Raw genomic sequence first — 50,290 nt, 5'->3', positions numbered from 1 at the left:
ACCCCCACCCGCACCGCAGGTCCACTCCCACTTCCACTCCGCAACCGGCTAAAACTAACCAAGGCCCCCACAACAGCCACCCCCGCGGCAACAAAAAGCGCCACCCGAGCCGCTCCGCTGGCATCAACACTAAACAACAACGCCACAACAGCCGTCCCGGTAGTCTGCCCCAGCAGCCGCGTTGTCGCTTGTGCCCCGCTAGCGCCGCCACTGCGCGCCGGCGGCGTAGCGCCAATCATCGCGCGGTTGTTCGGCGACTGGAATAAGCCGAATCCCAATCCGCACATGGCCATGCGCCAGCACACGGCAAAGCTGGAGGCTTCCGGCCCGAGCGTCGCCAGGCCGATCAGCCCGGTCCCGAGCAAGGCCAGCCCGATGCCGGCCAGGATGCTGGCGGGATAGCGATCGGACAGGCGTCCCGAGATTGGCGCCATGATGGCCACCATCAGCGGCCACGGCGTGATCAGCAGCCCGGTCTCGTGCAGCGTGCGGCCAAGCTGGTATTCGAGGTAGAAGGGCAGCGCCACGAAGGCCAGCATCTGGGCCATGAAGGAGCAGAAGGACGTGCCCACCGCCAGCGTGAAGGCGCGGCTGGCGAACAGGTCCACCGGCACCAGCGGCGCATGCTTGCCGCGCTGCATGCGTACCAGCCACCATCCCAGCAACGCTGCCACCACCAGGCCCGCGGCGGCGGCGGGGCGCCATTGCGCGTGGCCTGCGCCGTCCACGCCGAGGATGAACAAGGCAAAGACCACGGCCGAGAGCAGCGCGCTGCGATAGTCGAAGCTGCGCGGCTGGGGCGGCGTCGCCGGCAGTGCGGTGCGGGCCAGCGCCAGCGCGAAAATAGCCACCGGCACGTTGATGGCGAACAGCCACGGCCAGCTCGCTACCGACAGGATCAGCGCGCCCACCGAGGGGCCCACGGCAATGGTGATGCCCACCACCAGCGCGTTCAGCCCGATGCCCCGGCCCAGCTTGGTGGGCGGATAGATAAAGCGCACCAGCGCCGTGTTCACGCTCATGATGCCGGCGCCGCCGATGCCCTGCAGCACCCGCGCGGCCACCAGCACCGGGAGGTTGGGCGACAGCGCGCACAACAGCGAGCCCGCCAGGAAAATCGCCAGGCCGCCGCGGTACACGCGCTTGTAGCCAAGGATGTCGCCCAGCGAAGACAGTGGCAGCAGGCACACCGTGACGGTGAGCTGGTAGGCGTTGACCACCCAGATGGTGCTGGATGGGTCGGCCGCCAGCTCGCGCGAGATCGAGGGCAGTGCGATGTTGGCGATCGAGCCATCGAGCACAGCCATGATCAGGCCGCAAAACACGGTGAGGATGGCCCAGGAGCGTTGGGGATAGGGTAGGCCTTGGTGTGGCTGCATGAGGGAGGGCGGCGGCTGAAGAAGTGGCGCGAGCGATGCTTGAGATGCTTGACGACACAATTATCGTCTCGCGGAGCGGCGCTTGCAAATGATCGGAATGTGGTAAGGCAGCGCCGGCAGTGTTGTTTTTCGGTCGCAGAGAAATAGGGCGGAAAACCCGCCGTACTCCACCAAATGCCCGGCTGGCCCAGCGCTATGATCCCCGGCACGATGTCCCGGAAACCAGGTCGCGAACAGCACCTCCCATGGGGACGCAGCGTTTTCCGGACCGCCATTAGCCATGTCAACACCAACCACCCAGGGCAGCTGGCAGCCAGTCCCCACCAGTCTCGATCCCGTCGACTGGAGCGCGCTGAGGGCGCAGGGGCACAGCATGCTCGACGATATGCTGGACCACCTCCAGGGCATCCGCGCCCGCCCGGTCTGGCAGCCGATTCCCGACGCGGTGCGCGCAAGCTTCCGCGAGCCGCTGCCCCGCGAGGGCAGCGGGCTGGACCAGGTGCATGAGACCTTCATGGACAGCATCCTGCCGTTTGCCGTGGGCAATGCGCATCCCGGCTTCATGGGCTGGGTGCACGGCGGCGGCACGCCGGTCGGGATGCTGGCGGAAATGCTGGCGGCCGGGCTCAATGCCAACCTGGGTGGGCGCGACCATATCCCGGTGGAGGTGGAGTGGCAGGTGCTGCGCTGGGTGATCGAGCTGTTCGGCTTTCCCGAGGATGCCAGCGGCCTGTTCCTGACCGGCTCCTCCATGGCCAACCTGTCCGGCGTGCTGGTCGCCCGGACGCGGGCGCTCGGGTCGGGGGTGCGGTCAACCGGCATGGCGCAGGCTTCGCGGCGCCTGACGGCCTACACCTCCACCCGGGCGCATGGCTGCATCGCCCAAGGCATGGACCTGGCCGGCCTCGGCAAAGACAATCTGCGCTCGATTCCCGTTGACGAGATGGGGCGCATGGATATGGCGTGCCTTGCCGCCGCCATCGCTGTCGACCGCGCTGCCGGCTTCCAGCCGTTTCTCGTGGTGGGTACCGCCGGCACCGTGGATACGGGCGCCATCGACGACCTTGCCGAGATCGCGCGCATTGCCCGCCGGGAGCAACTGCATTTTCACGTCGACGGTGCCTTTGGCGCCCTGGCCATGCTGTGCCCCCAACTGGCGCCGCGCCTGCGCGGCATCGAGCAAGCGGATTCGATCGCCTTCGATTTTCACAAATGGCTGCAGGTCCCCTATGACGCCGGCTTCTTTGTGGTCCGCGACCGGCAATTGCACTTGCGCACCTTTGCCACGCACGAGGGCACGTACCTGAGCCGCGGCGAGCGCGGCATGGCGGCCGGCTCCCCCTGGCCCTGCGATTTCGGGCCGGACCTGTCGCGCGGCTTTCGCGCGCTGAAGACCTGGTTCACGATCAAGGTGTACGGCACCGAGCGGCTGGGCGGCATGATCGCCCACACCTGCACCCTGGCGCAGGAACTCGCGCGGCGCATCGAGTCCGAGCCGGAGCTTGAGCTGCTGGCGCCGGTATCGCTCAACATCGTTTGCTTCCGCTTTATCGGCGCCAATGCCAATGCCCAAGTTGATGCCGATGCGAACGGCGCCATCGAACAGGTCAACCGCGATCTTGTTGTCGCCCTGCAGGAATCCGGCCTCGCCGCGCCTTCGTCGACCGTGCTCGACGCTCGCTTCGCGATCCGGGTTGCGCTCTTCAATCATCGCAGCGCGCCGCAGGATATCGATGTCCTGCTGAACGCCACTCTGGCGCTTGGCCGGTCGCTGAGCGCCATATCACCCGTACCCGAACCCGTACCCGTTCCCGAAGCCAGCGGCCTATCACAATGAACGCAATCCTTGATCCCGCCAACATGAAGCCGGCCCCTGACACCCTGATCGGCCTGCGCCACCTGCTGCGGGCGGCCCATCAGAACGAGGACCTGCGCCCGCTCGGCGCCGAGCTGATCAACCACCTGCAGTCGCGGCCGGACGATGCCAATGCGTTGATGGATCTCTCGCTGGTCCTGCAGCTCATCGGCGATCACGCGCTGGCCATGACCATGCAGGCCGAGGCGCTGCAGGCGCGCCAGCTCTATCACTTGCCGACCTTGCGCGATGGCGAAGCCCGCCTGCGCGTGCTGGCCATCATGGTGTCGGGCGACCTGATGGCCAACACGCCGCTGGAGTGCTTGCTGGGCAACTCCGACGTGGCGCTCGATGCGCTCTACGTCACGCCGGAAAACCCGCTGCCGCAGGCCGTGCCGGAGCACGACGTGCTGTTCATCGCGGTGGGCGAATCCGACCGTACCCAGCCCGTGCTGGAGCACTTGCGCGCGCTCGCGGCAATCTGGCCGCGCCCGGTGCTGAACCAGCCGGATCGCGTGCAACAGCTCTCGCGGGACCGGGCGGCATCCTTGCTGGCCTGCGCGCCGGGCGTGTGCATGCCGCCGACGCTGCGGGTGGATCGCCAGGTACTGGCCGGCGTCGCCGGCGGGCAGGCGGCGATCTCGTCGGTGCTGGGCGAGGGCGCTTTCCCGATCATCGTCAGGCCGCTTGGCTCGCATGCCGGCAAGGGCCTGGAGAAGATCGGCGACGCGGCCGAACTCGCCGGCTACCTGGCGCAGACGGACGAGCCGGCTTTCTATGTCTCTTACTTCATTGATTACCGGAACGATGATGGCCAGTTCCGCAAGTACCGGCTGGTGCTGATCGAAGGGCACGCATACGTGTGCCACGTCGGTATCTCCGAGCACTGGATGATCCACTATCTCAATGCCGGCATGGCGCAGAGCGCGGCCAAGCGGGATGAAGAAGCGGCCATCATGCGCGATTTCGACGACACCTTCGCGCTGCGCCACAAGGATGCCCTCGCTCTGATCCAGGAGCGGCTGGGCCTGGACTACGTGGGCCTGGATTGCGCCGAGACGCCGCAGGGGGAGCTGCTGGTGTTCGAAGCCGATACGGCAATGGTGGTGCACGATATCGATCCGGTTGACCTCTTCCCGTACAAGCAGCCGCAGATGCACAAGATCTTCGCGGCGTTCCGGACCATGCTGATCAATGCCAGCCAGGCCCATGCCGACCGCTTGGACGCGCACGATGCCGCTGCCATCGACGGCTGACCTGCTGGTCAGCGGCGGGGACCACCGCATCGCGCTGGATCCGGCGACCGGCCGTAACAAGTACGGTTGCCAGCCGCTCGCCTCGACGGGGCTGGTTCCCTTTGGCTCCTCCACGTCGTCGGGGATTTCTCCTGCCGCGTTCGCCGAGGTGGACGCGCTGCGCAACCGGCTTGCCGCGGCGCTGCCGCACCAAAGCGCGGCCGAGCTGTATCGCCGCGAGCTGGACCGGCTGCGCGGCGAGTTGCTGGCGCTGTGCGGCATTGGCGATGCGCTTGGCACCGGGCTTGTCTTCTCGGCTTCGGGCACCGATGTGCACCTGCTCGCGGCGCGCGTTGCCGCGCGGGTGGCGGCCGATGGGGCCGGCAGCGATGCGGGCAACGCGGGCAATGCGAGCAATCCGAGCGTCCGGGGCCGGCCGCTGGTGATCATGGCCGGCGAGGCCGAGAGCGGCAGCGGCGTGGCCGCCGCGCTCACCGGGCGCCACTTCAGCACGTATAACGCACTGGGCCGTACCACCATTCCGGGCGAGTCCTTGAGCCAGGCCTGCGCCAGCGACATCCTCGACGTGCCGATCCGCAACGCGGACGGCAGCTTGCGGGATGCGAGCGTGGTCGACGCGCAAATCGATGCGCTCGTCAGCCAGGCTGTGCAAGACGGGCGCCAGGTGCTGCTGGTGCTGATCGACGTCTCCAAGACCGGATGCATTGCGCCGAGCATTGCGTGCGTGACGGCGCTGCATCGCCGCTGGCCCTCGGCGGTGCAGGTCCTGGTCGACGCCTGCCAGTTCCGCATTGAGCCGGGTACGCTCCAGGCCTACCTGCGCAACGGCTGCATGGTGGCGCTGACCGGCTCCAAGTTTGTGACCGGGCCTTCGTTTTCTGGCGCCCTGCTGCTGCCAGCGGCGATTGGCAAGATACTGCGCGAGCGCGGCGTTCCGGCGGAGCTGCGCCTGTATTCCGCGCGCGAGGAATGGCCGCAAGGCTGGGCAAGCGCGCAGGCGCTCGGCAGTTATGCGAACTTTGGCTTGCTGCTGCGCTGGCAGGCTGCGATTCGCGAGCTGCGCGAATTCCTCGCTGTGCCGGCCGGGCAAGCCGCTGGCATCCTGCGGCGCTTTGGCAGTGCCATCCAGCAAAGGCTGGGCAGCGATCCCGCCTTTGCCGCGCTGGCTGTGCCGGCGCTGAACCGCGCCGCGCTGAACACGCCATCCCACTGGGACGAGATCCAGACCATTCACCCCTTCCTGCTGTACCGTTGCCAGCCGGGGGGCGGCAGGACCGCGCTCAGCCGGGAGGAGACGGCCGCCATCTTTCGCCGGGTCCAGGCGCCGGGGAGCGCCGACGCCGGCGTGGCCTACCAGCTTGGCCAGCCTGTGGACAGCGGCCACAGGGCAGGTGTCCCGGTCAGCGCCTTGCGGCTGTGCATGAGCGCCAGGCTGGTAGTCCAGGCAGCGCGAGACCTGGATCAGGAGCGGCACCTCATCGGCCAGGCCCTGGCATGCCTGGATATGGTTTCCGCGCTGGTGCACACCCCCACGCGCGACGTTGGCGTTGCGCCGGTGCTGGATACCGCCTTTTCATAAATACACTTGCGTTTCCTCGCGGACTACGGCGTCACGATATTGAAGTCAGGCTTGAATGTGTCGAGCATGCCTGCGAGTTCGTCGAATTTCTCGCCAGCGCCTTCCACCTTCGCCCCTCCCGCCTGCGACAGTTTGCTCAGTGTGGTAGCCCCGCCCAGCACGCTGGCCAGGCCGAGCTTGTTGGTTGTGATCGTGACATCCGCCTTGGGGAGCTGTTTCCCGACGGTATAGATCAGGACCGAATTGCGCAGCTCGATCGCGTACTGCTCGTTGGTCTGCGGATTGATCCAGTTGACGTTGAGCGTCTTCCCGGCTGCCTTCTTCCCGTTCAGGCGGATGCCGGCGTAGTCCAGGATCATGTCGGCGGTCATCGCGTTCACCGTATCCGCCGAGACCACGCCGGCGCCCGGTAGCTTGACGGTGCCGTGCCGCAATTCCAGGGCGCCCATCAGGAATTCGTTACGCCATGTGGGACTCTCGCTCTGGTAGGCGAGTTGCTCCAGCGCATCGGCGCCCAGTTCGCGCGCCGCCTGGTTATCCGGATCGGCAAAGACAACGTGGTTCATCACTTCCGCCACCCAGCGGTAGTCGCCTTCCTTGAACGATTGCCGGGCCTTGTCGATGACGTTCTTCGCGCCGCCCATGAACGCCACGTAGCGCACGGCAGCCTCGGTGGGCGGCAGCTTGTACAGGTTTGCTGGGTTGGAGTCATACCAGCCGAGGTAACGCTGGTAGACCGCCTTGGCGTTGTGATTGACTGTGCCATAGTAGTCCCGGTTGTACCATTGCTTGCCAATGCTGTCGGGGAGTTTCAGCATCTCAGCGATCTCTACCGACGTGTAGCCCTGGTTGGCAAGATTCAGCGTCTGGTCGTGAAGGTACTTGAACATGTCTCGCTGGTTCTCCAGGAACGGCATGATGGCGTCGCCCCAGGTCGGCCAATGGTGTTGGGCGATCACGGCCTTGGCGCGCACGCCATAGCGATTGGCCGCTTCGTTGACGGTCTTCCACCATTCCCTGGCGTCGCGCACCTGGGCGCCGCGCAGCGTATAGAGGTTGTGGAGCGTGTGCGTGGCATCTTCGGCCATGTTGAGCACCTGGAACTGAGGCAGCCAGATCAGCATTTCCGCGGGCGCTTCGGTATTGGGCGCCATCAGGAACTCCATCTGCACGCCGTCAATCGTGCGGATCTCGCCAGTCTTTTTCACCGAATCGGTGGGGGCGATCAAGGTGACCTCGCCAAGCGAGGTACTCTTGCCGAGTCCACCATCGACCTGGCCTTGCGGCCCGCGCGGCAGTAGCGACCCATACATATACGTGGCCCTGCGGCTCATGGCGGTACCGGCGTAGATATTCTCGCTGACCGCTTCTTCCAGGAAGCCCTCGGGCGCCAGGATCTTTACCTTGCCAGCCTTGACATCCGCCTCGTTCACGACGCCTTTGACGCCGCCATAGTGATCCACGTGGCTGTGGGTGTAGAGCACTGCCACGACCGGCTTGTGCGGCCGGTGCTGGTAGTACAGGTCAAGCGCGGCTTTCGCGGTTTCCTTGCTGATTAACGGATCGATCAGGATCAGTCCGGTGTCGCCTTCGATAATCGTCATGTTTGACAGATCGAAGCCGCGTACCTGATAGACGCGGTCGACAACAGCGAACAGCCCGTTGAACATATTGAGCTGCGCCATACGGTACAGGCTGGGATTGATGGTGTCGGGCGCCGTCTCAGCCTTGAGGAAATCGTATGCCGGCAAGTTCCAGGCAGCGTGCTTGCCATTCCCCGCCCGAATGACAAGGTCTGGTGTGGTGCCAATAAACCCGCGTTGGGCCGATTCGAAGTCGGCCCGGTCGTTGAACGGAAGTTCCTTGAGCACCGCGGCGTTGGCTTGCCGGGTCCGGTCCGTGGCAGGTTTGCCAGGCGCCGGGGCGGATTGCGCGTAAAGGAGTGCCGGGGTGCTCGCCAGGGCGAATGCCATTGCTAGCAGGCGTCGCCGGGGACCAAGTCTGTTCTTCATGTTTATCGCTTCTTCTTGTTATGGGTATTCACAGCAAGGCTGTCGACGACTACCACGCGTGGTTGTAGTTGATGGAAAAGACCTTCACATTTGCGGCCCCTGCCGGCGTGCTGACGGTCTTGAGGAAGGACGCCGCCACGGCATCGGTGGGGGTGAAATTGAAACTCCCGCTGACGCCAAGCTTGAGCGTGTCCTGTGCATTGTCTTGCTTGACGCCGTTGATTCTGGTCTGTCCGCCGTTGCTATAGACCACGTCTACCGCTGCCCACAGCGCGCGGTTGAAGCTGTAGCTGTAGTGCGCTTCCAGCGTTCCCAGCGGTGCTTGCTGAAGCTTTCCGTGACCATCCGGTTGGTAGTAATCGCCGTTCTCGGTGTAGAACGAGACATTGCCATTGACGGACAGCATCGACTTGCCAAAAGGGTGGTTGAATGCAAGCTGTGGCTTGACCACCCAACGGTTTCCACCGAAGTTGACCGGCTTGTTCCGGTCATACTGCCCGATGGGAACGGTAAGGAAGACGGCTGAGGTAAGCAGCGTCTGCGGTGTGGCTTTTGCAAATGCCTCCCGAGTCAGTGCCGGCGCGCCAAACAGGTTGGCTGCGAGCACAACGGTCAGGTCACCCGCGCCGTTCTTGCTGAACTCCCGCGACGCCAGCGGGGCAATTGAACTATCGATATTGGCTGTCGCCCAGCTGTAGGGCAGCAGGAACTGGATGCCACCGGTCTTGCCTGCCACCGGAAAGGAATACGCATAACGGACCAACGCCATGTTCATGGTGGCGTTGACCCCCTGCACGGGAAGGGTCGTGTCCAGTTGCGTGTTGGACTGAACATGGTTGTAGTAGAGATAGACCAGATTCGTGTCGATGGGGAGATTCATCCAGTCCCGTGCACCATCGGCAGCGGCAATGCCAGGCAGCAGGCCAAACAACAACGCCGCGGCCGATGGGGCCAACCGTGCGGTGTCAAGATAGCCATGCCATGCAGGCCTGCGCGAAGTGCGTGCTCTCGTTACGTTCTTGTTGCGTGTCATTGCTCGTTTTGCCAGCACGCGGCGCACGGAACGGCCGGCCGGGGTAATGCTTTTTCGCATGAATGCTCCCAATCTGATGCGAAGTGAAACGCAATAAGTGATCATCGATGGATGACCGGCTGATTCAGGCGTGAGTGATGGGCACGAGTGATGGGCGGCCATTACACTTTTCGCTACGGGACACGTTCCCGCTGCAGTGTGTGACGGCGAGCTTGGATAAATGACTACGAGCTTGAAGCGCGGAAGAGCGGCATTAAAGCGATGCCCTACGGGCGTCGGCGCATGGCTAGTCGGCCATTCTCTTTTTGCCCGTGAGAAGATCCTCGTACCCAACGAAAGCGATGCTCGGCGCAAAGGCGATTGGGTAGGCGTCTCCCACAAATTGCGCGTAGGTGGCGAAATAGTAGTAGACGGTCTCGCATCTCCGTACGCGGATATCCTGCGTTAGCGAGTGGATTGGCGCACGCCAGGTCTTGGGGGACGCTTTGCAGTCACTCCTGTCTCCGGAGTCAGTGACTGCCATGCTCTCCGCTCTTGCCACCGCCTCGTCAAGCTGAGACCGGATCATGGATTCGGGCGTCAAAGCGCAGCCGGAACTGAGTGCAATCAGGGATAGCGATAGCGGAAGCAGGTACATTTTCGTGGGTAAGAGTTACAGGTGCCAAAAGCCGGTCGGCTATGGCCCAGGGCGGCCGTTCATCAACGCGATTGAACGGATATCAGCGGTGCGAGCGAGCCGGCGCCGCAGGCGGGCCTCGGGGGCGAACCCGTTGAACTTGCCAAGACGTTGATGCAGAAACCATTCGACGATGGTCGATGGTCTGCCACGGCTCATCCTCCGCTCATGGCATCGTCGTCGTGAGGTCTTGTCCCACCCTCCACTCGCGCGCCAGCCGCTCGGACGCGGCCCGCTGTTTGGCGGTCAATTCCGCGGCCATTGCGGTGCGCAGCTTCATGTCCTCCGAACCGGGCTCGGCCTCGCGGGTCGACAGCAGCACCCAGGCATAGGCCAGCACCATGTTGCGCGCCACGCCCAAGCCATTCTCGTAGGCCGCCGCCAGGTTATTCTGACCGGTGGGGTGGCCTTGCATGGCGGACTTGCGCAGCCAATGCACGCCTTCGCGCTTGTTGCTCAGGACCATGCCTTCGCCTTTGATCAACATGCCGCCCAGGTTCGCCTACGCGTCCGCAAGGCCCTGCACGGCCGCCTTGCGCAGCCAAATGACCGCCTCGCGGTCATCCACCGGCCCGCCTTCTCCGAAGTGGTACTGGAGCGCCAGGTTGTACTGGGCCGGCCCGTACCCTTGCTCGGCCGCCAGGCGGAACCAGCGCCTCGCCTGCGCGTAGTCCTTGGGCACGCCATTGCCCGTCGAGTAGAGACTACCAAGCTCATTACGCGAATCCGCGTCGCCCTGCTCGGCGGCCTTGCGCAGCCAAGCCGCGCCCGCCTGCATGTCCTCCTTGACGCAGGCGCCGCGGACATAGGCAATGCCCAGATGGCCCTGGGCCGCGGCCACGCCAGCTTTGGCGCGCGCTTGCAAGGTGGTGGCGGCGGGCTCGCACTTGCCACTGATCATCGCCGCGTACAGGTCCTGGGCCTCGCCAGCCCAGGCGCTGCCCGCGGCCATGGAAATCGCGGCGAGTCCGAGCGTCAAGGTACGGCGCGTTTCGTTGTGCTTCATTTCGCTTCTCGGTAGGACAGGGCGCCAGCTTACTGGTGGCGTGCCGTCAAGAGAATAGGACAAGTCCTAAAATGCAAGCGTCGGGCGCAACCGATCCCTTCGAGCGGAATCGCCAAATCCCGGATCATATGGCGCATATCGATGCCATCCTCGATGGATGTCGCGCCGGCTAATTGGATCAATGCGAGAGAGGTTACGGTGATGATGGAATTCGCCGCCTAAGCGATGCCTTATTGTAAGATCCATCTTCTGAATTTAGGGCTTGTACTAAAAGTGAGGGCCCCGCCAGGATGCAGCAAGGCGAAGGGAACACTCGCAAGACAAAGACAAGATCACCGGGAAGCTGACCTGGATTGCAGCGGTCGGCAGTGCTGAGGGTGGGGCCCGGACTCCTGGCGGGCCTGGACGAGTACACATCAATCACACCGTAGCGCGGGCACGTCACGCGCAGGAGCATCGAACGTGCAGATCATCAAGCCTCGGCGTGAGCAATACTGGCACCTGGCAATCGTGCTGGCAGCCATGCTGATCCCCGCACTCGTCATGGTGCCGCTGGTATTCCTGCAGGGAAGGCAACGCGCCGACGGCGAAGCGTTGGTCACGGCGGTGGCAATCCAGAAGCAGATGGACAACATCCTCGGCGTAGTCACCGCCAATGTCGACAAGTCCATGGCGCTGCTCGGCAAGCCATGCGAGGAGGTGATCGGCGAACTCACGCGGACCAGCACCCTGAGTCCGTATTTCCGCTCGCTCATCCTGGTCCATCAAGAGAAGCTCTACTGCTCACCGGTCCTGGGCAAGGTCAACGACATCCCGCTCACCCTGGCATTCGATGCGATGACCAGCTTGCCACCGGGGCTGCTGATCACCCCCAGCTCAGGTACCTCCCTGGTCCCGGACCGGCCCGCGGTCATCGTCTCGCGAGGCATCGGCAACGGCTCGGGCGTGCTGGCCGTGATCGACGGGCAGTACCTGCTGGACATTCAGGCGGCCGCCTCGTACAGCGGCCAGTTCCAGGTCCAGATCCTGCTCAGCGACTCGCTGCGCCAGCTGCCGACCGGTGCGCCGTTGGCGACGCCAACCGGCCCGCGCTACCGGAACAGCATGCAACTGGCCAAGTCCGCCGCCTTTCCCATCGAGGTGCGCGTCGCGGTCGCACCGGCGCTGATCACTGCTTACCGCCATGAACTGTGGCGTCACTACGCGCCGTTCCTGGTAATGGCGGCGCTGCTTTCGGGATACCTGGCACATCTGTTCTGCAGGCGGCGCTTGTCGCTGGTCAACGAGATCTACCGAGGCATGCGCCAGCGCGAGTTCCACATGGTCTACCAGCCGGTCATCCGGTTGGCCACGGGGGAGTGCAGCGGGCTCGAGGCCCTGGTCCGCTGGCACCGGCCCGGCCGGGGCCATATCCGGCCGGACATCTTCATCCCGCTGGCGGAAGACAATGGCGTCATCGGCGACCTGACTCGCCATATCTTTGATCTGGTGGCCGCCGACTTGCCACGCTTGGGGCTGGGGCCGCGTGACCATATCGGTGTCAATGTCAGCGCCTCCCACCTGGCAACGCCCGGATTCGTCGATGATGTGCAGCGGCTGCTGGGTAAGCTCGGCCCCGACGGGCCGCTGCTGGTCCTGGAGGTGACCGAGCGCGAAGCGCTGCCGAACGACGAGCAGGTGCAACGCAACATCGCGGACCTGCGCGCGCAGGGCGTGCTCTGGGCGCTCGACGACTTCGGCACGGGGCAGAGTTCGCTGTCCTACCTTGAACAGCTCCATGCCGATTTCCTCAAGATCGATCGCTCGTTCGTCATGGGTATCGGCACGGACTCCGTCAACGCCGTGGTGCTCGACACCATCATCAGCCTGGGCCAGCGGCTGCGTCTGGAGCTGACAGCCGAGGGGATCGAGAACGAGGTGCAGGCCGCCTACCTGCGCCAGCACGGCGTGCATTGGGCGCAAGGCTATCTGTTCGCTGCGCCGTTGGGGGTGGAGGAGTGGGCGGCGTGGCGCCACAACCGTCCCGGTGTCACCGAGGCCGCCCAGGAGACCATGCCGGACTCATTGCCGGCTTGAGCCCGCGGATTCGACCAGTGGGTGACACCACGCCGCCTGCCTGGCGGGAACGCAGTGCCCGCTTGTGCAACACAAAGCGGCCCCGGCGCTACTTGCGCCGAATTCCATAAAACCTGCCCCCTCTCCAGGAGGGGGGATATCTTCCGATTTTTTGCCGTTAGCCATGCTGCAGCGCGGTTCCATATGCATTTGGAATTGTGCTGTTTAGGCCATAACAAGACGGCGCGACGCGAAGACGATCGCCCAGAACATCACAAATAGAAAAAGCGGGAGCGGGATTGCAGCGTAACGGTTCGCATTGGCGATTCAAACCATGACTCATGGACCATTCCGCAGCGCTAACGTCCCAACGGGACAAGGGGATCAAATCGTGAATTTCAAACTCCCGACCATCAAGGGCAAGCTCGTGCTGAGCTTTAGCCTGCTAGCCCTCATCGCGCTATCCATTTCCGCTTTGTCGCTACGCGCGCTGAGCCAGACCACGGACGGTTTCTCCCGCTACCTGCGTGGCATCAACGCGCGCGCCGAAGTTGCCGCGCAGGTGAGGACCGCCGTCGACCGGCGCGCCATCGCGGCGCGCAACCTGGTTCTGGTCACCAGCCCCGAGGACCTGGCCCTGGAGAAGGCAGCCGCATTGCGCGCGCATGACGATGTGCAGGCGCAACTGGCAAAGCTCAAGGACATGGTGTCAGGCAACAGCGATGCCAGTGACACCGCGCGCAACCTGGTGCGCGAGATCGATCGCGTGGAATCGCGCTATGGTCCCGTGGCCACCGCCATCGTCGACCTCGCGCTCGCCGCCAAGCGCGATGAGGCCATTGTCAAGATGAACAACGAATGCCGCCCCTTGCTGGGGGCGCTGGTCAAGGCGACCGACGCCTATACCGAGTTCACCAAAGGCCGCCAGGTCGATACGGTGCGCATGCTGGAGGAAGAGTACGCCGCACAGCGCAACCTGCTGATCGTCATGTCCATTGCCGCCGTGGTGCTTGCCGCGGTGGGCGGCCTGCTGATCACGCGCTCCATCACCCGGCCCATGCAAACGGCCGTGGACGTGGCGCAAACCGTAGCGCGCGGCGATCTGGGCAGCCGGATTGCGGTGGTGGCGCGGGACGAGACCGGACGCCTGCTGGCGGCCCTGCGTGACATGAACGAGCGCCTGACGGAGATCGTTTCCCGCGTGCGCCAGAGCAGCGCGAGCATCGCCGGGGCGTCGACGGAGATCGCCGCGGGCAATGCGGACCTGAGCCAGCGCACCGAAGAGCAAGCGGCATCGCTCGAGGAAACCGCCGCTAGCATGGAAGAGCTGACCACCACGGTACGCCTGAGCAGCGAGAACGCCCGGCAAGCCAACGAACTGGCCCGGGAGGCTGCCGACATCGCGCAGAGCGGCAGCACGGCGGTTGGCCGCGTGGTCGATACGATGCAAGGCATCAGCGCCAGCTCCACCAAGATTGCCGACATCACCGGCATGATCGAAGGCATCGCCTTCCAGACCAATATCCTCGCGCTCAACGCCGCGGTGGAAGCTGCCCGCGCCGGTGAGCAAGGCCGCGGCTTCGCCGTGGTGGCCAGCGAGGTGCGCAGCCTCGCGCAGCGCTCGTCAAGCGCCGCCAAGGAGATCAAGGAACTGATCGCGGGCTCGCTCAAGCAGATCCAGGACGGTTCCACGCTGGCGGGCGAAGCCGGGCAGACCATGAGCTCGGTGACCAAGGCGGTCGCGCGCGTGAGCAGCATCGTGGAAGACATTGCCAGCGCGTCGATGGAACAAAGCCGCGGCATCGAGCAGGTGAACCAGGCGATCTCGCAGATGGACCAGGTGACCCAGCAGAACGCTGCCATGGTGGAGCAGGCCGCCAGCGCGTCGCGCGCGCTGCAGGAACAGGGCCAGGAACTCAATGAGGTGGTGGCGTTCTTCCGCCTGCCGGGCGCTGGCGGCGCTGGGCGGCCGCATGCACCGGCGAGTGACCGGGAAGCACGCCTCCGGCGCTCCGCCGCAGTGGCCTGATCGCGCGTTTGCGTTCCCGGTGAGGTTGGCGTGGGCCAGCGCCCCGGAGTCATCCCGGGTGTCGCTGGCACATTGAAGAACATGATTTTTATCCTGGCCCACCGTCATTGAATTTAATCGAAATTCCGGCTCCTCATAGGTCGGAGGCCAAAGCAGCACATTCCATTTCGCCGTACGCCGGGAGACATTGCGCTATTAAGTTTCTTCTTAATAAATAAAAGTGCCGCAATTGAGATATTTTCGGTTACTTCATTTTCCTGCTACTCCGGGGATTACCCAATTTCAACTTCGCCACTATGGTGGCTTACTGTGCCGGTGGATGCGGAGCTTCTCAGGTGCTCCATTGGCCAGATTGGCCGCATCGCACAGTATGTGAACGTGCCGGCAGGCCGACATCCGGTCGTAGGAAGCCAGGAATTGGAGATGTAGAGCTGTGGCAGTTGAACGACCCGTGATTTATCTAGTCGATGACGATGACATTGTGCTCTGGACACACCATGAGTTGCTTCGTGGCCTTGGCACGGATATCAGGACATTTGTTTCCGCTCGCGATTTTGTCGAATCGTACCGGCCGGCGCCGGTTGAATGCCTGGTCTGCGATCTGCGCATGCCGGGGATGTGCGGCCTGCAGGTGCAGAGCCAGTTGGCCGGCAAGGGCGTTCTTCCCCCTACCATCTTTGTTTCCGCATACTCCGAGGTCCCTTCGGTGGTCAAGGCGATCAAGGCGGGCGCGCTCGATTTTCTGGAGAAGCCCGTCGATGGCGCCATGCTGGTGCAGAAGGTGCGGGGCGCGCTGGAACGCAGCCGGCAGATGCTCGAGCAGAGGCGGGCCTCGGCCGACAAAAGCACGCGGCTTGCACTCCTGACCCCGAAGGAGCGGCTAGTCGCCTGGCATGTCACGACCGGCAAGACCAGCAAAGCGATTGCCACGGAACTGGGAATCAGCGTGCGCACCGTGGAAAATCACCGGGCGCACTTGATGGAGAAACTGCAGGTCAAGTCCGCGATTGAATTGACAACGCTGCTTCTCGACTGACCCATCCTGTCCGGCCGCCAATGAAATAGACGTCGCGAAAGCCAGGAATCAATGGCCCGTCGGCTGCCGGCACGGGGCAGGAACGCTGCCCCGGCTTTATGCTTCGCGACTCGTCGCAGGAAATCATGATCAAGCGTTACTTCAGGAGTCTGCGAGGGACAGGCGGGAGAGAGGTCCGCCAGAATCTCATCATGACGGCGGTCGCCGTGGTCTTGCTGCTGGTCTTGAGCCACGAGGTGCTCCGGGGCCTTGAAAGGCAATTTCATCGGAGTGCCGAAAGCCGCCTGAAAGCCGTGCTGGAGGCGATATCGGACCTGAACCGGACGATGGGCGAGGATTCGGCGGGGCGAGTCGGGAGCATTGCCGAGAACCCTGCCCTGATAAAGCTGGTGAAACGTATCCTGGCCGATCCCGGCCGGGCCGATTTGCTGACTGAATTCGATCAGTGGATCCTGCCGATCTACAGGAGCCGGGGCTTCGACGGCTATGCCCTGATCCGGCCGGACCATACCGTTCTTGCGGCGAGCAGCCCGCGCTATGTCAACTTTTCGGACCTGACCGAGCAGACCATACGCACCCTGCGGGGGGCGCAGGCGCTTGGATTTGCCATCTCGCGGCCTACTGTCTCGACGCTGCCGCTCATGGTACAGGGCGTCGAGCAGCCGGCCGGGATGTTCTATCAGCTTGCGTGCGCGCGCATCGATGCGGATGGACGGATCGCGGGCTTCCTGTGCCTGCGTGTCAATCCCTACGTGAGGTTGTTCAAGATTCTCAAGGCGGGCCGGATCGGCGAAACGGGCGAGGCTTACGTGATCGATTCCGCCGCGCGCATTATCTCCCCGACCCGCGCCTCGGAGCACGATCTTGCGCCCGGTCATACGCGCCAGGACGTCTCCGGGGCGGCGTGGGAAGGCGTGCCCGGCAATCGGCGTGCCGCCAATCCGCCGGAACGGGGCCGCACTGGCGATGCCCCGACGACACTTGCCCTGCAACTGCTGATGGATAAAGGCAAGGAGGCGGTGGACGCCGAAGGCTATGACGGTCATGACGGACACAAGGTCATTGGGGCCGCCCGATGGCTGGCTGACCAGGACATGGGGCTGGTCGTCGAGCTGCAGGTTGACGAAGCCTATCAGTCGTACTTCCTGGTCCGCACGGCGATCGCGAGCCTGGCCGCGATCGCGATCGGGCTGATCCTTGCGCTGGCGGCATTCCAGTGGCGCGTGCGCCGCGGCGTGCGCGAGAACGAGGCGCGCATGCGCGCATTCCGCGAGAACGCGCCGACCGGGCTGGCCTACATGAGCCCCGAGGGCGTGGGCATCATGGCCAATCGCGCTTATGAGGAAGGCCTCGGGGTGGCGCCAGGCGTTGCCGTGGGATGCCGCGTCTGGGACATCATCCCGAATCGGCGCATCGCACAGATCAGCCGCGCTATGCACGAGCTGGTACTGGCCAGCGGACTAACCCAAAACCAGGTGCATACGACCAGCCCGCGGGACGGCGAAGAGCGCATCTTCCGCGTGGTCAAGTTCCCGGTGCGGGGGCCGGACGATGCGGGCATCATCGGCGTCGGTACGGTGGTCGCAGATATCACCGAGCAGGAGCGCACCCGACAGGCCCTGGAGGTGCTGACCAACACGCTGGAAGCACGCGTCGAAGAGCGAACGCTGCAACTGACGGCGGCCCGCGAGGCGGCCGAATCGGCTGCACGCGTCAAGGCGAAGTTCCTGGCCAACATGAGCCACGAGATCAGGACGCCGCTGAATGCCATCATCGGCATGTCGCATCTGGCGCTGAACCGCGAGCGCGCGGACAAGCTGGATCGCTATCTGGTGCGCATCGGCGCGTCCGCCGGGCACTTGCTGGGAATCGTCAACGATATCCTGGATTTCTCCAAGATCGAGGCGGAAAAGCTGACCATCGACGCGCGCGAGTTCTACCTGTCGGAACTACTGGACCGCGTGACTGGCCTGTTCTGGGAAACGGCGGAAGCGAAAGGCATCACGATGTCCATCTTCACGTCCCCGGCGATTCCGCTTCGGCTGGTCGGCGATCCGCTGCGTGTCGGGCAGATCCTGATCAATTTCCTGAGCAATGCGCTGAAGTTCACGGATCGCGGCGAGGTCTGCCTGCGGGTCAGGGAGACGCTCGTGCGCGACAGCCATATCGGCTTGTGCTTCGAGGTCGAGGACACGGGCGTAGGCATTGCACCGGAAGCGTTGCCGGCGCTTTTCACGCCGTTCCAGCAATTGGACAGCGCGATGAACCGCCGCTTTGAAGGCACGGGGCTAGGGCTTGTGATCAGCAAGAAGCTGGCGGAACTCATGGGCGGGCGCGTCCTGGCGCGCAGCCAGGCTGGTGTCGGAAGCATCTTCTCGTTCGAGGTGTCGCTGGAGATTGCGGGCGCAGACCGGGCGGCCGCTCCGGGCTCCGGGCTTTCGCATTCGGCGATGGCGCCATCGGATTGCCGCTCGCTCGCCGGGCCGGCGTGGCAGGCACTGCACGGGCGCAAGGTCTTGCTGGTCGAGGACAATCCGATCAATCAGGAGGTCGCGCGCGATCTTCTCGAACTGGTGGGCATGGACGTGCACGTTGCCGGCGACGGCCAGCGGGCGCTGGTGGCGCTCAAGGAACAGGTATTCGATATTGTGCTGATGGACATCCATATGCCGGGCATGGACGGTATAGAAACCACCGGCGCGATTCGCCACGGCCTGGGTCTTCATGCCCTGCCGGTGCTGGCGCTGACGGCAGACGTGATGTCGGCGGACCGCGTCCGCTGCATCAAGGGCGGGATGAACGATCACATTTCAAAGCCAATTGACGCACAGGCGATGTTCCGCACCATTGCGGCATGGCTACCGCCCATCGCCGTGCCATCGGGCACGGCTCGCGGCCCGGCAGGTGCGGCAGGTGCGGCGATGGCGGTGTCGGCGCGGGCGCGGCCACAGGCGTCGGCGGTGACACAGGCCCTGAAGGGCGTACCGGGCCTGGATGCCGCTGCGGGGATCAAGCTCTTGTTCGGTCGCGAGGATCTTTACATCAATCTGGCCAGGCGCGTCTGCGCCGAACGCGCGGACGTGGTCACGCAGATCCATGAGGCCATCGGGGCCGGCGACTTTGGCCAGGCAAGCCTACATGTCCATGGCATGAAGGCCGTGCTCGGCATGCTTGGGGCGGCCGAGCTCGCGCAGGCATGTTCGGTGCTGGACCGTGGCTTGCAGGTTGACCGGGCGGATGCCGTGGCGCTCGCCACGCTGGCCCGGGACTTTCCGGCGCTGATCGCCAACCTGCGCTCGGCGTGCGCCGTGGGCGCGGTATAAAAAGAGTCCAGAGCCAGCCCGGCGCGTGAATCTGGCACTTCATCTGCAGGTGGGGACACGGGGAGTGCTGTTTCCCTGCAAAAATCGGCCATGCTGGTAAGCCTCACGCGCAAAGCACGCTCTGGACCGGAAAAAAGGGGGCCGGCCATGACATCGTTCCCCGGAACCGCCAACGTGTCAGCGGCTCTCCACACCGACCGGGGCAGCGCACAGGTCGAGTCCGGCGCACAGCAACCTGAGTGACCACAGTTCAGCCTGGGTGAATGCGCCGTCGATCGTCACCCATGGGTAGCGGACACCGGAGATCGTATTCTCGAAGGCGATCAACGTCGCATCGCTGTCGACGGCGCACACGAAGCGCCGGATGCCGATCCTCGGATGCCGTACCTCATAGCGCGCGCGATGCTGGAGCCGGAACTCGTTCTTGCCTTCCCGGGTCACGATCGTTATCGCGTGCTCCGGCAGTCCGGGCGCGAGCGCATTGAGCACGCAGCTTAGCCAGTCGTCATACGCCAGTGAGGTTTCGCCGTTGCCCACCGCCGTCATCCACTGGTCGATGCGCAAGGTGTGGCGAACAGTTAGCTGATGAGATTCCATGCCTCATGATGGCTTGGCGATGGCCGCCGCGAAAGAGTGGAATTACTCAGTCCGCACACCCCGTATCCGCATCCGTTACCAGGGGAAAAATGGGGGAGGGGGAGAGTATTTTTACTCTTTCGGATCCAGCGCGAACCAATGACAATGCGGCCGTTGCTTCGATTCAGCGAAAGACGGGCCTTGATGCCTGCATGGACTCGCTGTTGGTCGGGCAACATGCCGGTGTGGCGTGTGGCGGTGCCGGCAATGCGGACACGTCTTCTGACGTAGTCGGCGTGCATTGAATCGATTGCGGGGGTGTCAGTGTCAATGCCATGCGACCGATGTCCGTTTCTCTTGGGAAGGCCCACTTCGGTGGGCTTTTTTTTTGCCTGCGCCCGCCGGGAGCGTGGTTAACGGCAGCGGATGCCAATACTTGATCCCCTCCGCAAGGGGGGGCTGAATTGCTGCGCAAGATGGCCGTTATGGCAAGACAGGGGCCGGGACGCGCCTGGGGTTGTTGCGTCCCGTGCAATCTGTGGCCTGGCCCGGGCGATAAGCGAACCGGTGCGAGTAATCCGCTATGTCAACGCAATATGACGGTAAGTCTTTCGAAGCGCGCCGGAAACGCCGTCATCTTGCCTGCCCGGCAAGTATCCCGACCTGAATCTCCCCATGCGCTCTGATAATTCCGACGCCCAGCCCACGATTCTTGTGGTGGATGATCTTCCAGAAAACATCGCGATGATGGCCGCGTTGCTTCAGGATCGCTATCGGGTGAAGGTGGCGACCTCGGGCAGCGCGGCGGTGCGCATCGCCACGGCAGCGCCGCCAAGCCTGATCTTGCTTGACGTGATGATGCCGGACATGGACGGCTACGAAGCGTGCCGGCAGCTCAAGGCGAACCCGGCCACCATGGACGTGCCGGTGATCTTCCTGACGTCCCGTACCGGCGAGCACGACGAGACGCGCGGGTTCCAGGTGGGCGCGGTGGACTACATCATGAAGCCGCTCAGCCCGTTGGTGATGCACGCGCGCATCGCCACCCATCTCACCCTCAAGAACGCCAGGGATTTTCTCCGGGACAAGTCGGCCTACCTGGAGCAGGAGGTGCAGCGGCGGCTGCGGGAGATCTCCGTGATCCAGGACGTCACCATCATGGCCATGGCATCCCTGGCGGAGACACGCGACAACGAGACCGGCAACCACCTCAGGCGCACCCAGCACTACGTGCGCCGCCTGGCGCAGGCGCTGCGCCACCATCCTCGCTTTTGCGACGAGCTCAACGACGAGACCATCGAGTTGTTGTTCAAGTCGGCCCCGCTGCATGACATCGGCAAGGTCGGCATCCCCGATCGCATCCTGCTCAAGCCCGGCAAGCTGACCGCCGAAGAGTTCGAGGTCATGAAGACCCACACCACGCTGGGGCGTGATGCCATTGCGCATGCCGAGGCTCAGTGCGGCACCCCGAACTCCTTCCTGCGCTACGCCCGCGAGATTGCGCACTATCACCAGGAGAAATGGAACGGCAGCGGCTACCCCGACGGGTTGTCGGGCGATGCGATTCCTGTCTCCGCGCGCCTGATGGCGATCGCCGATGTCTACGATGCGCTTATCAGCCGGCGCGTCTACAAGCCCGCATTCCCGCACGAGCAGGCGGTAAGGATGATCGGTGAAGGGCGCGGCAGCCATTTCGATCCGGACATGGTGGACGCGTTCCTGGCCATCGCGCCTGAGTTCCTGGCCATTTCGCAGCGCTACGCGGACACCGACGCGGACCATGCGCGCGAGGCGGCATTGCTGGCCGCCAACGGCTATCCCGCCACCACGCCGCAAGCATGATGACCGCATCCGCCTCTGGATTGCTGGCCGCCTGGCGCGGGCGGGTGGCCACGCGCGCCGGTCTCCGGCGCTATGTCTATCCCGTGCTGCTGGTGGTGGGAGTCTGCCTGCTGGCCGGCGGCGCCGCCCAGCTGGTGTACGAGAACGACCGGGCCAACCTGGGCGCGCGGGTGGAGTCGATGCTGGCGACGTACGCGCGGCTGCTGGGGCTCTGGAGTGGCGAGCAACAGCGGCGGGTCGAGCGGATCGCGCGCCTGCCGGAAGCGCTCAGCCTCGCGCGCCCGCTGCTCTTGGCGCCAGGCCAGCCGTTGCCGGATGGCGAGGCGGTGGCCAGGTTCGAACGCTGGGTGACCCCGGTCTTCCAGAGCAGCGGCTACCTCGGTTATGTCCTGGCTACGCCGGACCTCAAGATCGTGGCGTCGGAGCTGCCAGGGCGCGCCGGCCGCCTGCTCTTGCCGGAACCTGCCCAGACGGCCCGGCGGGCGCTGCAAGAGGGCAGCGCGGCCTCGCCGCCTTATCCTGCCCCGGAGCGAACCCGGGACCCGTGGGGCACGCTGGTGGACCTGCCGTTCCAGGTGGTGTGCGCCCGGCTGCTGGACGCGGGACGCGCCATTGGCGTGCTATGCCTGCGGCTGGATCCCGGTGCCGTGATGCTGCCGATCATCGCGGCCGGCCAGTTCGGCCGCACCGGTGAGCTCTACGCCATCGACGCCCGGGGCCGGCTGGTGTCTCCCAGCCGCTTCGGCCCGGAGCTGGAGGCCAAGGGCCGGCTGGCGCCGGGCACCGCGTCCATGCTCAATGTATGGGCCCGGGTCCCTGGCCAAAGCGGCAAGGACGGGGGCAGCGCCCAGCCGGGCGGCCCGCTGACCCTGGTTGCCGAGCGCTTGCTGCGCGACCATGCCTCCGTGCTTGCCTACGACTATGCCGACTACCGTGGCCAGCGGGCCGCGGGCGCAGGCATCTGGGTCCCCGGCCTGGAGATGGGCTTGATCGTGGAGCAGGACATGGGCGAAGCGTTCGCCCCGTACCTGTTTACCCGTGACGTTCTGGCGGCGCTGACGGCCATCATCCTGCTGTTGATCGGCACCGCCACGTGGATCGCGCGGCGCGACGGCAGGCGCCTGGCGGAAAGCCAGGAAAGGATGCGCGCGATGCTCGAGCACTCGCCCGCCATCATGTCGCTCAAGGACCGCGATCACGCCATGCTGGCCCTCAACCCGGCCATGCTGGCGCTGCTCGGCGCGAGCGAGGGCGAAGTCCTGGGCAGGTCCGACTGGGATTTCGGCGCCAACCCGGATGTCGCGCGGGCACGCTGGGACATGGAGGCGCGCGTGATGTCCTCGGGCAAGGCCGAGGAGCACGTCTACGCGATGGAGACGCCCCATGGCGAGCGCCATCTCCAGGTGACGCGCTTCCCGGTGCGCAACCCGGCTACCCATGAGGTGGTGGGGGTCGGCGCGGTGGGCATCGATATCACGGAGCGGGTCGAGGCCAACCACCGCCTGACCGCGTTGTCCCAGACGCTGGAGCGCCGCGTCGAGGAACGTACGCGCGAGCTTGCCGAGACCAATGCCGAGCTGGTCGTGGCCAAGCAGGCCGCGGAGAGCGCCGCGCATGCCAAGGCCAGCTTCCTGGCCAATATGAGCCACGAGATCCGTACCCCGATGAATGCGGTGATCGGCATGGCGCATCTGGCGCTGCGCACGCGGCTCGACGACAAGCAGCGCGGCTACCTGGAAAAGATCCAGCATTCCGGCCAGCATCTGCTCGAGATCATCGATGACATCCTGGACCTGTCGAAGATCGAGGCCGGCAAGCTGGAGATCGAACGGATCGATTTTTCGCTGGAGCGGATGCTGCGCACGGTGAGCGACCTGGTGGCCGAGCGGGCCGTTGCCAAGCACCTCGAGCTGATCGTCGAAGTCGCCCCGGACGTGCCGGACTCGCTGCGCGGCGATCCGCTGCGCCTGCGCCAGATCCTGATCAACTTTGCCAACAACGCGGTGAAGTTCACGCACCAGGGTGAAATCGTCATACGCGTCGAGCGCCACGGCGACGGGCAATGCCAGCCCCGCATCCGCCTGCGCTTCGAGGTGCGCGACACCGGCATCGGCATCGACCCCGCGATCTGCGCGCGCCTGTTCCAGAGTTTCGAGCAGGCCGACGCCTCGACGACCCGGCGCTACGGCGGCAGCGGCCTGGGCCTGGCCATCTGCCGCCGTTTGGTGGAGTTGATGGGCGGCACCCTCGGGGTCGAAAGCACGCCGGGCAAGGGCAGCAACTTCTGGTTCGAGCTGGACCTGCTGGCGGGCAAGAAGCGGCCTGCCAGCGCCATGGTCGCGCCACAGCTGGCGGGCTGCCGCCTGCTGGTGGCGGACGATCACGACTACGCCCGCCAGGTCATCATTGCCATGCTGCGCAACTTTGGCTTCCGCGTGGACGAGGCGGGTTCCGGCCGGGCCGCGCTGGCAAGGATCGCCCAGGCCGACGAAGCCGCCGATCCCTACCAGGCCGTGTTCATCGACTGGAAGATGCCTGGCCTTGACGGCATCGATACCGCTCGCCATATCGACGCCATGCGCCTGCGCCACCCGCGCCCGCGCCGCGTCATGATTACCGCCCATGGCCGCGAGGAGGTGTTGCGCGAGGGCGAGCGATCGGGCTTTGACGCGACGTTGATCAAGCCGGTGAGCGCATCGCTGCTGCTGGAGGCGACGGTGCGCACGCTGTCCCCGGACAATGACGCGCCACCGGAGGCGGCAGAGCCGCATTCAGCGGCGCTCGACGCCATGCCGGAGTTGCCGAGCGCGCGCGTGCTGCTGGTAGAAGACAACGACATCAACCGCGAGGTCGCGGTCCACTTGCTGCAGGCCGCGGGCATCTACCCCGATACGGCCGAGAACGGTGCCGTGGCGTTGCACCTGCTCCAGGCCGGCGCTTACGACCTGGTCCTGATGGACGTGCAGATGCCCGTGATGGACGGGTTCGAAGCCACCCGGCACATCCGCGAGCAGGAGAAGTTCGCAAGCCTGCCGGTGGTGGCGATGACGGCTAACGCGTTGCCGGAAGACCGGGCGCGCTGCCTGGCGGCCGGCATGAACGACCATATTGCCAAGCCGATCAGTCCGCCGGCCTTCTATGCCATGCTGCGCCAGTGGCTGGCGGTGCCGGGCGGCGACGACGCGGCCCCGTCAGCCGGGTCCCGGCCGGCCTGGGTGGACGCGCTGGCAAGCTCTGCGCATCTTGACGTCGGCGGCGGCCTGGGCCGCGTCAGCGGCCGCGCGGAGGTCTACCGGCAGTTGCTGGAACGCTTTGCCAGCGGTTACGCCGACATGCCGGATCGGATCGGCGAGCGGCTGGCCCGCGGCGACCGCGACGGCGCGTTATCGCTCGCGCACTCGCTCAAGGGCCTGGCCGCCAATCTCGGTGCCATGTCGATCTCGAGCGCAGCGGCTACGCTGGAGGCGAGCCTGCAACTTCCACACGCGCCCGGGCGACCCGACCCCGTCACGCTGCTGGCAGCCTTGCGCACTACCTTCCTGCCATTGCTGGCGACCTTGCGCACGCACCTGCCAACCGGGCCCGCAGCGCAGGATGATGGCGCGCCGGATACGTCCGGCCCCCCGGCGGATCCCGATGCCACGCAGGAGGCCGTGCTCCAGCTCCTGCGCGAACAGCTGGAAGAGGGCGACAGCGCGGCCAACAACACCTTTGCCCGCTACCGCGACGTCTTTACCCGCCTGCTGTCCGCCGATGGCTGCCAGCGCCTGCAGGCACAGGTCGAGCGCTACGACTACGTGGCGGCGCTGGCCACGCTGGATAGCGGCGTCGCGCCCTAGGGACGGCCTCGGCATCCCCGGCTAGCGAGAATCGCTTCGGGTACCTGTGGCGGTGCACGCCGTGAGGCGTTTCGATCGCAAGAAACGGAGTTCTTGCGATCGAATTGAGGAATATAGTGTCCTCACACCAAGCAGTTCTTGAACGTGATCATGCATAGAGATGCCAATACGCCAGGGGCGCCTTCGCTGGATGACGAGCGATGGGAGGCCGTGCAAGCGCGAGATCCTTCGGCAGACGACAAGTTCGTCTACGGAGTCAGGACGACGGGGATTTATTGTCGTCCGAGTTCCTCGGCCCGTCTCCCGAAACGGGAGAACGTCGAGTTCTTCGATTCCGCCGAAGCCGCGGAAGCTGCCGGTTACCGATCCAGTCGACGTGTCTCTTCGGATCGAAGTGCCGCGGCTGCCCAGCGTGCCGCCCTGGTCGCCGAAGCTTGCCGACTGATTGACGTCGCGGAGGTCCAGCCCAATCTCGAAGCGCTGGCACTGCAAGCTGGCATGAGCATGTTTCACTTCCATCGGATATTCAAGGCCGAGACTGGCTTGACGCCGAAAGCGTACGCGAGCGCGTCGCGTGCTCGGCGGCTGCGCGAGGAACTCGCCGGCGCCCAGACCATTACGAATGCAATCTACGAGGCCGGGTTCAATTCGAACAGTCGCTTCTACGAGGCATCCGACGGCATGCTCGGAATGCGCGCACGGGACTATCGGGATGGCGGCCAAAACGCGGTAATCCGCTTCGCGGTCGGCCAGTGCTCACTGGGTGCCATCCTGGTCGCGCAAAGCCAGCGGGGCATCTGCGCGATCTTGTTGGGAGATGACCCCGACCTTCTTGTGCGTGATCTGCAGGATCTGTTCCGCAAAGCAAGTCTCGTCGGCGGGGACGCGGAATTCGAGAGACTGGTCGCGAACGTTGTCGGTTTCGTCGAGGCGCCGGCAATCGGGTTGAATCTTCCGCTCGACGTCCGGGGTACCGCGTTCCAGGAGAGAGTCTGGCAAGCGCTTCGCGAGATTCCGCCAGGTGCGACGGCCAGCTACGCCGAGATCGCAGCCCGTATAGGTTCACCGAATGCCGTGCGCGCAGTCGCCCAGGCTTGCGGCGCAAATCATATCGCGGTGGCCATTCCTTGCCATCGCGTTGTCCGGCGAGATGGCGACATCTCCGGATATCGATGGGGCGTTGAGCGCAAGCGGGAATTGCTCAAGCGCGAGGCATAGTCCCGCAATGCCAAAGCCGGACCATGAACGCGAAAGTGATGGCCGGCTGGGATTGGCCAGGTTCGAGCGCCGAACTCGATCAAGAGGGATAGTCTGTCCTGCGTTTTGCTGGCGTCAGCATCACGATGGACGGACCGCGAACAACGAGGCTCTGTGTCTGTCGACGGGCCAAGCCCCGGCAACATCAGGTGCGATTGATCGACACGCCTCCGTCAACCAGCAGCGCCGCGCCGGTCATGAATGACGAGGCGCCGGACGCCATGTAGAGGACCGACTGCGCAAGCTCCTCCGGTGTAGCGATGCGTTTGAGCGCGTGTAGTCCTGCCACATGCGCCATGGCTTCGGGCGACGCACTCATTGTGCGCCCCATGGGCGTGTTGACTCCACCAGGAAGGATCGCATTGACGCGAATGGCCTTCGGTCCAAACTCCGCGGCGAGCGATTGCGTCAACCCGATCAATCCCGCCTTGCTGGCGGCGTAGGCTGCGACGCCGGGGAAACCGACGGTGTACCCAACGAAAGTCGAAGTGAAAATGAGGCTTCCGGCGCCGCGAAGTGCCATCGCGGGGATCTGATACTTCGCGCCAAAGAACGCGCTGGTGAGGTTGGTGTCAATGGTCTCGCCCCAACCCGTCGCCGAGACGCCCGGCGTAGGCCCCATTTCGCCGAGAGTCCCCGCGTTGTTGAACGCAATGTCCAATCCTCCGAAACGGTCAACGGCCGTCTGAACGAGAGTCCGTGCATAGGCCTCCTCTCTGACGTCGCCTGCGACGTATGCAGCCGCTCCGCCATTTCCAGTGATTTCCCTCACAAGGTCTTCCAGCTCAGCCTTGCGACGAGCGCCAACGACCACCGCTGCGCCCTCACGGGCAAAAAGTAGCGCGGTCGCGCGTCCAATCCCGGAACTGGCGCCGGTGACGATGGCGACTTTGTTTGCAAGCGTATTCACTCTTCTTTCCGATGTTCAAATTGATCAGCCGTCAGTCTGCTCGCCTATCGAGGCGCAAGAACTCCGTTTCTTGGCATTGAATTGCGGCGAAATTGAAAGACACGACAGCCGCCGATCACCGATCTCAACAAGGGCAATCTCGCTCGGGGCAGTGTTGGAAAAAGCGCAACTACGCGTACGGCTTCAAGAAAACCGTGTGGATACCGAGCCCTTGCCTCAGTGCCTCGGTGCCTCAGTGCGCGTGCCGGTGATGCGTATCCGGATAGTGCGGGTGCTTGTGCACCAGCGGCTCGTGCCGGTGCAGGTGCCGGTGCGGCTCCTGCCCGTCCCAGTCGAAGGCATGCTCGTGCTGGTGGTGCGCATCGTGGCGATGCGCGTGGCTGTGCTCGGTCGCCTCGTGGCTGTGCTCGTGCTCATGATGCTCGCGCAGGTGCAGCCACACGCCCAGCGCCATCAGCAGTGCCGCCACGTAGAACACCGGCTGCGGAGCCTGCGGCCACATGGCGAACGCGATCACCACGCCGAACAGCGGCGCCACGGAGAAATACGCGCCGGTGCGTGCGGTCCCCAGCAGCCGCAGCGCGATGACGAACAGCGCCAGGCTCACGCCGTAGCCGAGGAACCCGATGATCATGGCCGCGCCCAGCGCGGGCAGCGCCGGCAGGTGGTCACCGCCGGCCAGTGCCAGCCCGGTGTTGCACACGCCGGCCACCAGCCCCTTGATGCAGGCGATCAGCATGGCGTCGTTGCTTGACACCTTGCGCGTCAGGTTGTTGTCGATGGCCCAGCACAGGCACGCGCCGACGACCAGCAAGGCGCCGGCGGACAGCCCCAGGCTGCCCGGCTGCCAGGACAACAGCAAGCCGCCCGCCACGATGGCAAGCATGCCAAGAACGATGTGGCGGCTGGCGTTTTCCTTGAAGACCACCCAGGCGATCAGCGCGGTGAATACCCCTTCCACGTTCAGCAGCAGGCAGGCCGATGCCGCGCTGGTGCTGGCCAGGCCGGTCATCAGCAGGGCCGGCCCGGCCACGCCGCCGGCCAGGATGGCACCCAGCAGCCATGGCGTCTCCTGGCGCGGCACGGTGAGCGGGCTTGCTGCGGCGCCGCTCCTGCTGAGCCGCAGCGCGAGCAGGATGCCAAGCCCCAGCCCGCTGCCCAGGTAAAGCAGGCCGGCCAGCAGCAACGGCGGGATCGACCCGGCCAGGGCCTTTGCAAGTGGCGTACTTGCCCCAAACAGCAGGGCGGCGGCCAGGGCGGGGGCGGCGGTTCGGATGGTCATGGGCAAGGCTGCAAGGCGTGGCAATGCCGTATTGTCGCGCCACGGCGTGGTGGCGGGGGATGCTATATATTTCAGCCTTGGACGCCATGCACGGCATGGCGGTTGCCCCTCTGGAATGCTATGAAAACCCCCTCGCAATACGTGGGCGGCTGGCTGATCTGCGCGGCTGCGCTGCTGATGCTGCCGGCCTGTGCCATTCTGCAGCCGGTGCAGGAAGGCCAGAAACTGATCGGCTCGCCGGAAAGCGCGGTGCGCGCGACCTTCGGTGAGCCCACCAATGTCTACCGGCTGGCCGACGGTTCCGTGCGCTGGATCTACTCCAAGCAACCGCTGGGCTATGAGGCCTACGCGGCCGATTTCGATGCCGGCGGAAAACTCACGAACTTCCGGCAGATGCTGGTCACTTCCGAGATCTACCAGGCCAAGGTCGATAGCTGGACCAAGCGCGACGTGGAAGAGCATTTCGGCAAGCCGCTCGAGCCGGTGCAGTACTACCCGCTGATGCAGCGCGACGTCTGGTCCTATCGCTTTCGCCAGGACGGCAACCTGTCCTCGCTGTTCAATTGCTACTTCGACAAGCAGGGCATCCTGCGGCAGGTGCAGATCACCCTGGATCCGCTGGGTGGGGATTCCAGCAGGGCGCCCTGATGCCCTGATGTGCGCCGGCATGGCCTGCAATCCATGTTTCGCCACAAGCTGAAACGTTTTCCCGCAGTGCGCGCCCACAATGGCGGCGAGCCCTTTCGGAGAGAACGCCATGCCAGCCCTGCCCAGCGCGGATGCACGCGCCAACCACGTCCAAGGCGCCAGCGGCCGCGCCCTGGACATGGCCCTGCTGCTGGCTTTGTCCACGCTCTGGGGCGCGTCTTACACATTCATCCGGCTTGGCGTGGCCACGATTCCTCCGGTCACGCTGATTGCGGCCAGGACGTTGATCGCCGGTGCGCTGCTGGTGGCGTGGATGGCGGCAAGCGGCATGCAGATCCCGCGCGGCGCGGCAGTCTGGCGCCGCTTTGCGGTGCAGGCCATGCTCAACAGCGTCGTGCCGTTCACGCTGATCGCGTGGGCCGAGCAATCGGTCCCGGCGGGGCTGGCGACGATCCTGAATTCTGCGTCGCCGGTGATCGCCGTACTGGGCACGTGGCTGGTCACGCGCCATGAGCGCATCACGGCGCGCAAGCTGTTCGGCGTGGTGGCGGGGCTAGCAGGCATCTGCCTGATCGTCGGCACCAGCGTGCTGGGCGGGCTTGGGCAGCAACTGCTTGCGCAACTGGCTATCATTGCCGCGACCGTCTGCTACGCCGGCGCGGCCATCTACGGGCGCTCGTTCAAGGACCTGCCCGCCGCCGCGCCCGCCGCGGGCTCGATGATCGTCGGGGCGGCGGTGCTGGTGCCGGCAAGCCTGGCTATCGACCGGCCCTGGACTCTGCATCCGTCGCTGTCATCGCTTGCGGCGCTGCTGGCGTTATCCGTGTTCTCGACCGCGCTGGCCTTTGTCATCTACTTTCGCCTGATACGTACGCTGGGGCCGGTGGGCACCACGGCGCAAGCCTATCTGCGCGTGCCGATCCGCGTGGCCATCGGTATCGTGTTTCTTGGGGAATCGCTGTCCGCGGGGGCGTGGGCCGGCCTGGCGTGTGTCGTCGCGGGCGTCGCCGCCATGACGATGCCTGCGCGGCACCGGCCAGTCCGGCAAGGGGAATAGGCCGCGGCCGAGGTATATTGTGGTTCGCGCCAGCCGGGCACTCCGCCCGGCACTTTTGCCCACACCATGGAACGCTTCACCATTTCGCTGGACAACCAGCTTGCCGCCGATTTCGACCGGCTGATTTCCGAGCGTGGCTACGATAACCGCTCCGAAGCGGTGCGCGACATCCTGCGCAGCCACCTGGACCGCTGGCGCGAGGCCTGCGATGCCGACGGCCCGTGCGTGGCCAACCTGTCGTACGTCTACAACCACCACGAGCGCGAACTGGCCGAGCGGCTGGCCCGCATCCAGCATGCCCATCACGACCTGACGGTGTCCACCATGCATGCGCATCTGGACGCTGAGAACTGCATCGAGACCGTGATCCTCAAAGGCCCGGCCAGCGCGGTCAGGCAACTGGCGGATGCCATCAGCAGCGAACGCGGCGTGCGCCAGGGCAAGCTCAATATCGTGATGGCCGAGGCCGACGCCGGCCATACGCACCTGCATTCACACCCACACCCGCATGACTGAACACCCTTAGGGCTTTTGCACCGGCACGGTGCGCGCGCTGGTATGAAGTTTGCTAAAAACTTCATACGTTTTCATATAACAAAAAATGCGCGCGTCCGTTTTTGCCACCCTGATCGTCAATGCCAGCCTCGGCGTCATCCACCAGGCCAACGCTGGGGGCCTGCAGCAGCCTGATGCACAGTTGCAGGCCGTGACCGTTCGCGGTTCTCGGGAGGAAGCCGCCGCCACGGGCGAGGCTGCCAGCCAGGGCTATGTCACGCGCGAGCAATTGGAGAGCCGGCCCCTGCTGCGCCCGGGCGAACTGCTTGAAACCGTGCCTGGCTTGATCGTCACGCAGCACAGCGGCGACGGCAAGGCCAACCAGTATTTCCTGCGCGGCTTCAACCTCGATCACGGCACCGACCTGGCCACCACCGTGGCAGGCATGCCCGTCAACATGCGGACTCATGCGCACGGCCAGGGCTACACCGACCTTAACTTCGTCATCCCCGAGCTGGTCAACGGTATTGCCTACAAGAAGGGGACGTACTTCGCGGAAGAGGGGGATTTCTCGGCGGCCGGCGCGGTCCGGATGGATTACGTCTCCAGCTTGCCGCAAGGCATCGCGCAGGTGGAGCTCGGCCAGCACAGCTATCGGCGCGCGCTGCTTGTCGACTCGTTCCAGGCGGGGCCGGGCGCGCTGCTGTATGGCTTCGAATGGCTAGGCGAGAATGGCCCGTGGGTGCTGCCGGAAGGCGTGCACAAGCTCAACGGCGTGTTGCGCTACACCTTGCCGCTGGGCGGCGGCGAGAGCCTGGGCATCACGGCGATGGCTTACAAGAACGCCTGGAATGCGACGGACCAGGTCCCGCAGCGCGCTATCGACCAGGGCCTGATCTCGCGCTTTGGTTATATCGATCCCACCGACGGTGGCGCATCGTCGCGCTACAGCCTCAGCGCCGACTGGCTGCGCCCGTTGCAGGACGGCTACCTCAAGGCCAACGCCTACGTGATCAAGAGCCGCCTGCAACTGTTCTCCAACTTTACCTACGCGCTGACAAATCCCGAGCGCGGCGACCAGTTCGAGCAGTTCGAGAACCGAGTGACCACGGGCGCCAACGCGTCGCGCACCTGGTTCGGCAAGCTGGCCGGGCGCGACACCGAGACCGAGGTCGGCGCGCAGTTGCGCTATGACCGGCTTGATCCCATCACGCTCGACAACACTGAGGCGCGGCAGGCTTACCAGCAGATTCGCAGCGATCGCGTCAACGAAACCAGCGCGGCGCTGTACGCGCGCAGTACCGTGCAGTGGCTTCCCTGGCTGCGCACCGTGGCGGGACTGCGCGCGGATTGGTTCTGGTATGGCGTTGCCAGCGATAATCCCGCCAATTCCGGACATGGCAGTGATGACATCGTCAGCCCCAAGCTGAGCGTGGTGCTCTCGCCCACGGCCAGGACGGATGTGTTCTTCAACTGGGGCCGCGGCTACCACAGCAACGATGTGCGCGGCGCCACCACCACCGTGGACCCGGCCACCGGAGATCCCGCTCAGAAGGTCAGCGTGCTGGTGCCCGCCACGGGCTACGAGATTGGCGTGCGCACGGGTGAGGTCCTGCCCGGCTTGCAATTGTCTGCCTCGCTGTGGCGCCTGGATATCGGCTCCGAACTGGTGTTTTCGGGCGACACTGGCACCACCGAGCCCAGCCGGCCAAGCCGGCGCACGGGCATCGAGCTCGCGGCGTACTACGTGCCGGCGCAGGGCATCATCGTGGATGCGGACGCCGCGTTCTCGCGCGCGCGGTTCCGCGATCACGAGAACATTGGCGACTATATTCCCGAGTCCATCCGGACCGCCGCATCCATGGGCCTATCCGTCAACCGGGGCCGCTGGTCGTTCGGCGCGCGCATGCGTTATTTTGGCCCGCGCCCGCTGATCGAGGACTACAGCGTGCGTTCCGCCTCGTCGTTCCTGGTCAATCTCAAGCTGGGCTATCGCGTGCACAAGAACGTGCGCCTCTTCGCGGAAGTGCTTAACGCGCTGGGCAAGCGGGCCAACGACATCGACTACTACTATGCGTCCCTGCTCAAGGGGGAGACTTCGCCGGTCGACGCCAGCGGAACGCCCACCGGCATCAACGACCACCATCTCCACCCTGCCGAGCCGCGCACGCTGCGCGTGGGTGTCACGTGGAACTTCTGAGGGCGGCCGCCGGCCCCTGGCTCAGAACCCGGCCTTGTGCACCGGGCCATCCCAGCCGTCGAGGTACTTGGGCAGGGCGTCGTCGACTTCCACCACGCGATGGCGATAGAACAGGTGCATGGCCGGCTGCAGAGTATCCGGCAGCGCGCCGCCGCAGGCCCGCGCGAAGAGGGTGTTCGGGATCACCGACATGCCCAGCCGGTTGATGCCAAAGAGCGTCTCGCCGCACTGCGGGCAAAACTGGCGCTGGAGCTGCCGGGTCGCATGGTGATAGGTGGCCAGGTGCTGCGCGCCGCGCGCCACCACCACGTTGGCCGGCTCCCAGGCCGTGGCGGCGAACACCGGCGTGGCATAGAAATCCCGGCAGGCCTGGCAATGGCAATTGGCTCTCGCCACCGGTTCTCCGGCAATGCGCAGCTGCACCTGGCCGCAAAGGCACTCCAACGTAGCGGGAATCTGCATTGGCGTTGTCTCCTGTTGTTTGTGTTGCCAGAATGGCGGAGTGCATTCTACTTTGCCGCGATGCAGGCTGCAGGGCGTGCCCTCCGGGCGCCTATCCCGACACGGCCGCATCCAGCATGGCGCCGAACAACCCGATCAGCAGCGCGATGGCCGAGGCGATGAACCAGCGCACCGTCTTGCGGTACTCGGGCACCTGGTCGTCCTCCACCCGCAGCGAGCGGAACAGGGCGATGATCTGCAGGCACACCGCCGCCACCAGCGAGATGGCGGCGAACAGCGCCTGGACGCTCCAGTGGCCGGGGCTCTCGAAGCCCCAGAAGCGCCAGAACGCCAGCGAGAAGCCCAGCAGGACCGTGATGGCGGTGATGATGCCTTGCCGGTAGCCGGCCGGCACGACCTGCGGCGGCGCGCCTGCCGCCTTGGGGGCGGGCGGTGGCGGGGCCGCGGGATCGGGGCCAGGATCGGCTTGAGAGGCGGTCATGGGCTGTCCTCCTGATCGGTGCCGCAAGGCCATGGAAGTGATGCAACGAGTATAGGCACTGGCCGGGCACGGGTGGCGGCGCGAACGCTCCCGCCTGGCTTTGGTATCCGCCCCTTTGTATCCGGCCTTTGTATCCGACCATCCGTGGCCGTCATCGACCCTCTACGGGCATTACAATGCGGCTTCAAAGCCGCCGCGTTGCCCGCAAGGCTGGCCGGCCTGTTTTTTTGCCTACGCCTAATCTCCTACCTCCTTATGTCCTCGCTTCCCCCCTCAGGTAATCGCATCTGGCTCGACGGCGCAGCCGGCAGCATCGAAGCCCTGACCGATGCCCCGCAAGGCTCGATCCGCGCGATCGCCGTCGTGGCGCACCCGCATCCGCTGCTGGGCGGCAGCGCGGAACACAAGATCCCGGTGGCGCTGGCCAGGATCTTCCAGGCGCGCGGCTTCCTTGCCGTGCGGCCGAATTTCCGGGGCGTGGGCGGCACGCAAGGCAGCCACGATGCGGGGGAGGGTGAGACGGACGATGTGCTTGCCGTGGTCCGGCAGATCCAGGCAGCGCACCCGGGCCTGCCGCTGGCGCTGGCGGGATTCTCGTTCGGCGCCTATGTGCAGACGCGCGTGGCGCAGCGCTTGGCTCAAAGCAGCGAGCCTGTCGCGCACCTGATCCTGGCCGGCATGCCGGCCGGGCCGGCGGCCGGCGGGCGCACCTACGACACGCCCGCGGTGCCGGCCGATGCCTTTGTCATCCATGGCGAGAACGACGCCAATGTGCCGCTGCAAGCGGTGTTCGACTGGGCGCGTCCACAGGAACTGCCGGTTGTGGTGGTGCCCGGCGCCAACCATTTTTTCACCGGCAAGCTGCCGGTGTTCCAGCGCGCCGTGGCGGAGTACCTGGATACCCGGCAGCGAATTGCCGGGGCCGCCAGCTAACGGGTAGCCAGAGGTCAGCCAAAGCCAGGCTAAAAGCGCGTCAATCCATGGCCGCATGCGCCACGGCATCGTCGTCGACGTGGCGCGTGGGCTTGATCAGCAGGATGAGTGGCACCACCAGCAGCGTGGCAAGGAACATGACCTTGAAATCGTTGAGGTAAGCGATCATCGCGGCCTGCTGGTTGATCGACTGGTTGAGCATGGCCAGGTCAGAGCGCGAGCCGCCGGCCAGCAGGGATTGCAGGGCCGGGTTGTACACGCTCACATTGGCCGCCAGGTCGGCGTGGGCCACCTGCGTGTTGCGCGTCATCAAGGTCTGGATCACGGAGATGCCGATGCTGCTGCCGATATTGCGCATCAGGCTGTAGGTGGCCGTGCCGTCCGCGCGCAACGCCGGCGCGAGCGTGGAAAACGTCAGCGCGCTCAGCGGCACGAACACCAGCCCCAGGCCAAAGCCCTGGATGATGCCGGGCCACACGATATCGGAGACCGACAGCACCACGGTGTACTGCATCATCTGCCACAGCGCGAAAGCGGAAATCAGGAAACCCGCAAACAGCAGCACCCGCGCGTCGATCCGCTTGAGCAGGCGTCCGGCCAGCAGCATGGAGAGCATGGTGCCGGCGCCGCTTGGCGCGGTAACCAGCCCGGTGGTGGCCACCGGATAGCCCATCAGGTTTTGCAGCATCGGCGGCAGCAAGGCGCGGGTGGCGTACATGACCGCGCCGATCACGAAGATAAAGCAGGCACCGGTGGCAAAGTTGCGGTCCTTGAGCAACTGGTATCGGAAGAATGACCTGGGCCCGGCCGTAGCGGTGTGCGCCAGGAAATACAGGAAGCTGACCCCCGCCAGGATGGCCTCGATGCGGATTTCCAGCGAGCCGAACCAGTCGAGCTGTTCGCCGCGGTCGAGCATGGCCTGGAACGCGCCGATGGCCAGGCCAAGCGTGATGAAGCCGAACGCATCGAACTTCACGGCCCGCGCTGGCGCCCGGTTGGGCAGGAAGGACAGCACGCCGAACAACGCGAACGCGCCAATCGGCACATTGATGAAAAACACCCATCGCCAGTTGTAGCTATCGGTCAGCCAGCCGCCCAGCGTCGGCCCCAGGATGGGCCCCACCATCACGCCCATGCCCCACACCGCCATCGCTTGTCCCTGCTTCTCGCGGGGGTTGATATCCAGCAGGATGGATTGCGACAGCGGCACCAGCGACGCCCCGAAAATGCCCTGTAGCAGCCGCGACGCCACGATCTGCGCCAACGTGTCGGACATCCCGCAGAACGCCGAAGCAATGGTGAAGCCGGTGATCGAGATAGCCAGCAGACGCTTGACGCTGAGCCGGTCGGACAGCCAGCCGGTGAGCGGCGTGGCGATCGCGGCAGCGACGATGTACGAGGTCAGCACCCAGGTGATCTCGTCCTGCGACGCCGACAGGCTGCCTTGCATGTGCGGCAGCGCCACGTTGGCGATGGTGCTGTCGAGCGTCTGGATCAGGGTCGCGGCCATGATCGCGATGGTGATCATGGGCCGGTTGAGCGGCATTTCTACGCGCCCGGCTACCGCTTCGGAAGACATGGATAAAACAACCTGGAGGGGTTGGGTTGGATGATAAGCATGCTTATTATACGGTCGCGCCAAAGCGTGGCAAGCCGCTTCTTGCGGGCGTTGCGGCGTGCCCGAAGGAGATCTTTGTACAATCGCGCCATGGAAACGAAACTGGAAAAGCGCTTTGGCTTCCTGGTCTCGGACGTTGGCCGCCTCAACGGCAAGCGGTTCGATGAACTGGCCAAGTCGTCCCTCGACCTCACCCGGGCACAATGCCGCGCGCTCGCCTACCTCTCGCACTACGGTGAGGTCAACCAGGTGCGGCTGGCCGAGCTGCTGGAAGTCGCGCCGATTTCGGCGGGACGCCTGCTTGACCGGATGGAAGAGGGCGGCTGGATCGAGCGCGTGCCCAACCCGGAAGACCGCCGTGAGCGCGTGGTGCGCATGACGCCCAAGGCGGAACGAGCGCTGGACAAGGCCCGGCGGGTCGGCGACGAGGTTGCGGCGGAGGCACTGGCCGGCCTCAGCGAGCCGGAGCGGGAGCAACTGATCGGCCTGCTCCAGCGCGTGCGGCAAAACCTGGGCACGATCGTCGATCGTTGAAGGCGGGCAGCACGCCCAGCCAAAACCCCTGAAATTCTCTACCCTGGCGTCTCAGACCAGTCGAGCCACGTCCTCCACAGCGTTATCCAGTTGCAGCTTCAGCAGCTTGAGCAAGCAATACAAGCCGTAAGCCTCCTCCGTCTTCTCGCTGTGCAGTTCCGCCAGTTGCAGCAGGCTATCCATCCCGGCGCTGACGCTTTGCAACTCCGCGCAACCGTTGGCGATGCGTTCGCGCAGGGCGCGATCCAGCGTTTCGATCCGGTCGATCAGTGCGGATACGAGGGGCTGTTCCTCGGCATTGGCGGGTCGCGTCATGCCGATCAGCTCGGCGATGAGATCGCCTTGCTTGCTGATGGCGGGGTGGGGGGCGGTGGGACCGCCGCCGCGCGTGATCGAATTGGGGCCGGCTCGGGCGCTAGGATACATGCAAGCTCCTGAAAGAAGGGGAGGCGACGTGGGCAAGACTAGGCCGCCTGCTTCAACGCGAGCGTGGCGGACGCGTAAAAGCATACTGCTTCCGCGGTCGCTCACCCTTAAGAAATATCTGGATTTGCGGGCCGGCGCGCGCCCTTGCGCTCAGTGCAAGGGCGCGTCCGCCTGGCGGGGGCGCCCATGTTCGAGCGGGTGGGTGCTGGTGAAGCGCAGCCTTGCCATCTGCTCGGCCGCATCCGATAGCAAAGCGCTCGCGTTGGCCATGGCCTGCTCGACAGTGATCGGGCCGGGCGCCAGGGAAAAGCAACCCGTGAAATGTGTTCCTAGCGCCGGCAGCGCGGCGGGGTCGATGGCGCCGCAAAGCAGCGAGGCGGGCACCCCGCAGGCAAGCGCGCGCTGGCAGGCGATCAACGGTGCCTTGCCGCTTAGCGTCTGCACATCGCTGCGCCCCTCGCCGGTGATCAGCCAGTCGGCGCCCGCGAGCGCGCCATCGAGGTCTATGCAGTCCGCCACGATGTCGGCGCCCGGGCGCATCTGCGCGCCAAGCATCAGCAAGGCGTAGCCGAGGCCGCCCGCGGCTCCCGCGCCTGCCGCGTTGCTGGCGCAGCGCCCGAGCGCCGGCTCCAGCAAGCTCGCGTAGCCGGCAAGCGCGGCATCGATGGTATCCACATCCTGCGCTTGCACGCCCTTTTGCGGGCCGAACACGGCAGTGGCGCCGTGCGGCCCGGTCAGCGGGTTGGTGACATCGCACATCGCTACCAGCCTGGTGGAGGCCAGCCGCGGGTCGAGCTGGCTGGCATCGATCGCCGCCAGCTGGGGCAGCGCGGCGGGCGTGGGCGGGATGTCGCGGCCCTGCGCATCCAGCAAGCGCAGCCCCAGGCCATGCAGCAGGCCGGCGCCGCCATCATTCGTGCTGCTGCCGCCAAGGCCGACGAAGATCTCGCGCTTGCCCAGGTCGAGCAGGGCCTTGATGGCATCGCCGAGGCCGGTCGTCGAGCGCTGCGCCACGGGGCATGCCATGCCCGCCGGATCGGTGATGCCGACGATTTCCGCGGATTCGATCACGGCGCGGTCGCCCGCGAGCAGCGCTACCGTGGCGATGTGCGCGGCGCCGTCCGCTCCGCGCACCTTGATGCCGGCGCGCTGGCCGCCGGCGGCCAGCATCGCGTCGATGGTGCCTTCGCCGCCATCCGCCATCGGGCGTTGCCGGATCGTCGCGCCGGGCAGCGCGCGCCGGATCCCGGCGGCGATGGCGGCTGCGACCTGGTCGGCCGCAAGGGAGCCCTTGAATGAGTCGGGGGCAATGACAATGATGGGATCGGGAAGGCTAGGCATAGGCGAGGCGGGGTGAACGGCGCTCACCGCAGGGCAGACGCCATACCGAGGAAAGGGGAAAAGTGGGGAAAGGCCATCGAGCGGCAGCAGGTACCGCCCGATGGCAAAGACTGCTGGCTAAGTCGTGCCCTCAATCCTTCTTGGCCGCGACTTCATGGTTGGCCATCAGCTCAAGCGCGCGGACCAGTGCGGAGTGATCCCAGTCCGAGCCGCCATGGCTTGCGCAGGCATTGAACAACTCCTGGCAGGTGGCCGTGTTCGGCAGCGACACGCCCATCTCGCGCGCGTTCGACAACGCAAGGTTCAGGTCCTTCTGGTGCAGCCCGATGCGAAAGCCCGGATCGAACGTCCGCTTGATCATGCGTTCGCCGTGCACTTCCAGCACCTTGGACGAGGCAAAGCCGCCCATCAGCGCCTGGCGCACACGCGCCGGATCCGCGCCGGCCTTGGAGGCGAACAGCAGGGCCTCGGCAACCGCCTCGATGTTCAGTGCCACGATGATCTGGTTGGCCACCTTGGCGGTCTGCCCCGCACCGTTGTCGCCCACCAGCGTGATGTTCTTGCCCATCAGCTCGAACAGCGGGCGCACGGTCTCGAACGTTGCTTGCGGGCCGCCGACCATGATCGACAGCGTGGCGTTGCGCGCGCCGACCTCGCCGCCGGACACCGGCGCATCCAGGTACTGGCAGCCAAGCGCGTTCACGCGCTCGGCAAACCCCTTGGTGGCAATGGGCGAGATCGAGCTCATGTCGACCACGATCTTGCCGGCGCTCAGCCCGGCGGCAATGCCGCCGTCGTTGAACAGCGCGGCTTCCACATGCGGCGTGTCCGGCACCATCAGGAAGATCACGTCCGCGCGTTCGGCCACTTCCTTGCCGGAGTGGCAAGCCACGCCACCACTGTCCAGCAGGGATTGCGGCACGCCGCTGCGGCTGGACAGGCTGACTTCGTGCCCGCCGGCGATCAGGTTGGCGGCCATCGGGGTGCCCATGATGCCAAGGCCAATAAATCCAAGCTTCACTTTCGTTCTCCGTTAGTCGATCTCAATGGCATCGCTTGCCGCCGGACGCCTGCGCAGCGGGCACCGCGATGCCGGTGCCTCAAATCTCTTGTCTTGATACTGCCTGAAACGCTGTCTGAATCGCCGTGTGAGATTCCTGACCCCAAAACGGGGCCGGCTCAGTATCCCGATATTTCGCCGCCGGCTGCCTGCCCGTCGCGCATCTGTGTCACCACCTGCCGGGCACCGGCCGCCATCAGGCGCGCATCGGAGCCAACGGTGACGAACTGGAAGCCTTGCTCGATCCTGCGCAATGCCGCTTCCGGCGCGCCGTTGTGGATGCCGGCGACCACGCCGTGCGCCTTGGCGCGGGCCACCACGTGCGCGATCGCCTCCGCGACGGGCGGATCGACATCGTCGAAGGTCGGGCGGCAGCCGAGCGCGAGCGACAAGTCGGACGGGCCGATATAAACCGCATCGAGCCCTTTGACCGACAGGATGTCGTCCAGGTTATCCAGCCCCTGCCTGGTCTCGATCATCGCGAAGACGACGATGGTTTCGTTGGCGCGCTCGGGATAGTCGGGGCCGCCATACAGCATGCCGCGGATCGGCCCGAAGCTGCGCGTGCCCATCGGCGGGTAGTGGGTGGCGGCGACCAGACGCTCCGCGTCTTCGCGCGTGTTGATCATCGGGCAGATCACACCGTATGCGCCGGCGTCGAGCACCTTCATCAGGATGCCTGGCTCGTTCCAGGGCACGCGCGCCACCGGCATGGTGTCGGTGGTGGAGATCGCCGTGAACAGGCTGAGGGCATCGCGGTAGTCCAGCGCGCCGTGCTGCAGGTCCACCGTGAGGGAGTCCCAGCCCTGGTGGGCCATGGTCTCCGCGGCAAAGCTGCTGGGGATGGACAGCCAGCCATTGACGACGGCTTGGCCGTTCGCCCACATGGTCCGTATCCGGTTCTCGCGCATTGTGTCTCCTGTGGCCCGACTCATAAGTTATCGTACAACGTGGGGCAAGTATAACCCGCGCAGGCACGTCGTCAAGCGAAGCGGCAAGGTTAAGGCCGGTTTGAGGAAAGTTAGTGCGCTCGGAGCGGCGCGAGCTAGGCGGGAAACGTGCTGAGGCTATGACATGGCTCGCGGTGAGCCACGTCATAGTATGTCTTGATGATGCAATGCGTCTTAACGCTTGCCCACGCGGAAAGCGATCTCGCCGACACCCGCCACACCGGCGGTCACTTCGTCGCCGGGCTGCAGCGCGCCGACGCCTGCCGGCGTGCCCGTGAAGATCAGGTCGCCAGGTGCCAGGGTCACGCTTTGCGACACATAGGCAATGACGTCGGCCACGGGCCAGATCAGCTCGTTCAGGTCGCCTTCCTGGCGCGTCTCGCCATTGACCTTGAGCCACACGTGGCCTGCGCCGGGATGGCCGATGCTGGCCACGGGGTGCAGCGGGCCGCAAGGGCCGGAGGCGTCGAAGCCCTTGGACCAGTCCCACGGACGGCTCATCTTCTTGGCGGTGTCCTGCAGGTCGCGGCGGGTCAGGTCCACGCCCACGCCGTAGCCCCACACCAGGTCGAGTGCTTGTTCGGGCTTGATGTTCGCGCCGCCCTTGCCGATCGCCACCACCAGTTCGATCTCGTGGTGCAGGTTCTGCGTGAGCGGCGGATATGGCACCGTGCCCTCGGCGGCCACGACGGCGTCGGCCGGCTTGGTGAAGAAGAACGGCGGATCGCGGTCCGGGTCATTGCCCATCTCGCGGGCGTGCGCGGCGTAGTTGCGGCCCACGCAAAACACGCGGCGGATGGGAAAGCGGGCGCTGCTGCCGGCCACGGCGACGCTTGCCTGTTCGGCGGGCTGGATAACGAATTCGGTCATGTCTGGGTCCGTTTGTGACGAAAGCGGGGAGGGATTACTTTGCGAAGACCTGGCTGATGTCGCCAAAAGCCTTGAACTCCAGCGCGTTGCCCGACGGATCCAGGAAGAACATCGTCGCCTGCTCGCCGACCTGCCCCTTGAAGCGCACATGCGGCTCGATCACGAACTGCGTATTGGCAGCGCGCAGCTTCTCGGCCAGCGCTTCCCAGGCATCCATGGACAGGATCGCGCCGAAGTGGCGCACCGGCACCTCGTCGCCGTCGACGGCGCTGGTGGCACGGTGGCCGCATTCTTCCGGCGCGAGGTGGGCGACGACCTGATGGCCATAGAAATTGAAATCGATCCAGGCGTTCGAGCTGCGGCCTTCGGGGCAGCCGAGGAGCTCGCCGTAGAAGCGGCGGGCCTCTTCCAGGTCGTTGACGGGGAAGGCCAGGTGGAACAACGGGGTTGCGCTCATCAAAGGGGCTCTTGTCTCTTGTGCGTGGGGGTTGTCGGTGTGTTGCCGAGTTTGATTGTAATCAGCAGAAGTCGTAATATGAAACGAATGATTTCTGTGCTCAGCATCAAAAATTTAAATATGAATCACGTCATGCCGCCTGTGATTTGCACATGACCCCCGCATGATCCCAACATGACCCCCAAATGATCCGTAAATGATCCGCTACTTCCGCACCTTCCTTGTGGCGGCCGAGACCTCGTCCTTTTCCGCCGCCGGCACACGCCTTGCCCTCACCCAGTCAGCGGTGAGCACCCAGATACGCCGGCTGGAGGAAGACCTTGGCTGCACGTTGTTCGACCGGGCCGGCAAATCGGTCGCGCTAAGCGAGGAGGGCCGCAAGCTGCTACCGGAAGCCATGCGCTTCGTCGAGCTATACGAGTCCATGAAGGGCCGCGCGCATTCCGCCTCCGACACCACGCCGCTGGAGCTTGGCGCCGTTTCCACCGTGCAGGCCACGCTCCTGCCCGGGGCCATGAAGCGCTTTCGCACCGGATATCCCAAGACGCACGTCAACATCGTCCCCGGCATGTCGACCCAGTTGCTGACCCAGGTCGATGCCCGCGAGCTCGACGTGGCGGTGCTGATCAAGCCAAGGCTCGGCATTCCGCAGGAACTCAAATGGGTGCCGCTGATGCGCGAGCGCTTTGTCGGCATCGCACCGGCGGGCTCGCCGCGCGACTTGAAGGCGGTGCTGGCGGCCATGCCCTTCATCCGCTACAACCGGCATTCCATGGGCGGGCAGCTGGTGGACCGCTATCTGCGCCGGCACCGGCTGTGGGTGGAGGAAGGCATGGAGCTGGATGAGCCCGCCGTGATCCTGCAGATGGTCGACGAAGGGCTGGGCTGCGCGATCATTCCGGCCGCGCTGGTGCCGCTGCAGGCCGCGCGTCACGTTGTGGAGATACCGTTGCCCGGCGAACCCATATTCCGCGAGATCGGCGTGCTGGTCAGGCAGTCGTCGCTCAAGCGCGCGTCGATGGCAGCGCTGATCGATGCGCTTGTCGCCGAGGCCGCGCGCACAACATGATGCCCTTGCCCGGGCCGCGCAAACGTTGCCGCATCCTAAAAAAAAAGCGCCCCGCGCGGCGGGAGCGCACGCGGGGCGACCAGGACAAATTGGCGGCACCCGCAAGGGCGCTGCCGGACCAGCAAATCTTCAGATTCTCAAAGTTCCGGATTCCAGTTCATCATGTCTGCTGCACCGGCGTGGGCCGGGGCCTTGTTCCATGATGGTTGCGACGCTGTGGCACCTTGTCGCGTTTCGCGAGGTGCGGCGGCATCTTAAGCAGCGGGAAGAGGGATCAATGCGAGGAGGAGCAGGGCCATTGCGGCCTTATCCCGGCTTTAGGAATGGTGGTGCTGCCCGTGGCCGGCGAGGCGGGAGCGGGGAGGGCGGATGAACTGCCGCGTGCGCCACCTGGCGGGCGGCTGGCGCGGCAATTCGTCGCATATTGGTGCACATGCCGCGCATGCGCTGTCATGCCTTTCAGCGCGCAGGCATTGATTCCGCCAGGCTGGCCAGGAAGACTTGTCGCAGGGCCACAACAGGCGCAACCCATTTATCGTCGACTACCGCGGCCGGGCGCAGGCTGGCGTCGAGCCAAGCCTTGGGCACCACTTGCCGGCCATTCCACTTGCCGGCGGCCAGCATCTGGCACTGGCCAGTCGCTGCCCGCGTTTGCGAACGCGGTGTTGTTCGCGCCGCTGGAGCATAAACAGGATCAGGCAGCCGGGGGCTCGCCCTGGAGAAAGCGCGCAGGGATGGCGTCCTTGATCGGGAACATGTGGAAGTAGGGGCGGGCCTCGGCCAGCACCCGCGCAACCGAAGGACGAGCCACCAGCCGCTCGAAATATGCGGCCAGGAGCGGATGCGTTTGCGCGAACGGCACCAGCATTGCCGCGTAGAACAGCGCGGGTTCCGCGGCGCAGTCCGCCAGCGTGAAGTGCTCGCCGACCATCCAGGTGCGGCCGGCCATGCGCTGCTCGATCATGTCGTAGGCAGTGCGCAGCGCGGCTCGCGCGTCTGCCACGCCGCGTGGGTCGCGCTCTGCCTCGGCCCGTAGCTGGTCGCCCACGATCTTCTGCATCGGCAGGTGCACGTAGAGGTCGAAGATGCGATCCCATAGCCGCGTCTCGCGGCGCTCATCGTCGTCGGCCGGCAGCAGCGCTTGCGCGCCCGGGTAGTGCTGGTCGAGGTAGTCGATGATGATCGTGGTTTCCGGGAGCGTCACGTCGCGGCTGTCGTCGCGCAGCACCGGCATCTTGCCGATGGGCCAGAGCGCCAGGAACGCGGCGCGCGAGTCTTTGTCGCCAAGGTTCACCACAACGCCGGAAAAAGGCGTCTGGTTTTCGTAAAGCGCGATCAGTACCTTGTGGCAGAACGAAGACAGCGGATGGTAATGAAGCGTCAGGGCCATGATGGTTGCTCCTTGCCGTAGTGCCCGCCTACGTGGTCATCAGCTGCGGCGGCCGCGGGCGCGTGGCCACCGCAAAGGCAATCTGCGCCAGCCCGGCGGCCAGACCCAGGGTTACGCCGATCTGCCACGCCAGGGTGTAAGAGCCCAGCGCATCGTAGACCAGCCCACCGCCAAACGCGCCGACGAAGCTGCCGATCTGGTGGCTGAAGAACGCCACGCCGCCCAGCATGGCCTGCCAGCGCAGGCCGAAGGTCTGCGCGATCCAGCCTGCCACCAGCGGCGCGACGCCCAGCCACAGGAAGCCCATCACGGCGGCAAACACCAGCGTGCTGCCCGGCGTGGGCGCCGACGAGAAGTACCAGGCCAGTGCCAGCGAGCGCACGCTGTAGATGCTGCCGAGCAGCACCAGCTTGTTGACCCGCCCGCCAGCCCAGCCAAAGAACAGGCTGCCCAACACATTGAAGCCGCCGATCACGCCGAGCGCCTTGGCGCTGAGCATCGGGTCCATGCCGCAGATGTCGAGATACGAAGGCAGGTGCGTGGTGAGGAAGACCAGCTGCATGCCGCACACGAAATACGCGGCGCCCATCACCAGGAACGCCTTGTTCCGCAGGGCCGCGCCAAGCGCCTCGCGCGCATTTTGCTGCACGGCGCCGGGCAACGTGGGCAGCGGCAGGCGATCCACCTTGCCCGCGTACCACGCGGCGGGCAGCATGACCAGCGCAAGCAGGATAAAGGCCACCAGGCCCACGCGCCAGCCGAACGACTGCGCCACCACCTGTCCGATCGGCGCCGCCACCAGCGCCCCGAGCGAGCCGGCGCCGGACACGATGCCAAGCACCGCGCTGCGCAATGCCGCCGGCACCGGCCGCGCGGCCACCGCCATGGCAATGGCGCTGCCCGTGCAAGCCATCGATGCGCCGATCGCCACGCCCGCGCCGAGCGTCACGCCTGCGATGCCGTGCGCCGTGGCCAGCAGCGCCAGCCCCAGCACATAGAGCAGCGAGCCGCTCATCATCAACGGCCGGAACCCCACCCGCGTGGCCCAGGCGCCGGCCATGGGCTGGAGCAGCCCCCAGGCCAGGTTCTGCACCGCGATCGCGATCGTGAAATCCGACACCGAGATGCCGATGTCCCTGGTCAGCGGGGGCATGAAGATGCCAAGGCTCTGGCGCAGGCCCATGGCCAGGCTCAGCATGACGGAAGCGCCGATCAGGATCGGCAGGACGGGGCGGAGGTCGGACAGGCGAGGGGGCACGGTGGAACGGTCTCTGTCTTTGTATTGTTGTTATTGTTTTCTTTTTGGTCGTGATCCGACCGGCACACCACGGGTAGCCGTGAAGCCACGTAGCCGTGAAGAGATATCGAATTGGATATCGATATGCGGGCCGATCAGATAACCCGGCCGAGGGTAAGTCCGGGTGCAAGCGCTGTCAATCTGGATATGGCAAAGGCTGGGTTTGGCTAGCCGGGCGAGGTCAAGGCTGGCGCACCGTCTCCCACAACCCCTCCATCATCACCGGGTAGGCCACTGGTGCCATGAGCCATATGGTTGGCCGTTTGGGGGAACCCGTCATGAAATCAAAGCGGGTATGCTTTGCCGGTGGCCAACTTTCCTGCATCCCCATGTCGAAAGTCCGCAAAAACGCCATCTCGCCCGGCTCGCTCTGCGTCCTGGCGCTTGCACTGTCCGGCTGCATTTCCCATTACCGGGTCGAAACCGGCACGCCCGCCGCCCGCATCCGGCTGGTGACCAACACGGACGACAACACGACCTTCAACGTGGTGGACGCCACCCGGTGCCCGAAGCCACCCAAGCCGCTTCTGCTGGGCGGCACGGGCAAGCAGTTGCCCGCGATGGGCACGGAGCGTGACCTGGCCATGGTGGGGATATCGCCGGAGCCGCCCGGCCGCACGCGTGAGCGGTGGCTGGTGGCTGGCCAGCGTATCTACCTCACGGCAGCGGCGGTTGCTGCTGGCGAGCAGCCCTATCGGTGCGCGGTGGGGGTTTCCTTTGTGCCGTTGCCGGGCTGGCAATACGAGTTGCGCTACCAGCGCAACGCGGCGGCGAAGAGTTGCACCGGGCAGGTGCTGCGGCTGGCCGGCAAGGACGGCCGCGAGTTCGAGCCGCAGCCCGATCCCACGCAGCTGGTCTTTCGCGGATTCGAGGCCGATGCCGTCTGCGCGGCGCGGGGCCCTTAGGGCTTGGCGGCCTCCACTGCCGGCATGACGCCCACATAGGGCGCATCGGTCAGCGTGCGCAGGAACGCCACGAGATCGTCGATCTCCGCTTCGGTCATGGCCGGCTTGGTGCCCGCGCGCCGGTTCATCGGCGTCGAGTTGATATTGATATTGCCCCGATACGCCGCCGGCACGTCATCGAAGGTCTTGCCGCCTTGATACCACTTGCCCGGGTCGGTCGAGCGCGTGTTGTAGAAGGCCACGGCATCGCGCAGCGTGGTGAACACGCCGTTGTGCATGAAGCTCTGGCGCACCGCGACATTGCGCAGGCCGGGCGTGCGGATATACCCGCACCATTGCTCCGGCTCGGGCCAGCGCAGGCGGCGGGCGGTGTCGCACAGGCCATTGTCGAAGCGCTTGGGATCACGGTTGGCGGCTAGCGCCCGGTTGCGGGGCACGGCAATCGCGTCATAGCCAAAATCCGTGAACAGCGAGCGCTCCGGCCGGCTGGCGGTGTCCGAGAGCGTGTGGCAGGTCATGCAGTTGCCCTTGTCCGGGTTCTTGAACAAGGCCAGGCCGCGGGCTTGCGCCGGCGCCAGCGGCGTGCGATGGCGCAGGTAGTCGTCAAAGCGGGAGCTGAACGGCGCCATCTCATCGCTCTGCAGGTAGGCCTCCAGCGCCTTGCCGAGCGCCAGCAGCATCTGCTCGGGATCAGTCTGCACGGTGGGGCCGAAGCGCGCCGCCAGCGCGGGCGCCAGCTCTGTCCCCTTGACCTTGCGCAGCAGGCTCGCCGGCGTGCCGTTGTTCATCTCGTTGGGATCGAGCAAGGGGCCGCGCGCCTGTTCGGCAAGCGTATCGGCGCGCCCGTCGGCGAACAGGCCGCCGAAGGGCGACGCGTAAGGTGCGTCGTCGTCCTGGTAGAAGTGCCGGCGCGGGATGTAGCGCACGTACAGCAGCGAGGGCGCGTTGCGCAGGCTGAAGCGCCCGGGCCGGCTGCCCTGGGGCACGTGCGGGCCTGCCAGCGACGCGGGCGATAGCGTCGGCGCGAAGGCACGCGCGGGGTCATGGCAGCCGGCGCAGGACATGCCGCGCGGCTCGGACAGGCGCGCATCGAAGAAGATGCGCTTGCCCAGCGCGGCCAGCGCCGGATCGGGCCGGAACACGGCGGCGGTGGGGTCGACCTTGGCGGCGACCTTGGGCGTGCCCTTGCCGATGGTGTCCACCACGCTGGCGGGTGGGGCGCCGGGCATCAGCACCACCCCCGGCGCGGGCGCTGCAAGCGCCGCGCCGCCAGCGCCAGCCGCAAGACAGATGGCGGCGAGGGCGGCGCTGGCGGCGCGCAGGGCCCCGATCACGGCGCCAGGAAGCCGGTCTTGTCGCAAGCCAGCGTATTGGAGGTTTGCACGCAGGTTGCCATCAGCTTGCCGGCCACGCTATACGCCTTGAAGGTCCAGCCGGTGGCCGGCGACGCATTGCGCTCCATCATCAGGAAGCCAAAGCTTGCGCTGTGCGTGATCTTGTCGATCACGGTGCCGGGCGCGGGAACCGTGCCGGGTGGCAGCGGATCGGGCAGCGCTACATCCAGGTTGTCGCCGCCGTTGCCCGACACGATGGTGGCCGGGTGGCTGGAGGCAAAGTTGATTGCCTGGAAGTCATGCACGTGGCCGTGCAGCGCCACTTGCACGCCGGGCGGGTAGTAGGCCTGGGCGTTGGCATTGCTCATGACCGATTGCAGGGCCAGGTTGCCCGGCGCCGGGTTGCTGCCCGCCACCGGCGCAAAGGCCAGGATGGGATGGTGGTTGGTGAACATGGTGGTAGTCATGCCCGGCTTGGCGGCCAGCCAGCCCACCGTCTGGAACTGCTTCTGGTAGGCGATGAACTGCGGGTCGGTGGTCGGCAGCGCGGCCTTGCCGGCCTTGGCCGAGTCGAACACGATGACCTGCGAGCCGGTGCCCAGCGCAACCGCATAGGGCTCGGAGTAGTTGGCGTTGCTGTCGTTGGCGGGGTCGTTGCAGGAGCGCGCGTCCGAGTACGGGCGCGGATCGAGGAAGCGGAACCAGCCCTGGCCGGCACGGGCGCATTCTTCATGGTTGCCGCGCACGACCACCCACGGCGCCTTGGCCATCAGTGCCGCGGCGGGCTTGAACAGATCGGCCTGCCAGGTATCCCAGCCATAGCCCCACGGCGTGCCCTGGCAGCCGGCGATGTCGGGCGGGCAGAGGTTTTCGCGGTAGTGGTAGTCGCCAATATGCAGCACCAGGTCCGGGTTCATGCCGGCGGCGGTGGTGGCCAGCGCGGCAAACGGCCAGGCGGTGCCATCGCTGCAAGGCTGGTAGGCGTTATCCGCCTTCTTCAGGCGGCAGCCGGTATCGGCCAGCACCAGCACGCGTTGCGGCTGGGCCTTGGGCAGCGGCAGCGTCTGGCCCGCCACGCTGGCAGCGGCGGCGCCGGCCGGCAGCGTGGCTTCGCACACGGAGACCGGGAAATCCGACGGTTTGGAGTCGGCCGCGGCGCTGGCGGTGGTGCGCTGCGCCATCGTGCCGGCACCGACCCGTAGCGCCATGCGTTGCTGCACGCCATCCACCGTCAGCAGCGGGCAAAGCGAATTCGAAGGCAACGCGCTGCCTGCGGCTACGGCCGGCGCGGCATAGCTGGTGATGACGCGCGCAATGGCCTGGTTGCTGTCGCCGATCTCGACCCACGCGGCCTGGATGTTGGCGCTGGCGCTGGGTGCATCGCCGGACGGCGTGACCGGCGCGGTGGCCACGGCGGCTGGCGCCGCGTCCGTGCTGTCGCTGCCGCAGCCGTGCAGCACGGCGGCCGCAGCCAGTACCGCGAGGATGGCGCCAGCGCCCACGCGCATGACGGGACCGGCTTGCCGGTTGGTATTGTGGTTATCCATTCTTATATTTCCCTGTTATCCCTGATTGCCAAGCGGAAATATACGGATGTGATGTTTCCGCACGATGAACGTTATGTGTCAGCCTGGCCGGCGTGGCGTTCCTTTGGCCTTGCGCGCGGCCCGGATGGCTTCGGCGGCGGCCAGTTGCAGCTCGCGTGGCAGCGCGGTGATGGCCGAGGCGAAGAAGCGGCGCTCCGCCGGGCGCAGCTTGCCGAGCAGCCCCGCCAGGCGCTCCACCGTGGCAAACGCGGCAGGCGTGGCACCGTGCTCG

At 65.6% G+C, this 50,290-nt stretch carries 40 protein-coding genes (1 of these 40 running past the window's edge); 18 read left to right on the top strand and 22 right to left on the bottom strand.

Going from position 1 to position 50,290, the window contains the following annotated elements; translation table 11 throughout:
• Window positions 1–1,379: MFS transporter (locus A9975_RS14755; RefSeq protein WP_183033426.1), on the bottom strand; the 1,379-nt coding region annotated here is incomplete at its 3' end.
• Between the two features lie 280 nt (window positions 1,380–1,659).
• Here A9975_RS14755 and A9975_RS14750 point away from each other — a divergent pair.
• From A9975_RS14750 to A9975_RS14740, 3 genes are read left to right on the top strand one after another with little or no spacing between them, the layout of a single operon-like run.
• Window positions 1,660–3,216, top strand: coding sequence for a pyridoxal-dependent decarboxylase (locus A9975_RS14750; RefSeq protein ID WP_255503222.1), 1,557 nt, complete (start codon window positions 1,660–1,662; stop codon window positions 3,214–3,216).
• Window positions 3,213–4,490 (top strand): RimK family alpha-L-glutamate ligase, encoded by a 1,278-nt coding sequence (locus A9975_RS14745; RefSeq protein WP_183033425.1) that lies wholly within the window; start codon window positions 3,213–3,215, stop codon window positions 4,488–4,490. The genes A9975_RS14750 and A9975_RS14745 overlap by 4 nt, the downstream gene beginning before the upstream one ends.
• Window positions 4,468–6,069: a hypothetical protein gene (locus A9975_RS14740; RefSeq protein ID WP_183033424.1), complete on the top strand. Its 1,602-nt coding sequence runs from the start codon at window positions 4,468–4,470 to the stop codon at window positions 6,067–6,069. Before A9975_RS14745 ends, A9975_RS14740 begins: the two co-directional genes overlap by 23 nt.
• 23 nt (window positions 6,070–6,092) lie before the next feature.
• Here A9975_RS14740 and A9975_RS14735 read toward each other — a convergent pair whose 3' ends face one another.
• The 4 genes from A9975_RS14735 to A9975_RS14720 form a co-directional block, all read right to left on the bottom strand.
• Window positions 6,093–8,081 carry an alkyl/aryl-sulfatase gene (locus tag A9975_RS14735; protein ID WP_183033423.1) on the bottom strand — a complete coding sequence of 663 codons (1,989 nt, stop codon included), beginning with the start codon at window positions 8,079–8,081 and terminating at the stop codon, window positions 6,093–6,095.
• A 49-nt stretch (window positions 8,082–8,130) separates the two neighbouring features.
• Entirely contained in the window at window positions 8,131–9,174 is a 1,044-nt protein-coding gene (locus tag A9975_RS14730; RefSeq protein ID WP_183033422.1) for a transporter, read from the bottom strand.
• Between the two features lie 782 nt (window positions 9,175–9,956).
• Window positions 9,957–10,277 (bottom strand): tetratricopeptide repeat protein, encoded by a 321-nt coding sequence (locus tag A9975_RS14725; RefSeq protein WP_255503221.1) that lies wholly within the window; start codon window positions 10,275–10,277, stop codon window positions 9,957–9,959.
• Window positions 10,278–10,292: 15 nt separating this feature from the next.
• Window positions 10,293–10,796: a tetratricopeptide repeat protein gene (locus tag A9975_RS14720; RefSeq protein ID WP_183033420.1), complete on the bottom strand. Its 504-nt coding sequence runs from the start codon at window positions 10,794–10,796 to the stop codon at window positions 10,293–10,295.
• A gap of 462 nt (window positions 10,797–11,258) precedes the next feature.
• On the opposite strand from A9975_RS14720, the gene A9975_RS14715 reads away from it, so the two are divergent.
• From A9975_RS14715 to A9975_RS14700, 4 genes are all read left to right on the top strand, one after another.
• Complete coding sequence (locus A9975_RS14715) at window positions 11,259–12,872, top strand: EAL domain-containing protein (RefSeq protein WP_183033419.1); 1,614 nt, start codon at window positions 11,259–11,261, stop codon at window positions 12,870–12,872.
• A gap of 370 nt (window positions 12,873–13,242) precedes the next feature.
• Entirely contained in the window at window positions 13,243–14,880 is a 1,638-nt protein-coding gene (locus tag A9975_RS14710; protein ID WP_183033418.1) for a methyl-accepting chemotaxis protein, read from the top strand.
• Window positions 14,881–15,331: 451 nt separating this feature from the next.
• Complete coding sequence (locus A9975_RS38550) at window positions 15,332–15,916, top strand: response regulator transcription factor (protein ID WP_370564654.1); 585 nt, start codon at window positions 15,332–15,334, stop codon at window positions 15,914–15,916.
• Between the two features lie 125 nt (window positions 15,917–16,041).
• Window positions 16,042–19,239: a response regulator gene (locus tag A9975_RS14700; protein ID WP_183033416.1), complete on the top strand. Its 3,198-nt coding sequence runs from the start codon at window positions 16,042–16,044 to the stop codon at window positions 19,237–19,239.
• A 177-nt stretch (window positions 19,240–19,416) separates the two neighbouring features.
• Here A9975_RS14700 and A9975_RS14695 read toward each other — a convergent pair whose 3' ends face one another.
• A complete protein-coding gene (locus A9975_RS14695; protein WP_183033415.1) occupies window positions 19,417–19,836 on the bottom strand; it encodes a hypothetical protein in 420 nt (139 codons plus the stop codon).
• A gap of 654 nt (window positions 19,837–20,490) precedes the next feature.
• Between A9975_RS14695 and A9975_RS14690 the strand changes: the two genes are divergently transcribed.
• From A9975_RS14690 to ada, 3 genes are all read left to right on the top strand, one after another.
• Window positions 20,491–21,657, top strand: coding sequence for a two-component system response regulator (locus tag A9975_RS14690; protein WP_150990417.1), 1,167 nt, complete (start codon window positions 20,491–20,493; stop codon window positions 21,655–21,657).
• The gene (locus A9975_RS14685) at window positions 21,654–25,496 is read left to right on the top strand and encodes a response regulator (RefSeq protein ID WP_183033414.1); all 3,843 of its coding nucleotides are present in this window, start codon (window positions 21,654–21,656) and stop codon (window positions 25,494–25,496) included. Before A9975_RS14690 ends, A9975_RS14685 begins: the two co-directional genes overlap by 4 nt.
• Window positions 25,497–25,646: 150 nt before the next feature.
• The gene (ada, locus tag A9975_RS14680; RefSeq protein ID WP_183033444.1) at window positions 25,647–26,714 is read left to right on the top strand and encodes a bifunctional DNA-binding transcriptional regulator/O6-methylguanine-DNA methyltransferase Ada; all 1,068 of its coding nucleotides are present in this window, start codon (window positions 25,647–25,649) and stop codon (window positions 26,712–26,714) included.
• Window positions 26,715–26,898: 184 nt separating this feature from the next.
• On the opposite strand, the gene A9975_RS14675 is transcribed toward ada, so the two are convergent.
• On the bottom strand, window positions 26,899–27,663 hold the full coding sequence (locus A9975_RS14675) for an SDR family oxidoreductase (RefSeq protein WP_183033413.1): 765 nt from the start codon (window positions 27,661–27,663) through the stop codon (window positions 26,899–26,901).
• 232 nt (window positions 27,664–27,895) lie between these two features.
• Window positions 27,896–28,945, bottom strand: coding sequence for a DMT family transporter (locus tag A9975_RS14670; RefSeq protein ID WP_183033412.1), 1,050 nt, complete (start codon window positions 28,943–28,945; stop codon window positions 27,896–27,898).
• A 120-nt stretch (window positions 28,946–29,065) separates the two neighbouring features.
• Between A9975_RS14670 and A9975_RS14665 the strand changes: the two genes are divergently transcribed.
• The 4 genes from A9975_RS14665 to A9975_RS14650 all read left to right on the top strand — a co-directional run bounded on the left by A9975_RS14665 (window position 29,066) and on the right by A9975_RS14650 (window position 33,345).
• The gene (locus A9975_RS14665; protein WP_183033411.1) at window positions 29,066–29,593 is read left to right on the top strand and encodes a hypothetical protein; all 528 of its coding nucleotides are present in this window, start codon (window positions 29,066–29,068) and stop codon (window positions 29,591–29,593) included.
• A gap of 109 nt (window positions 29,594–29,702) precedes the next feature.
• Entirely contained in the window at window positions 29,703–30,650 is a 948-nt protein-coding gene (locus A9975_RS14660) for an EamA family transporter (RefSeq protein ID WP_183033410.1), read from the top strand.
• Window positions 30,651–30,716: 66 nt separating this feature from the next.
• Window positions 30,717–31,166 (top strand): nickel-responsive transcriptional regulator NikR, encoded by a 450-nt coding sequence (gene nikR / locus A9975_RS14655; RefSeq protein WP_183033409.1) that lies wholly within the window; start codon window positions 30,717–30,719, stop codon window positions 31,164–31,166.
• 85 nt (window positions 31,167–31,251) lie between these two features.
• Complete coding sequence (locus A9975_RS14650; protein ID WP_183033408.1) at window positions 31,252–33,345, top strand: TonB-dependent receptor; 2,094 nt, start codon at window positions 31,252–31,254, stop codon at window positions 33,343–33,345.
• A gap of 21 nt (window positions 33,346–33,366) precedes the next feature.
• Here the strand turns inward: A9975_RS14650 and A9975_RS14645 are convergent, their stop codons facing one another.
• Complete coding sequence (locus tag A9975_RS14645; protein WP_183033407.1) at window positions 33,367–33,807, bottom strand: GFA family protein; 441 nt, start codon at window positions 33,805–33,807, stop codon at window positions 33,367–33,369.
• Between the two features lie 91 nt (window positions 33,808–33,898).
• Complete coding sequence (locus A9975_RS14640) at window positions 33,899–34,288, bottom strand: hypothetical protein (protein ID WP_220810751.1); 390 nt, start codon at window positions 34,286–34,288, stop codon at window positions 33,899–33,901.
• A gap of 255 nt (window positions 34,289–34,543) precedes the next feature.
• Between A9975_RS14640 and A9975_RS14635 the strand changes: the two genes are divergently transcribed.
• Window positions 34,544–35,221 carry an alpha/beta hydrolase gene (locus A9975_RS14635; protein ID WP_183033406.1) on the top strand — a complete coding sequence of 226 codons (678 nt, stop codon included), beginning with the start codon at window positions 34,544–34,546 and terminating at the stop codon, window positions 35,219–35,221.
• Window positions 35,222–35,261: 40 nt separating this feature from the next.
• On the opposite strand, the gene A9975_RS14630 is transcribed toward A9975_RS14635, so the two are convergent.
• Window positions 35,262–36,800 (bottom strand): DHA2 family efflux MFS transporter permease subunit, encoded by a 1,539-nt coding sequence (locus A9975_RS14630; RefSeq protein ID WP_255503220.1) that lies wholly within the window; start codon window positions 36,798–36,800, stop codon window positions 35,262–35,264.
• A 129-nt stretch (window positions 36,801–36,929) separates the two neighbouring features.
• On the opposite strand from A9975_RS14630, the gene A9975_RS14625 reads away from it, so the two are divergent.
• Window positions 36,930–37,373 (top strand): MarR family winged helix-turn-helix transcriptional regulator, encoded by a 444-nt coding sequence (locus A9975_RS14625; RefSeq protein ID WP_183033405.1) that lies wholly within the window; start codon window positions 36,930–36,932, stop codon window positions 37,371–37,373.
• A gap of 51 nt (window positions 37,374–37,424) precedes the next feature.
• On the opposite strand, the gene A9975_RS14620 is transcribed toward A9975_RS14625, so the two are convergent.
• From A9975_RS14620 to A9975_RS14595, 6 genes are all read right to left on the bottom strand, one after another.
• Window positions 37,425–37,799: a DUF1484 family protein gene (locus A9975_RS14620; protein ID WP_183033404.1), complete on the bottom strand. Its 375-nt coding sequence runs from the start codon at window positions 37,797–37,799 to the stop codon at window positions 37,425–37,427.
• Window positions 37,800–37,949: 150 nt separating this feature from the next.
• Complete coding sequence (locus A9975_RS14615) at window positions 37,950–39,140, bottom strand: glycerate kinase (protein ID WP_183033403.1); 1,191 nt, start codon at window positions 39,138–39,140, stop codon at window positions 37,950–37,952.
• A gap of 130 nt (window positions 39,141–39,270) precedes the next feature.
• Complete coding sequence (gene glxR / locus A9975_RS14610; RefSeq protein WP_183033402.1) at window positions 39,271–40,161, bottom strand: 2-hydroxy-3-oxopropionate reductase; 891 nt, start codon at window positions 40,159–40,161, stop codon at window positions 39,271–39,273.
• A gap of 158 nt (window positions 40,162–40,319) precedes the next feature.
• The gene (locus A9975_RS14605; RefSeq protein ID WP_255503219.1) at window positions 40,320–41,087 is read right to left on the bottom strand and encodes an HpcH/HpaI aldolase/citrate lyase family protein; all 768 of its coding nucleotides are present in this window, start codon (window positions 41,085–41,087) and stop codon (window positions 40,320–40,322) included.
• 237 nt (window positions 41,088–41,324) lie between these two features.
• On the bottom strand, window positions 41,325–42,020 hold the full coding sequence (locus A9975_RS14600; RefSeq protein ID WP_183033400.1) for a fumarylacetoacetate hydrolase family protein: 696 nt from the start codon (window positions 42,018–42,020) through the stop codon (window positions 41,325–41,327).
• A 34-nt stretch (window positions 42,021–42,054) separates the two neighbouring features.
• On the bottom strand, window positions 42,055–42,477 hold the full coding sequence (locus tag A9975_RS14595; RefSeq protein ID WP_150990449.1) for a VOC family protein: 423 nt from the start codon (window positions 42,475–42,477) through the stop codon (window positions 42,055–42,057).
• Window positions 42,478–42,673: 196 nt separating this feature from the next.
• Here A9975_RS14595 and A9975_RS14590 point away from each other — a divergent pair, with 196 nt between their 5' ends.
• The gene (locus A9975_RS14590) at window positions 42,674–43,546 is read left to right on the top strand and encodes a LysR family transcriptional regulator (protein WP_183033399.1); all 873 of its coding nucleotides are present in this window, start codon (window positions 42,674–42,676) and stop codon (window positions 43,544–43,546) included.
• Window positions 43,547–44,240: 694 nt separating this feature from the next.
• Here the strand turns inward: A9975_RS14590 and A9975_RS14585 are convergent.
• Window positions 44,241–44,936 carry a glutathione S-transferase family protein gene (locus A9975_RS14585; protein WP_183033398.1) on the bottom strand — a complete coding sequence of 232 codons (696 nt, stop codon included), beginning with the start codon at window positions 44,934–44,936 and terminating at the stop codon, window positions 44,241–44,243.
• Window positions 44,937–44,964: 28 nt separating this feature from the next.
• Entirely contained in the window at window positions 44,965–46,134 is a 1,170-nt protein-coding gene (locus A9975_RS14580; protein ID WP_183033441.1) for an MFS transporter, read from the bottom strand.
• Between the two features lie 428 nt (window positions 46,135–46,562).
• Here A9975_RS14580 and A9975_RS14575 point away from each other — a divergent pair, with 428 nt between their 5' ends.
• Window positions 46,563–47,138 carry a hypothetical protein gene (locus A9975_RS14575; protein WP_183033397.1) on the top strand — a complete coding sequence of 192 codons (576 nt, stop codon included), beginning with the start codon at window positions 46,563–46,565 and terminating at the stop codon, window positions 47,136–47,138.
• Here the strand turns inward: A9975_RS14575 and A9975_RS14570 are convergent.
• The 3 genes from A9975_RS14570 to A9975_RS14560 all read right to left on the bottom strand — a co-directional run.
• A complete protein-coding gene (locus A9975_RS14570; protein ID WP_370564663.1) occupies window positions 47,135–48,469 on the bottom strand; it encodes a cytochrome-c peroxidase in 1,335 nt (444 codons plus the stop codon). The two genes, A9975_RS14575 and A9975_RS14570, sit on opposite strands and share 4 nt — an antisense overlap.
• Window positions 48,469–50,019 (bottom strand): metallophosphoesterase, encoded by a 1,551-nt coding sequence (locus tag A9975_RS14565; RefSeq protein ID WP_255503218.1) that lies wholly within the window; start codon window positions 50,017–50,019, stop codon window positions 48,469–48,471. The genes A9975_RS14570 and A9975_RS14565 overlap by 1 nt, the downstream gene beginning before the upstream one ends.
• A gap of 78 nt (window positions 50,020–50,097) precedes the next feature.
• Window positions 50,098–50,290, bottom strand: the end of a protein-coding gene (locus A9975_RS14560) for a hypothetical protein (RefSeq protein WP_183033395.1). Its footprint extends 1,475 nt past the window's final position; only the last 193 of its 1,668 coding nucleotides appear in the window; its start codon lies off the right edge, out of view; the stop codon is at window positions 50,098–50,100.

Origin of the sequence: Cupriavidus sp. UME77 (assembly GCF_014170355.1) — a bacterium.
GTDB classification, from domain to species: Bacteria; Pseudomonadota; Gammaproteobacteria; order Burkholderiales; family Burkholderiaceae; genus Cupriavidus; species Cupriavidus basilensis.
This window is presented reverse-complemented; position numbering and strand designations above follow the sequence as displayed.

Excerpts from the sequence above, each read along its gene's own strand:
- A9975_RS14750 (WP_255503222.1), top strand. The coding sequence starts at position 1,660 with ATGTCAACACCAACCACCCAGGGCAGCTGGCAGCCAGTCCCCACCAGT.
- A9975_RS14745 (WP_183033425.1), top strand. The coding sequence starts at position 3,213 with ATGAACGCAATCCTTGATCCCGCCAACATGAAGCCGGCCCCTGACACC.
- A9975_RS14740 (WP_183033424.1), top strand. The coding sequence starts at position 4,468 with ATGCCGCTGCCATCGACGGCTGACCTGCTGGTCAGCGGCGGGGACCAC.
- A9975_RS14735 (WP_183033423.1), bottom strand. The coding sequence starts at position 8,081 with ATGAAGAACAGACTTGGTCCCCGGCGACGCCTGCTAGCAATGGCATTC.
- A9975_RS14730 (WP_183033422.1), bottom strand. The coding sequence starts at position 9,174 with ATGCGAAAAAGCATTACCCCGGCCGGCCGTTCCGTGCGCCGCGTGCTG.
- A9975_RS14725 (WP_255503221.1), bottom strand. The coding sequence starts at position 10,277 with ATGTTGATCAAAGGCGAAGGCATGGTCCTGAGCAACAAGCGCGAAGGC.
- A9975_RS14720 (WP_183033420.1), bottom strand. The coding sequence starts at position 10,796 with ATGAAGCACAACGAAACGCGCCGTACCTTGACGCTCGGACTCGCCGCG.
- A9975_RS14700 (WP_183033416.1), top strand. The coding sequence starts at position 16,042 with ATGATCAAGCGTTACTTCAGGAGTCTGCGAGGGACAGGCGGGAGAGAG.
- A9975_RS14695 (WP_183033415.1), bottom strand. The coding sequence starts at position 19,836 with ATGGAATCTCATCAGCTAACTGTTCGCCACACCTTGCGCATCGACCAG.
- A9975_RS14690 (WP_150990417.1), top strand. The coding sequence starts at position 20,491 with ATGCGCTCTGATAATTCCGACGCCCAGCCCACGATTCTTGTGGTGGAT.
- A9975_RS14685 (WP_183033414.1), top strand. The coding sequence starts at position 21,654 with ATGATGACCGCATCCGCCTCTGGATTGCTGGCCGCCTGGCGCGGGCGG.
- ada (WP_183033444.1), top strand. The coding sequence starts at position 25,647 with ATGCATAGAGATGCCAATACGCCAGGGGCGCCTTCGCTGGATGACGAG.
- A9975_RS14670 (WP_183033412.1), bottom strand. The coding sequence starts at position 28,945 with ATGACCATCCGAACCGCCGCCCCCGCCCTGGCCGCCGCCCTGCTGTTT.
- A9975_RS14665 (WP_183033411.1), top strand. The coding sequence starts at position 29,066 with ATGAAAACCCCCTCGCAATACGTGGGCGGCTGGCTGATCTGCGCGGCT.
- A9975_RS14660 (WP_183033410.1), top strand. The coding sequence starts at position 29,703 with ATGCCAGCCCTGCCCAGCGCGGATGCACGCGCCAACCACGTCCAAGGC.
- nikR (WP_183033409.1), top strand. The coding sequence starts at position 30,717 with ATGGAACGCTTCACCATTTCGCTGGACAACCAGCTTGCCGCCGATTTC.
- A9975_RS14650 (WP_183033408.1), top strand. The coding sequence starts at position 31,252 with ATGCGCGCGTCCGTTTTTGCCACCCTGATCGTCAATGCCAGCCTCGGC.
- A9975_RS14645 (WP_183033407.1), bottom strand. The coding sequence starts at position 33,807 with ATGCAGATTCCCGCTACGTTGGAGTGCCTTTGCGGCCAGGTGCAGCTG.
- A9975_RS14640 (WP_220810751.1), bottom strand. The coding sequence starts at position 34,288 with ATGACCGCCTCTCAAGCCGATCCTGGCCCCGATCCCGCGGCCCCGCCA.
- A9975_RS14635 (WP_183033406.1), top strand. The coding sequence starts at position 34,544 with ATGTCCTCGCTTCCCCCCTCAGGTAATCGCATCTGGCTCGACGGCGCA.
- A9975_RS14630 (WP_255503220.1), bottom strand. The coding sequence starts at position 36,800 with ATGTCTTCCGAAGCGGTAGCCGGGCGCGTAGAAATGCCGCTCAACCGG.
- A9975_RS14625 (WP_183033405.1), top strand. The coding sequence starts at position 36,930 with ATGGAAACGAAACTGGAAAAGCGCTTTGGCTTCCTGGTCTCGGACGTT.
- A9975_RS14620 (WP_183033404.1), bottom strand. The coding sequence starts at position 37,799 with ATGTATCCTAGCGCCCGAGCCGGCCCCAATTCGATCACGCGCGGCGGC.
- A9975_RS14615 (WP_183033403.1), bottom strand. The coding sequence starts at position 39,140 with ATGCCTAGCCTTCCCGATCCCATCATTGTCATTGCCCCCGACTCATTC.
- A9975_RS14605 (WP_255503219.1), bottom strand. The coding sequence starts at position 41,087 with ATGTGGGCGAACGGCCAAGCCGTCGTCAATGGCTGGCTGTCCATCCCC.
- A9975_RS14600 (WP_183033400.1), bottom strand. The coding sequence starts at position 42,020 with ATGACCGAATTCGTTATCCAGCCCGCCGAACAGGCAAGCGTCGCCGTG.
- A9975_RS14595 (WP_150990449.1), bottom strand. The coding sequence starts at position 42,477 with ATGAGCGCAACCCCGTTGTTCCACCTGGCCTTCCCCGTCAACGACCTG.
- A9975_RS14590 (WP_183033399.1), top strand. The coding sequence starts at position 42,674 with ATGATCCGCTACTTCCGCACCTTCCTTGTGGCGGCCGAGACCTCGTCC.
- A9975_RS14585 (WP_183033398.1), bottom strand. The coding sequence starts at position 44,936 with ATGGCCCTGACGCTTCATTACCATCCGCTGTCTTCGTTCTGCCACAAG.
- A9975_RS14580 (WP_183033441.1), bottom strand. The coding sequence starts at position 46,134 with ATGCTGAGCCTGGCCATGGGCCTGCGCCAGAGCCTTGGCATCTTCATG.
- A9975_RS14575 (WP_183033397.1), top strand. The coding sequence starts at position 46,563 with ATGTCGAAAGTCCGCAAAAACGCCATCTCGCCCGGCTCGCTCTGCGTC.
- A9975_RS14565 (WP_255503218.1), bottom strand. The coding sequence starts at position 50,019 with ATGGATAACCACAATACCAACCGGCAAGCCGGTCCCGTCATGCGCGTG.